43 protein-coding genes and 4 pseudogenes (1 of these 47 cut by a window edge) are annotated in these 57,671 nt (G+C 66.0%); 18 read left to right on the top strand and 29 right to left on the bottom strand.

Going from position 1 to position 57,671, the window contains the following annotated elements:
* From AB0N89_RS20355 to AB0N89_RS20335, 5 genes and pseudogenes are all read right to left on the bottom strand, one after another.
* On the bottom strand, nucleotides 1–1,424 hold the 5' portion of the coding sequence (locus AB0N89_RS20355) for a tyrosine-type recombinase/integrase (RefSeq protein WP_364206595.1). The gene continues 112 nt to the left of window position 1, outside the view; 1,424 of the gene's 1,536 nt are visible here — the first part of the coding sequence; its start codon is at nucleotides 1,422–1,424; its stop codon lies beyond the left edge, outside the window.
* Between the two features lie 92 nt (nucleotides 1,425–1,516).
* On the bottom strand, nucleotides 1,517–1,750 hold the full coding sequence (locus tag AB0N89_RS20350) for a DNA-binding protein (RefSeq protein ID WP_364206593.1): 234 nt from the start codon (nucleotides 1,748–1,750) through the stop codon (nucleotides 1,517–1,519).
* Nucleotides 1,747–2,622, bottom strand: a complete 876-nt coding sequence (locus AB0N89_RS20345; RefSeq protein WP_364206591.1) for a site-specific DNA-methyltransferase — start codon at nucleotides 2,620–2,622, stop codon at nucleotides 1,747–1,749. The genes AB0N89_RS20350 and AB0N89_RS20345 overlap by 4 nt, the downstream gene beginning before the upstream one ends.
* Nucleotides 2,619–2,795, bottom strand: a pseudogene (locus AB0N89_RS20340) (DNA methyltransferase); the annotation flags it as partial. The pseudogene AB0N89_RS20340 and the gene AB0N89_RS20345, both read right to left, overlap by 4 nt.
* A gap of 130 nt (nucleotides 2,796–2,925) precedes the next feature.
* Nucleotides 2,926–3,468, bottom strand: a pseudogene (locus AB0N89_RS20335) (sigma-70 family RNA polymerase sigma factor); the annotation flags it as partial.
* Nucleotides 3,469–4,114: 646 nt separating this feature from the next.
* Here AB0N89_RS20335 and AB0N89_RS20330 point away from each other — a divergent pair.
* Both AB0N89_RS20330 and AB0N89_RS20325 read left to right on the top strand, forming a co-directional pair.
* The gene (locus AB0N89_RS20330; RefSeq protein ID WP_364206589.1) at nucleotides 4,115–4,984 is read left to right on the top strand and encodes a helix-turn-helix transcriptional regulator; all 870 of its coding nucleotides are present in this window, start codon (nucleotides 4,115–4,117) and stop codon (nucleotides 4,982–4,984) included.
* A 41-nt stretch (nucleotides 4,985–5,025) separates the two neighbouring features.
* Entirely contained in the window at nucleotides 5,026–5,265 is a 240-nt protein-coding gene (locus tag AB0N89_RS20325; RefSeq protein ID WP_364206587.1) for a DUF397 domain-containing protein, read from the top strand.
* Between the two features lie 300 nt (nucleotides 5,266–5,565).
* Here AB0N89_RS20325 and AB0N89_RS20320 read toward each other — a convergent pair whose 3' ends face one another.
* Nucleotides 5,566–6,273, bottom strand: coding sequence for a helix-turn-helix transcriptional regulator (locus tag AB0N89_RS20320; RefSeq protein WP_364206585.1), 708 nt, complete (start codon nucleotides 6,271–6,273; stop codon nucleotides 5,566–5,568).
* Nucleotides 6,274–6,702: 429 nt separating this feature from the next.
* Entirely contained in the window at nucleotides 6,703–7,815 is a 1,113-nt protein-coding gene (locus AB0N89_RS20315) for a helix-turn-helix transcriptional regulator (protein ID WP_364206583.1), read from the bottom strand.
* A 340-nt stretch (nucleotides 7,816–8,155) separates the two neighbouring features.
* Between AB0N89_RS20315 and AB0N89_RS20310 the strand changes: the two genes are divergently transcribed.
* The 4 genes from AB0N89_RS20310 to AB0N89_RS20295 all read left to right on the top strand — a co-directional run bounded on the left by AB0N89_RS20310 (nucleotide 8,156) and on the right by AB0N89_RS20295 (nucleotide 13,198).
* On the top strand, nucleotides 8,156–8,557 hold the full coding sequence (locus tag AB0N89_RS20310) for a hypothetical protein (RefSeq protein WP_364206581.1): 402 nt from the start codon (nucleotides 8,156–8,158) through the stop codon (nucleotides 8,555–8,557).
* 83 nt (nucleotides 8,558–8,640) lie between these two features.
* Complete coding sequence (locus tag AB0N89_RS20305) at nucleotides 8,641–9,084, top strand: hypothetical protein (protein ID WP_364206579.1); 444 nt, start codon at nucleotides 8,641–8,643, stop codon at nucleotides 9,082–9,084.
* A gap of 21 nt (nucleotides 9,085–9,105) precedes the next feature.
* Nucleotides 9,106–9,972, top strand: coding sequence for a hypothetical protein (locus tag AB0N89_RS20300; protein ID WP_364206577.1), 867 nt, complete (start codon nucleotides 9,106–9,108; stop codon nucleotides 9,970–9,972).
* Between the two features lie 2,386 nt (nucleotides 9,973–12,358).
* The gene (locus AB0N89_RS20295) at nucleotides 12,359–13,198 is read left to right on the top strand and encodes a trypsin-like serine protease (RefSeq protein WP_364206575.1); all 840 of its coding nucleotides are present in this window, start codon (nucleotides 12,359–12,361) and stop codon (nucleotides 13,196–13,198) included.
* A gap of 158 nt (nucleotides 13,199–13,356) precedes the next feature.
* Here AB0N89_RS20295 and AB0N89_RS20290 read toward each other — a convergent pair whose 3' ends face one another.
* On the bottom strand, nucleotides 13,357–13,764 hold the full coding sequence (locus tag AB0N89_RS20290) for a hypothetical protein (RefSeq protein WP_364206573.1): 408 nt from the start codon (nucleotides 13,762–13,764) through the stop codon (nucleotides 13,357–13,359).
* Between the two features lie 156 nt (nucleotides 13,765–13,920).
* On the opposite strand from AB0N89_RS20290, the gene AB0N89_RS20285 reads away from it, so the two are divergent.
* Nucleotides 13,921–14,865: a hypothetical protein gene (locus AB0N89_RS20285; protein WP_364206571.1), complete on the top strand. Its 945-nt coding sequence runs from the start codon at nucleotides 13,921–13,923 to the stop codon at nucleotides 14,863–14,865.
* Nucleotides 14,866–15,575: 710 nt separating this feature from the next.
* Here AB0N89_RS20285 and trxB read toward each other — a convergent pair.
* On the bottom strand, nucleotides 15,576–16,508 hold the full coding sequence (trxB, locus tag AB0N89_RS20280; RefSeq protein WP_364206569.1) for a thioredoxin-disulfide reductase: 933 nt from the start codon (nucleotides 16,506–16,508) through the stop codon (nucleotides 15,576–15,578).
* A 287-nt stretch (nucleotides 16,509–16,795) separates the two neighbouring features.
* Nucleotides 16,796–17,461: a fasciclin domain-containing protein gene (locus tag AB0N89_RS20275; protein WP_364206567.1), complete on the bottom strand. Its 666-nt coding sequence runs from the start codon at nucleotides 17,459–17,461 to the stop codon at nucleotides 16,796–16,798.
* Nucleotides 17,462–17,721: 260 nt separating this feature from the next.
* On the opposite strand from AB0N89_RS20275, the gene AB0N89_RS20270 reads away from it, so the two are divergent.
* The 3 genes from AB0N89_RS20270 to AB0N89_RS20260 all read left to right on the top strand — a co-directional run bounded on the left by AB0N89_RS20270 (nucleotide 17,722) and on the right by AB0N89_RS20260 (nucleotide 20,213).
* Nucleotides 17,722–19,473, top strand: coding sequence for a cytochrome c biogenesis protein DipZ (locus AB0N89_RS20270; protein ID WP_364206565.1), 1,752 nt, complete (start codon nucleotides 17,722–17,724; stop codon nucleotides 19,471–19,473).
* Nucleotides 19,474–19,499: 26 nt separating this feature from the next.
* On the top strand, nucleotides 19,500–19,814 hold the full coding sequence (gene trxA / locus AB0N89_RS20265) for a thioredoxin (protein WP_364206563.1): 315 nt from the start codon (nucleotides 19,500–19,502) through the stop codon (nucleotides 19,812–19,814).
* A 168-nt stretch (nucleotides 19,815–19,982) separates the two neighbouring features.
* Nucleotides 19,983–20,213, top strand: a complete 231-nt coding sequence (locus AB0N89_RS20260) for a hypothetical protein (protein ID WP_364206561.1) — start codon at nucleotides 19,983–19,985, stop codon at nucleotides 20,211–20,213.
* A 33-nt stretch (nucleotides 20,214–20,246) separates the two neighbouring features.
* Here the strand turns inward: AB0N89_RS20260 and AB0N89_RS20255 are convergent, their stop codons facing one another.
* From AB0N89_RS20255 to sigK, 3 genes are all read right to left on the bottom strand, one after another.
* Complete coding sequence (locus tag AB0N89_RS20255; protein ID WP_364206559.1) at nucleotides 20,247–20,720, bottom strand: hypothetical protein; 474 nt, start codon at nucleotides 20,718–20,720, stop codon at nucleotides 20,247–20,249.
* 233 nt (nucleotides 20,721–20,953) lie between these two features.
* Nucleotides 20,954–21,661, bottom strand: a complete 708-nt coding sequence (locus tag AB0N89_RS20250) for an anti-sigma factor (RefSeq protein WP_364206557.1) — start codon at nucleotides 21,659–21,661, stop codon at nucleotides 20,954–20,956.
* Nucleotides 21,658–22,272, bottom strand: a complete 615-nt coding sequence (sigK, locus tag AB0N89_RS20245) for an ECF RNA polymerase sigma factor SigK (protein WP_364206555.1) — start codon at nucleotides 22,270–22,272, stop codon at nucleotides 21,658–21,660. The genes AB0N89_RS20250 and sigK overlap by 4 nt, the downstream gene beginning before the upstream one ends.
* 335 nt (nucleotides 22,273–22,607) lie before the next feature.
* On the opposite strand from sigK, the pseudogene AB0N89_RS20240 reads away from it, so the two are divergent.
* Nucleotides 22,608–22,790: pseudogene (locus AB0N89_RS20240) on the top strand (sigma factor-like helix-turn-helix DNA-binding protein); the annotation flags it as partial.
* Nucleotides 22,791–22,919: 129 nt separating this feature from the next.
* On the opposite strand, the gene AB0N89_RS20235 reads toward AB0N89_RS20240, so the two are convergent.
* From AB0N89_RS20235 to AB0N89_RS20225, 3 genes are all read right to left on the bottom strand, one after another.
* On the bottom strand, nucleotides 22,920–24,410 hold the full coding sequence (locus AB0N89_RS20235) for an aldehyde dehydrogenase family protein (RefSeq protein ID WP_364206553.1): 1,491 nt from the start codon (nucleotides 24,408–24,410) through the stop codon (nucleotides 22,920–22,922).
* A gap of 107 nt (nucleotides 24,411–24,517) precedes the next feature.
* Nucleotides 24,518–25,006, bottom strand: coding sequence for a hypothetical protein (locus AB0N89_RS20230; RefSeq protein WP_364206551.1), 489 nt, complete (start codon nucleotides 25,004–25,006; stop codon nucleotides 24,518–24,520).
* Between the two features lie 20 nt (nucleotides 25,007–25,026).
* Complete coding sequence (locus tag AB0N89_RS20225) at nucleotides 25,027–26,769, bottom strand: cytochrome c biogenesis protein DipZ (RefSeq protein ID WP_364206549.1); 1,743 nt, start codon at nucleotides 26,767–26,769, stop codon at nucleotides 25,027–25,029.
* Between the two features lie 255 nt (nucleotides 26,770–27,024).
* Here AB0N89_RS20225 and AB0N89_RS20220 point away from each other — a divergent pair.
* Both AB0N89_RS20220 and AB0N89_RS20215 read left to right on the top strand, forming a co-directional pair.
* Nucleotides 27,025–29,106 (top strand): annotated as a pseudogene (locus AB0N89_RS20220) (nitrate reductase); the annotation flags it as partial.
* Between the two features lie 317 nt (nucleotides 29,107–29,423).
* Nucleotides 29,424–31,067 (top strand): flavodoxin domain-containing protein, encoded by a 1,644-nt coding sequence (locus AB0N89_RS20215; protein WP_364206547.1) that lies wholly within the window; start codon nucleotides 29,424–29,426, stop codon nucleotides 31,065–31,067.
* Here the strand turns inward: AB0N89_RS20215 and AB0N89_RS20210 are convergent.
* The 4 genes from AB0N89_RS20210 to AB0N89_RS20195 form a co-directional block, all read right to left on the bottom strand.
* Entirely contained in the window at nucleotides 31,064–31,606 is a 543-nt protein-coding gene (locus tag AB0N89_RS20210; protein ID WP_364206545.1) for a GNAT family N-acetyltransferase, read from the bottom strand. The two genes, AB0N89_RS20215 and AB0N89_RS20210, sit on opposite strands and share 4 nt — an antisense overlap.
* Before the next feature lie 35 nt (nucleotides 31,607–31,641).
* Nucleotides 31,642–32,088, bottom strand: a complete 447-nt coding sequence (locus AB0N89_RS20205; protein WP_364206544.1) for a molybdopterin-binding protein — start codon at nucleotides 32,086–32,088, stop codon at nucleotides 31,642–31,644.
* A 91-nt stretch (nucleotides 32,089–32,179) separates the two neighbouring features.
* Nucleotides 32,180–34,903, bottom strand: a complete 2,724-nt coding sequence (locus tag AB0N89_RS20200) for a molybdopterin-dependent oxidoreductase (RefSeq protein WP_364206542.1) — start codon at nucleotides 34,901–34,903, stop codon at nucleotides 32,180–32,182.
* Complete coding sequence (locus AB0N89_RS20195; protein ID WP_364206540.1) at nucleotides 34,900–35,697, bottom strand: FAD binding domain-containing protein; 798 nt, start codon at nucleotides 35,695–35,697, stop codon at nucleotides 34,900–34,902. The genes AB0N89_RS20200 and AB0N89_RS20195 overlap by 4 nt, the downstream gene beginning before the upstream one ends.
* 114 nt (nucleotides 35,698–35,811) lie before the next feature.
* On the opposite strand from AB0N89_RS20195, the gene AB0N89_RS20190 reads away from it, so the two are divergent.
* Nucleotides 35,812–37,263: a helix-turn-helix domain-containing protein gene (locus AB0N89_RS20190; protein WP_364206538.1), complete on the top strand. Its 1,452-nt coding sequence runs from the start codon at nucleotides 35,812–35,814 to the stop codon at nucleotides 37,261–37,263.
* Between the two features lie 4 nt (nucleotides 37,264–37,267).
* Here AB0N89_RS20190 and AB0N89_RS20185 read toward each other — a convergent pair whose 3' ends face one another.
* Genes AB0N89_RS20185 through AB0N89_RS20175 form a run of 3 tightly spaced genes read right to left on the bottom strand, consistent with a single transcriptional unit; the run spans nucleotide 37,268 to nucleotide 38,907 of the window.
* Nucleotides 37,268–37,609 (bottom strand): LysR family transcriptional regulator, encoded by a 342-nt coding sequence (locus tag AB0N89_RS20185; protein WP_364206537.1) that lies wholly within the window; start codon nucleotides 37,607–37,609, stop codon nucleotides 37,268–37,270.
* A 27-nt stretch (nucleotides 37,610–37,636) separates the two neighbouring features.
* The gene (locus tag AB0N89_RS20180; protein WP_364206535.1) at nucleotides 37,637–38,056 is read right to left on the bottom strand and encodes a TOBE domain-containing protein; all 420 of its coding nucleotides are present in this window, start codon (nucleotides 38,054–38,056) and stop codon (nucleotides 37,637–37,639) included.
* 38 nt (nucleotides 38,057–38,094) lie between these two features.
* Entirely contained in the window at nucleotides 38,095–38,907 is an 813-nt protein-coding gene (locus AB0N89_RS20175; protein WP_364206533.1) for a hypothetical protein, read from the bottom strand.
* 310 nt (nucleotides 38,908–39,217) lie between these two features.
* Between AB0N89_RS20175 and AB0N89_RS20170 the strand changes: the two genes are divergently transcribed.
* From AB0N89_RS20170 to AB0N89_RS20160, 3 genes are all read left to right on the top strand, one after another.
* A complete protein-coding gene (locus AB0N89_RS20170; RefSeq protein WP_364206531.1) occupies nucleotides 39,218–39,814 on the top strand; it encodes a response regulator transcription factor in 597 nt (198 codons plus the stop codon).
* A 2,017-nt stretch (nucleotides 39,815–41,831) separates the two neighbouring features.
* Nucleotides 41,832–42,569: a serine/threonine-protein kinase gene (locus AB0N89_RS20165; RefSeq protein ID WP_364206529.1), complete on the top strand. Its 738-nt coding sequence runs from the start codon at nucleotides 41,832–41,834 to the stop codon at nucleotides 42,567–42,569.
* Entirely contained in the window at nucleotides 42,569–43,717 is a 1,149-nt protein-coding gene (locus tag AB0N89_RS20160) for a hypothetical protein (protein ID WP_364206527.1), read from the top strand. The genes AB0N89_RS20165 and AB0N89_RS20160 overlap by 1 nt, the downstream gene beginning before the upstream one ends.
* Here AB0N89_RS20160 and AB0N89_RS20155 read toward each other — a convergent pair whose 3' ends face one another.
* The 5 genes from AB0N89_RS20155 to AB0N89_RS20135 form a co-directional block, all read right to left on the bottom strand.
* Nucleotides 43,718–44,299 carry a hypothetical protein gene (locus AB0N89_RS20155; RefSeq protein WP_364206525.1) on the bottom strand — a complete coding sequence of 194 codons (582 nt, stop codon included), beginning with the start codon at nucleotides 44,297–44,299 and terminating at the stop codon, nucleotides 43,718–43,720.
* Nucleotides 44,300–45,217: 918 nt separating this feature from the next.
* Nucleotides 45,218–47,791: a DUF3962 domain-containing protein gene (locus AB0N89_RS20150; RefSeq protein ID WP_364206523.1), complete on the bottom strand. Its 2,574-nt coding sequence runs from the start codon at nucleotides 47,789–47,791 to the stop codon at nucleotides 45,218–45,220.
* Entirely contained in the window at nucleotides 47,779–51,138 is a 3,360-nt protein-coding gene (locus AB0N89_RS20145) for a hypothetical protein (protein ID WP_364206521.1), read from the bottom strand. Before AB0N89_RS20145 ends, AB0N89_RS20150 begins: the two co-directional genes overlap by 13 nt.
* Nucleotides 51,135–52,139, bottom strand: coding sequence for a hypothetical protein (locus tag AB0N89_RS20140; protein ID WP_364206519.1), 1,005 nt, complete (start codon nucleotides 52,137–52,139; stop codon nucleotides 51,135–51,137). The genes AB0N89_RS20145 and AB0N89_RS20140 overlap by 4 nt, the downstream gene beginning before the upstream one ends.
* On the bottom strand, nucleotides 52,139–53,710 hold the full coding sequence (locus AB0N89_RS20135) for a PD-(D/E)XK nuclease family protein (RefSeq protein ID WP_364206517.1): 1,572 nt from the start codon (nucleotides 53,708–53,710) through the stop codon (nucleotides 52,139–52,141). Before AB0N89_RS20135 ends, AB0N89_RS20140 begins: the two co-directional genes overlap by 1 nt.
* Before the next feature lie 27 nt (nucleotides 53,711–53,737).
* On the opposite strand from AB0N89_RS20135, the gene AB0N89_RS20130 reads away from it, so the two are divergent.
* Entirely contained in the window at nucleotides 53,738–54,634 is an 897-nt protein-coding gene (locus AB0N89_RS20130) for a serine/threonine-protein kinase (RefSeq protein ID WP_364206515.1), read from the top strand.
* Here the strand turns inward: AB0N89_RS20130 and AB0N89_RS20125 are convergent.
* The gene (locus AB0N89_RS20125) at nucleotides 54,619–56,991 is read right to left on the bottom strand and encodes an NB-ARC domain-containing protein (RefSeq protein WP_364206513.1); all 2,373 of its coding nucleotides are present in this window, start codon (nucleotides 56,989–56,991) and stop codon (nucleotides 54,619–54,621) included. The two genes, AB0N89_RS20130 and AB0N89_RS20125, sit on opposite strands and share 16 nt — an antisense overlap.
* Nucleotides 56,992–57,671 lie beyond the last annotated feature (680 nt).

Genomic DNA, 57,671 nt, shown 5'->3' with positions numbered 1-57,671 from the left:
ATGAGTTTGGCTGTTGCCTCGGCCGCTGCGAGTGCGATCTCGGGCAGGACGGTGGTGTAGGTGTCCATGGTCACGGTGATCGAGGAGTGCCGGAGCATGGCCTGGACTACCTTCATGTCGGCACCGGCGGCGAGGGCGAGCGTGGCGGCGCCGTGCCGAAGGTCGTGCAGGCGGATGGGCGGCAGCCCGGCTTGGCGGACGATCTCGTAAAACCGCTCGGTGATATCGGCCGGATGCAGAGGGCTCCCGTCCGGCTGGGTGAACAGCAGCCCGCTGTCGACCCAATCGCTGCCGAGCCGGACCTTGTCCGCGTCCTGGCAGGCGATGTGCTGACGCAGGACTAGGACGGTGTTCGCGTCGAGTGCGACGAGGCCTTCCGACGAGTTGGTCTTCGGCGCTGACTGGCCGGTCTCCCACCCGTACTGCACGATCTGGTTCGCGACTTCCAACGTCGCTGCGTCCAGGTAGGTATCTGCCCGGCGTTGTCCGCAGGCCTCCCCCCGCCGAAGGCCGACATGAGCGATCAAGTGGTAGAGCGGATACAGCGGGTCGTTCACCGCGGCGTCGAGGAACTGGCCGGTCTGCTGCGGTGTCCACACCATCACCGGCGACGGGATCTCGCCGGTGAGCTTCCAGCGCAGGACGCGCTCGGCCGTCCAAACCTTCGGCGTTGGCCGCTTTGCCGGTGGCAGCTCGACCAGCGATGCCACGTTCACCGTCAGCAGGCCTTGTTTCACCGCGGGGCTGAGCACCGCACGCAGCGTTTCCCGGATTCTCCGGATCGACGTCGGCCCGACCGGACGCTGCCATTTCACCGCCGCGATCTTCTGCGGGTCCCCGCTGTTGCGGTACTCGGCGATGCGGTCGTTGTGCTCCACGATCGCGTCGAACATGCTCTCCAGGTGCGGCACGCCAAGCTTGTCCCTACGGATATGGCCAAGGTGCGGGCCCAGGTAGAGCCGGACATGCGACTCATACGACCGGTAGGTGTTGCGGCTCCGATTTTTCTTCTTCAAGGCAAGGAAGGCCGTGAAGACGTCGTCCATGTACGGGTGTTCCAGCACACTCGCGCCCGCGCGCACGAGGCGCCGGACGTCGTCCAGTTCCGGCAGCTTCTGCTTCTTCGCGACCACGGTGGCGATTACGTCACCGATCTTCCGTCGCGTGTCCTCGTCGTCGTCTTCGGCGATCGCGAGCAGATCCCGGACATGGTCCAGTTCCTCTTGGGCCTTCGCCGCTGACTCGAAGCCACTTCGGCGACGGGGACGCCGCGTGCCCTTGTCGTCGGCAGGTAGCTCGATCCGCCAGCACCACTGGCCATGACGATGCTGAGTCAGCTTCGGACAGTTGCTGCCCAGCTCGCGATTGTTGTTGTCCCGGCAGGAACAACGCTTGAAGACCGACCCCAGCGGTATCTGTGCCACCAGTCGTCCTCCTTTCTGTTCGGTTGAATCAGCGGGTTCGCACGATGCTCGCGCTGACCACACCTCTCGGGGAAGCCCGAGACACAACGAATTCACCTGATGGATGGATCAACACCCAACGCCTGCAGAAGCCCAGTGGTGGGTACGCGGTACTCGCCACCGACACGCAACAGCGGGCAGGGGAAATCGTCGTTGCGGGCCAGGCCGTAGGCCGTGGTCCGGCCGATCCCCAACGCGCGTGCGGCGGTCATCAAATCGACAACGGCGGGCAGGGCCGCGACCTCGGCCAAGGTCAACGTCGTGAACCGCTCGGCATCCGGGTTCACGACGCCTCCACGAGTGTGTCGAGCCGGCGCCGGGCCAGAGCATGGCACTCGGGATCCAGGTCGATCCCGATGAATGAGCAGCCCTGCGCGAGCGCGGCAATACCGGTCGTTCCGCTACCGGAAAAGGGATCGAGCACGACGCCACCGTCCGGACACCCGAGCCGCACACAGCGGCGGGCGACCTCCACGGTTCCCACCGCGCGATGTCCCGTGCGGCCGCGGTCCGCCGCGACCGTCCAGACGTCTGACTCAACTCCTTCGGCATCGACGTCGCGGAACCAGTGCTCACCGTCGCGGGCTAAGAGGAAGACCGACTCGTAGCGCTGGGAAAGCCGGTCCCGGACGCTCTCCGGACGCCCGTTGGTCTTCGCCCACACCACTGCATTCCGCAACACCCAGCCCCGGTTCTGCAAGGCGAACGCGACACGCCACGGGACCCCGATCAGGTCTTTCGCGCGGTACCTCGACTGGGGCGGGCGGTGCACTCCGTATGCCTGCGCCGAGCGGGCTGATGCGGTCCGGGCGACGGATCCGCGAGCGACGTAGTTTCCCCACGAGCCACCGAAGCTGTCGCCGAGGTTCAGCCATGCCGTCCCCGTCGGTGTCAGCACCCGCCGGACTTCGTCGAAGACATCGGCAAGCCGGTCGACGTACTGTTCGATCGTGGGCTCCGCGCCGTGCTGGCCGTTGACCCGGTAGTCGCGTAAGCCCCAGTAGGGCGGGGACGTCACCACGCAATCCACCGATGTCGCGGGCATGGCGGCAAGGACTTCTCGGGCGTCCCCCAGACACAGCCGTACACGATCCCGGTCCCCGTCAGCGGAGACGGCAAGGTTGTGTCGCCCTTGGCTGGGCGTATGCGGGTCCGTCATGCCGCGACCTCATCGTCACCGGCCGTCAGGCTGAGGCGGCGGAGGCCGATGTCGTGAAAGTCGGGGTTGAGGTCGATACCGATGTAGTTCCGTCCGAGCTTCCTCGCGGCCAGGCCGGTGGTGGCGGCGCCGCTGAACGGGTCGAGCACCACACCGCCGTCGGGGCATCCGGCGGCGTGCGACCTGGTCCGCCTTACGCGTGGACAAGCCGCCCCGAGTCCAAGCACCGAGACGGTCGATTGTGGGGACACATCGCCTCGTGTCGGTTTCTCGCAGATGCGCGCCGAGGTACGCCTGACGAAGACCTTCGCGCGCTCTATTCGCCAGGACCGACACACCGTTAGCCGTGAGACCAAACTCAGGTGCGACGTCCGCGGGCGTTCGTCCTTCGACCTCTGTTTTCCAGAGCACGGCTTGCCATCGCTCAGGCAGGCGAGCGAACGCCTTCGCCGCACAGACCCGTTCCAGGCCATCCAGGATCGTGTCGCTGAACGGCGCGCTCACGAGAGCCGGGGCGACGACCATGGAAACATCCTCTACAACTTTAAGTTTTCGTTCTTGACATGACCGGTCGTAAGCAAGATGCCTGAGAACAGTTAAGAGATAGGCACGGAATCTCGACCCCGGACCTCGCCCAGCGCGCAATACATCCAGAACCTTGCTGAATGCCTCAGATATCAGGTCATCAGCCTCAATTTCGGAACGCGCAAGTTGGCGCGCCAGTTTACGGGCCGAGATGACGTGACGCTCATATAGCGAGCCGTACGCTCGCAGATTCCCGCCGCGAACCTCTTCGGTCAGCCGAAGGTCCACACTTTGGCGATCTCCGTAAGCTGGGTTGACCATCGCCTGACCAGGCTGACTACATGTTCCAGCGCTTCGACCTGCTGTTGCACACCTTGCCGAACACCTCAGTCGGCGTCCCGCGGTCACATTGACCGCACGCCGATCGGCCGGTAGCGATTTCCCATCACCCGAAGCATCCGGGTGAGCGAGGCGCGCAGAGCAGCTATGCCTGCGCCGCTCCTCCCAGCCTCCGCAACAGGAGGCAAGATTAGCCGACACGGGCAAACTCCAATTCTTTAGCCTTCTCACCAACTAATAAAATTCGAGCAAGGTTCAGCACTCGTGCCCGCCACCATTCAGCCAACCCTCACCAGTCAGCCTTTGTTGAACTCGGGCTCGCCGAATTTCTTGCACCATGCATCTCGCCGAATCAGACGATGACACCTAAGCCCTGCAGGAACCGAGGCGCAAAGGTTCCGCTCCAACCGCCCCAGCCAGCCCTGCGACGCCTTGGCAAGTTTGAGCTGCAATGCCCGGGACACCCGACTCCGAAACCAACTCCGGTGGTAACTTGTGTACTCAAGGCAACTCCTTCCTTCGAGGAGTTAGAAAACTTGCGCGAACGCCTACACGCTAACTTGTGTACTCAAGTTAACTAAGGGCCCGAATGGGTGAATTGCGGCTACCTGCCGTAGCAGGACACCCAATGGAGGTGAAGGACTCAGTGACGCAGCACCTGCCGTTGCCACCGACCGTCATGAAGATCGTCCTTGGCAACCAACTGGCTCGGTTGCGCGAAGTCGCCGACGTGACACAAGACGACGCGGCGACAGTGCTCGGATGCTCGCAGCAGAAGATCGCTCACATCGAGAACGGCAGCGGGATCAAGCTCATCGAGCTGAACGCGTTGCTCGACCGCTACGGCGCGATCGAATCGGACCGCGCTTACACGCGGGACCTTCAGGCCGAGAGTGCCCGCCGAACCAAGCGCAGCGCGTTCAGCACCAGGTTCCGCCAGTACCTGCGACTCTTGATCGACATGGAGCCCAGCTGCACCAGGTACTCCTCCTACCAGGCACTCGTGGTGCCAGGCCTCCTGCAGACGGAGGAGTACATGCGCACCAACGCACGGGCCTGGCGCCCCTCGCTGACATCCGATGAAATCGACAGCTACGCCGCGAATCGTCTTGCGAGACAGGATGTGCTGGACAACACCAACCAGCACTTCTGGTTCATCGTGGACGAGGCCGCGCTCCGCCGAACCGAAGGCGGCGCGGTCATGAAAGCGCAGATCAACAAGCTCATCGAGGTCATCGATCGCCCTAACATCGAGGTGCAGATCGTGCCGTTCGACGCCGGCTACTACATGGGGCAGGGACACGACTACACGGTTTTCGGCTATGACACGACACCGCCCGTTGACATCATCTACCTCGAACACCACGACGGCGGCGAGTACATCGAGAACAGCAAGCGCACGGCGCAGTACCTCAAGCTGTGGGACTACCAGAAGGCGGCAGCCAGCGGGCCCGAGCAGACCCGCCGAACCTTGCTCGACCTCGCCTCGTCGTTGTAGCCGAGCTGCACGTCGAGAACAGAAGGGTCACGAGCAAGTAGATGAAGATCCAGAACACGCATAAGGATCACCTCAACACCGCCTTCACGCAGTGGGAGAAATCCCCGCTGAGCAATCCGCCGGACAACCAGTGCGTCGAAGTCTCCTTCACCGACGACGCCGTCGGACTTCGGGACAGCCGCAATCCGAATGGCTTCGTGCTGGTCTTCGACCACGGAGAATGGGATGCGTTTGCCGAAGGCGTGGCCAGTGGAAAGCTTCGCCCACCGAAGACGACCTAGTACATCGTCAACGTAGACCACTAGCCCCAGGCATGAGGGGCCCCGGCGTCGGGTTACGACGCCGGGGCCCACTTACGGTGCCGCGGATGCTCGTTGCGCTAACGCAGCAAAGACGTCGTCGAATGGATCTGCGGCCTGTTCGTAAGGCACCATGTCCCGTACCGTCACGACGCCACTGTCCTGTTCTTCCTGTCCATCGAGCAGAACCAGCGCGCCTTCTGGTTGTTAGCCCAGTTCAACTGCTTCGCGAGCTCGCCCAACGAGCCCAACGAGCCCAACGAGCTAGGATCGACGACAGTGCTATCCCGCGCTCACCGGGGCGAGCCGTTGAAGAAGCCAGCCGGCGACCCAGCGTGACTCCGAGTCCTTCGGATCGATCGCTTCCTTCGCCAGCTTCTTCGCGAGTGCCTCCGGCTCCGGTGCCGTCGTCGGATCATCGGCGACGCCGAGCGACGTCTCCCAATCCCACTGCATAAGGCGAGAGACCTCGGAGGCTACGCACAGGCGCCGGACCTTCGCATCGGTGTCCAACGCCTGAGCGACGACGTCCGCGTTCTCCCGGCCGGGCAGGAAACCCAGGATGGAGATGGCGTTGGCACGCAACGTCGAGGTCGTGCCTTCCAGCGCCCAGCGTCGGAAGTGCCCGACGCCGGTCTCCGTGAGCTTCGGTGCGATCGCCGCGTCAATGGTGCTCGACGTCGGACCCTTCGCGAAGACGTCCGGGTCGCCCGACTCGACCGCGTTGAGGACCCGGTCACGGGCCTCGGAGTCGTCGAGTTTGATCAGGCGGGGGTGCACGAGGTCCGGGCGGTTCATCCCGTCTCCTAACACGCGTTCGTAGGCGGCCAGCACTTCCAGAGTAACCACACGAGTGCCGTTCTCCACCTGACTCAAGTACGACTTCGAGAAGGACGTCTCTACGGCCATCTGCGCGAGCGAGAGCTTCGCGTAGAGCCGAGCAGCCTTGAGTTTCTCGCCGCTCGCGTACGCCTCCGTCGTCGCGGTCATCCGCCACTCCCTCCCCATCCGAATCACCCAGCGCGCAGACCAGACTACCTAAGGTACTGGCCAAGTCGGGTAACGAACTCCGGAGCGGACTATGCCCGCACCCCCGATCCCGCTACGAATTCTCCAGCGTGCGGGCTACCAGTACAACGCCCGCGCTGGTCGAGTCGACAAGCGCGCCGGGCTGGCTATGTGCCGCTCCCACTCCACACCCGACTGCTTTGGTAGGGATGTCTGTCTTCGCGCAACTGTCTAAGCTGCCTGGGTCAAGCGTGTGGGGACTCGCTGTCGTGTTCGTCGGTGTCCGATCGATCTACCGAGTCTTTCTCTCTCAGCGGAAGGCGTTTTCGTTTACAGCTTTGGTTCCTGGACGATCGAGAATGGGCCGGAGTGTCTTGAGGCTCCGCACCCAAGGCAGATGGGGTCATTGAACTAGCAGAGTAGCCCTTCAATCTCCTCGACCCGCCGGACGAGGCGCGCGGAGTTCAGGGCGGTCGCAGCCGTTCGCGCTCGCTCGATAACGCCGCGCGCCGCGTCCAGCTCGCCCGCGCGGGCATACGACTCGGCGAGCCAAGTTTGGTACAGAGCGACCTCCCGCGCATGATCCGCGTCGTAGCCATCGATGGCAGAGGTGAGCAAGGGCGCAGCGCCCGCCGGGTCACCCAGCTCGATGAGCACCCGCCCGGCCATGACGTCGATCTCGTCCCGCGACATCCAGTAGACCCAGTGCGGCTCGATGATGTCCGGCGACCGCGACTCGTAGGCGTCATCGACCGCATCGAGTGCACGCTCGGCCGCGACCCGGTCGCGCGAGCGAGCGCTTGCCCAGGCGACGCGCTCCAGCAACAGTGTCCGAACGACCGGCGGGGCAGCGCGAGCTCCGGTCGCCGCGCTCTTCGCCAGAAGGGCAGCGTCGGCGGGATTTCCGACATTGGCCATCTGGTACGCGAGCGAGGACAGAAGTTGCCCGGCGAGAGCCTTATCTCCGGCGTCGTTTGCCGCGGATACGCCTTCGAGGTAGGCCCTTTGCGCCTCGACGTAGTGTCCGGCGTCGCTCGCGACCCATCCGGCGAGCTGTGCCAGCTCGCCGACGACGACGCGGAGTCTCCGGCCTACCGGCTCGGTGTAGCTCGCGGTCTTCACCACCTCGGCCACGTCGGCCAACTCGCGCCGCACGAGCGGGATGAGATCCCCGCCGCCCACCGTGTCGTCGAGAAGCCGAATTTCGATGACACGTTCCTCCAGCTCGCCGGCGAGGCTCTCGCCCACCCTGCGGCCCGCCTCCTGGTGCAGCGTGACCGGCCTGTCGGCCACCAGCCATTCGTGTGCCACGCGGAGGGGATCGAGCGGCGGCCCGTAGAGCGCGTCGACCGCAACATTGAGCGCGCGGGAGTAGGCGACGACGTGATCCCGATTCACTGGCCGAGCGCCGCTTTCAAGCTGACTGAGGTAGTTCCGGCTGTAGCGGGTCCGCGAGGACATAGCCGAGAGGCTGAGCCCCGCGGCGTTTCTCGCCTTTCTCATGTTCGTACCCAGCTCGCTCATGCGCTCCCGCCGAAATTGCGAACCCTTGCGAACAGCTGACCTCTTCACATTACGCCTTGTGACGACGAAGCTACCTATAGGGCGGCTCCAGGCGGGAATCCCTCACCCGGATGCCTAACGCACCTGCCTGGGGCCTGCCCATCCAACCGACCGGGAGTGACGCGATGAAAGTGGACTTCGGCCTGCTCGGCGTGCTTTTAGTGGTCGCTTTGGTCGCCGTCTTCCTCGCCGCGTTTGTGATCGGAGTGGTTTTTCGATGGATGGCGGATTTCAGACACGGACGGTCACCAGCCCACGCGAAGCGGCGCCCCTGCCGCGTGGCGGGCCGACGGGACAGGAGGTGAAGTCGCTTTCAGTCGATCAGCTCCTGGAGGAATTGCGACGACGAAGGTGGACGCTCTATTTCTTCGGCGACCCGAAGGCGCCGCACCTCATCGCGGCCATGTTCCAGTGGGAAGTGTGCGCGGACGTCCTCATCCTCCGAGGCGAGGAGGACGCCACTGCCTACCGCGTTCCGACCTTCCGCGAGGACGACGACGTTTTCCTTCCCGGCATAGTTTCGTGGCAGTACCACAGTGATCCGGAGTGGACGCTCCGCGCTGTTTTGACCATCGGCGTCCCAGGCCAGGCTGATGCCCCCTTTGCACTTCTCCGGCCCGATTCGCTCAGCAAGATCCCCATCGAGCTACGTCGGCCGGTCACTATCCGACCGGCTGGGCTCGTCCAACGCCCCACGTTATGAGCGTGGTCTTAGTGGTATCCCGACACAACCGAGAAGGAGACGGAATGACTATCGCCGTTGAGGAACTCACCGGTCAGGGACTCGTGTCCGCGGACCTGTTCGATCGGCTCGTCACCCGTATCGCCAAAGAGCACGACATGAAGCGCGAGCTGGCCACCCGAATCATGGACCAGGCGCTCGCCTTCCTCCGCGCATCCGGCGAGTACCACCGTGCGCCGCTCGGCCCGTCGGAACTCGTGGACATCGGATGGCACACCTTCATCCTCTACACCCGCGAGTACGCCGATTTCTGCGACCAGGTCGTCGGCAAGTTCATCCACCACGTCCCCAACGACGACGGCGAAGGCGAAGCCGACCCGACTCAGGTGATCACAAGGACCAAGGACGCCATCCGCGACCTTGGCTTCGCGGTGGACGATGATCTCTGGTTGGCTTTCAACCTCACATGCAACAGTGGCGACAAGGGGTGCCGGTCGTCGGGCGCGGACGGCAACGAGAACACCGACACGAACACCAGCGACCGGTAGACCCAGGGACAGGACGACAAGGTGAAGAAGTACGGCTGGGGCGAGTTGCCGGAGTCTGTTCGCGACGGCGTTCGGGAGCATGTTGGTGACATCGTCCGGTGCGAGGAGATCGAGGTCGGCCAGAGCAGCAACTTCGCCGCGGTGTTCCACCGCAACGGCGCGGCGCCCTTGTTTGTCAAGGGGGTCGAGGGCATCTCCCCGCCGATGCGTTGGTTGCGCAATGAGGCCGAACTTGGCGGGCTCGCCGCCGGCATCGCTCCGGCCGTGCACTTCGCCGAGGACATCAAGGACCTCGACCACTGGCTGGTCGTCGGCTTCGAGTACGTATCCGGGCGACGGGCAGCGCTCGCCCCCAAGTCCGCCGATCTCCCTCTTGTGGCGGCCACACTCGCGCGCATTGGAGAGATCCCAGCGCCGGACATCAAGTCGCTCGCCCATCGCTGGGACATGCTGTGGTGGGATCGGCTCGCTCAGGAGCGCCCGGAAGTGCTCGGTTCGTGGGATCTCGACCAGTTGACGGCATGGGAGCAGAAGGCCGCCGGAATCGTGCACGGGGAGACGCTCGCTCACACCGACCTCCACGCCGATCAATTCATCATCACCGCTTCCGCCGACGTCCGCGTCATTGACTGGGGTTGGCCAGCTCAAGCCGCGGCCTGGGTTGACCCGGCCTTCATGGTTCTGCGCCTTATTGGCGCGGGGCACCGCGCGGCGGACGCCGAGATCTGGGCGCGAACGAACACACGCTGGAGTGAGGCGACCGAAGAGGAGATCACTGCTTTCGCCGTGTACGTCGCTGGGCTCTGGACTTACAAGGCCGCCGCCACTCCCAGGCTCGCACGCCTCGCGCGGGAATACGTCGGCTGGCGCCTCCGCCTGCCGCTCTGACTCCGTCCGTCGCTGACCCCTCGTGGCGACGGGCGGCCCGGCCGACGGGACAGCAAGCCCCCGTCGGCCGGGGCTCCTAAACACTCAACGTTTACACGCAATGAAGGCTCCGCCGTTGCTAGGTATCTGGGCTTTGTGGCACCCAGACCAACGGCGGCTCCGCGCCTCTGGCGAGGGGGCGTGTGAAAGTCTGCCGGGCCGCCGGACGGTTGATCATGGGGTGACGCCCCCGGCGCCCGGCAGGCCGCCGCATACTCGCCTTGCGCCCCTTCCCGATTGGATCTCACATTGCACGGCCATGACATGACACTGCGCCCTACGGCGGCGCTTTTCGCGGCGCTCGGATCGCCGAGTCGTCTGTCCCTTCTGTATATTCTCGGCAACCCCGCGCTTCTGCCAGTCCCGAAAGCAGGCCAGGTCAGCAAGTTTGGCGTAAGCGTGGGACTGCTAGCCCGAGCGGCGATTATTGACCAGTCCACCGCTTCCAGGGGCCTCCAGAGGTTAGAGAAGGTCGGGTTAGTTTTCGGAACCGAAGTCACCACCGAAAGTCGCGTGTGGGTTCACTACCGCCGAGACGAACGTACGATAGCTCACGCTTTGCGCCTGCTCGAAAAGAACCTGAAAGCTCAGGATCCGAGCGTGGGAACTCTCGCTCACACCGTTGAGTAAATGGGTCGACCTCTGACTTACGATGGCATTATCGATGCAATTCGATGTAGGGCCATGCAATGTGAACGCGTCGACGGCAGTCCACCCTGGGAGCAGGGAAGGCTCCATCAGCTAAGTCCTCGGGGAACTACTCAAGGACTGTAGACGCGACAATGAGGCGCTGGCGAAGCCGTCAAGCTAGCCGGATGGGTTGTGATCGGGCCCGCTTGTCCTGAGCTGAACGATCTGCCGCCTAATTCGAGAAAAATGGACACGATAGAGGAACGTGACAGGATGGTCGTAACAGGATTCTTCTTAATGTCACTCGGATGACTCGGCGCCGACCTCCAGCAAATGGGCCGCTTCGCAAGCCTTATGCACGGCTATCACGTCGGCTGAAATTCGTTGAGAACGACGGGCACCGGATCTCAATTCCTGCATAAGCAGGCTCGATGACTGGCGGGCTTGCCATCCTCGGGCCCGCCTCGGTGGCGTCCCGTCATCGCCTTCACGCCTTGGCGGGACGCCACCACCAGAAGAGCAGAACTCCTTAAGGGAACTCTCGTGACATTTCGATGGCTGGTCCCCTCGTACGAGCCGACCGCAGGCGGGCACGCTTGGCGCCGAGACGAACTCGCCGGCATCTCGAAGGCGTTGTGTGGATTCGAGTGCCACGAACGGCATCTCGAAACCTTCCGACACAAGCGCCTCTGCCCGCGCTGCGTCGCGACTGCCCGCCGCGCAGGGTACGGAAACGCTGTCGCCCAGCGAGCCAGGCACAAGATGGCGACTCACGCTGTCGCCGCACTTCTCTTCGTAGCCCTCATCACCATCACCATCCTGATACTGAACTAGGAACAAGAATGCGGAACAAGAACGACAACTCACCAACACGGAAGGCCGCACGGCTCGCCGTCAGACGTGGATGGCCCGTCACTCCCGCTACCTTCCCCGACCCCACCTCCCCGCCTGTTACTGATGGTGCCGCCTGCACATGGCAGGGATTCCCGGGGGCCGCGTGTCTTCAACCCGTGCTACCCACCTGGTGGAGGCGACCATTGTGGACGCCCGCCGCCATCGACTCGTGCTGGTCAACGGTGCCCTACGGGGTACTGCTCGTCTGCGGTCATGGAATCGACGCACTCGAACTTCCCGCCAGCACTCTCGACCGCATCACAGATGTCATCCCGGAGATCGTGCGGTCCTATCCCGTCATCGCACTTCCCCAGGGACGGCGCATCATCCTGACCTCGGGCACGAACCCCCGCTTGCACGACGAGCTGCCTGAAGGATGCCGGTGGAGGGCAGGCGCGGGATGGGTGCCATTGCCGCCGACCTTAACTTCCCCGTCTGCCTCGGTGATATGGAAGAACCCACCGGACGAGAGACTGGCACTTCCCGAGCCTGCTGACCTCCTCCAGGCCATCGTGGAAGACAACCAGCCCGGGCGAGCCGCGGCAACGCCCTCTTCGGCCGCCGTGGAGGCCAACGCTTAGCCATGGCACCGCCCGGATATCTCCACCTCGTCACCACCGAAGACACCCACACTGGAAGCGGTGGCGTTTGGTGATCTCAACTCACGATCAACGAGCACGCGCACCTCCCGTGAGCTGACCTGAATCCATTGTGGACCTTATGACTTCAATTTCAGACAGGAAGCTTTCTGGTGAACAGAAATACCTTGTTGCTTGCCGCCGCCGCGACGGCAAGCATCACGGCCGCACTTATCACTCCGAAGGTGTCGGCTGCCGCCGACCCACCACCGCCGCACGCCGAACCGAAGATCATCGGTGGCCACCCGGCCGCGACCGCGCCCCCGGGCATCACCTCGCTGCAGTACGACGCACCGAGCCACGGTGACCAGTATGTCGACTACCACACCTGCGGCGCCGCCCTGGTGTTCCGCGGCTGGGTGTTCACCGCCGCGCACTGCGTCACCGACCCGCCCGCCGAGGCCACGGCCCGAACGACCGCCATCCAGTGGTTCAACGCCGACCCCGCACCGATCCCGACCGCGGACAAGAACTTCCACGTCCGGGTCGGCAGCCTTGACCGGCTCGCCGGTGGTGAGCCCGCCGCGGTGAGCAAGGTCGTGGTCCACCCCGGCTGGAAATGGGGCGAAGGCGCGCCGAAGAAGAAGGTCTTCGACGCCGCGATGCTCAAGCTCGACCACCTCGTTCAGGAGCCGACCGTGCCGCTCGCCCGCGACGCCGCCCGGCGCGTCGAGAAAGTCTCCGTGTTCGGCTGGGGCGTGACCGAGCCTGACAGCACCCGTTCCGGTCTGCCGAGGCGTTTGCAGCAGCTCGACACCCGCATCACCGCGCCGTCGCGCTGCGCCGGAGCGTTCCTGTCCGCCGCCGAATTCTGCGGCGACAACCCCTCCGGCAGCGACGGCAGCTGTTACGGAGACTCCGGGACACCCGCGCTGGCCACCATCGACGGCGTTCCCCAGCTCGTCGGGACCGCCAGCCGCTCGGCTGACCCTAGGTTCTGCGGAACCCAGCCCGACGTCTTCACCAGCGACCCGGAGCTGCGGGACTGGATCTATCACGTCGCCCGCACCGGTAACGCCACCTAGCAACTGACCTTGGGGGTGCCGTCTCCTCCACGCGAAGAGGCGGCACCCCAGGCCTGAGACACCCCAGCGCCGATGAACCGCTCAATCCGAACACCACCTATTCACCGTCACCCACACCCGGGGCCGTCATGGGTAACCAGAACGCGCACACCGCGTCGTCACACCGCCGGAACCTGCGTCCGCCGCCCGGGCTGAGCGTCCGCTACCAGGCTGGCGCCACCCTCCGAGAACTCGCGGGCCTCTACCGCTTGTCCGTCCAGGCGGTGCGCGCCTTCCTGGTCGCGGACGGAGTCCAAATCCGTCGTCCCGGCCGCACAGTCCGCACACCCACCGTCCCTGCCTCTGCGACGGAACATCATCCCGTGCGTGCGGGAGCGGCGGTACTGGCGACCGTGCACCCGCTCCGCCCGTTTGCCCGGCCCCTTGAACCACAGCTCGGCATGGACGCGCCGTACTGGCCGCGCTTCGATCTCGACCCCCCACACCAGCCGGGCGCGAGACAGGTCCTCGCGGCAGCCGCACCAGGTCAGCACTGTGTCGGTCTCACCGCCCCGTATGACGTGCATCAGGTCGACGACAGGCCGATGCCGACCCGGGCCGGCGAATACACCGCGGTCCTGACCCGATGCGCACGCATCGGCCTCATCGACGCACCCCTGCCACCGGAGGCGCAGCTCTGCGCCGAATGCCACCCCGAACCACCCACACCGTGAGAGACCACCGTGCCGAACCCGCTCCCATACGACCTAACAAACGACGACGCCGCCGAGCACTACATCCGCGAAGCCCTCATTCCGTCACATCGCGGCAGATGGGACGCGCTGCTCACCGACGACCGCGTCACGCAGACCTACCGCGTACTCAAAATCATCGAAGCCAACGCGGACCACGGAGCCACACTCCGCCGCGACAAGATCAAACTCGCCGAGAGACAACATCGTGCCGGGCTCATGACCGCGGTCGAGCACGCCACCCAGTATCGCGACTTCAACGCCTGGCGGGAACGGGCCAGCCTCTTCAACACTGTCCTGCACCAGCACCTCGCCCAAGCCGCCGACCGGGTCCGCAAGCTCCACCGCGACAACGTCGTGGAGTCCCTGAGGCACTCGCTGCTGGCCCTAGCGGTCGCTGTCGACGACCACCGCCAAGCCCACGCCGGCGAAGAATCGCTCGCCGACACCGCACTCTGGGCCCGGCTCCAACTCCTCCCCTGGCCCACCTCCGACAACGCCAGCTACCTGCTCGCCGACGCCGTCGCCGCTGAACGCGGCCGCCGCGGACCCGCCCGCCACATCGAGAACGGCCTCATCGACTTCCAGGGCACATACGTCACCGGCGAGACAGTGGACATCGCCGACCTCATCCTCGAGATCACCAACCACGCCCAGCCTGCCTGCGACCGCGCCCATCTCACCGAGCTCTGGCACCAACGAACCCCAGACCTGCTGGACGCACCAGGCGCGAAAATCGCAGCCACGAAAGGCAACGGCCGCTACACCACCCAGCGACTCAGCAAATCACTCACCTACCTGGAATCACAAGGACTCATCGCCCGCACAACGGTGCAGACGAAGTCCAAGATCACGGTCATCAACCGAGCCGCCTTGCTCACCCTGCGCCGACTTTGGGACACCGAGCACTTCCCGCTCGACAACGTCGACGAGTAAGAGCCAGGGTCATCGGGCCCGGCGCTCTGCTCGCGACCATGCCCTTGAAAGCGGGTCAGAGGCCGGAATTCTGACGCGACTTGACGGAATGGCCCGGCAGTAAGGGGGAGGGACTGCCGGGCCACCACCTAAGTCGCCGCACGCCAGATGGGTGTTACCAAGATCCCGCAAGGCTCCGATGTCTCGCCCGAAACCCGCGCCGGGCCCATGGCGCGACCCGATCCTCTTAGCCGTTCGAAAGGGAGTTACAGCGCTACACGGCCCCTAACGAGACCTCCGGAGAGTGGCTATCGGCCGGTCCACGCACGCTGGCGGGACGTGCCCAGCCCACACCTCTTGACTTCTCCGTTCCAGACCTCGGCGCTAAAGGCTCTCATCACGCGGTCGGAGCGCTTACCCCGGAACCCACTGACCTGCCTTCGCTCCGCCGCGCCCCTCATTGATCATGAACTGGACCCAGCCGAACCAGTAGCCGGTCGTGCTGACCTTCCACATCGACAATTCGCCGCAAACCTCCGCCTGGAGATCGAGGCCCTCCGGGATGTCGGCCCCTGGCCGGGCCGACGGGGAAGAGCTGGCTCAAGTCCACCCAGACCTTCCGAGGAGGCCGGAAACCCCGGAAGGTCTTCTCCGCCGGTGGGCCGTCTGACGTGGAGCTACTGGTCCGTCCACGAATGGCCGACCGATACCGCCGAACGGTTTCGAAGAGCTTATGCGTGTTCGGCGAGCCAGCGTTCCGCGTCGATGGCGGCGGAGCAGCCTGATCCGGCTGCGGTGATGGCCTGCCGGTAGGTGTGGTCGACGAGATCGCCGGCCGCGAACACGCCTGGCACATTCGTCCAGGACGTGCGGCCTCGCGTGATGACGTAGCCGCTCCCGTCCAGCTCTACCTGGCCGCGTACCAGTTCACTGCGCGGATCATGCCCGATCGCCACGAAGAAGCCCGTGGCCTCCAGCGATGATTTCTCACCGCTCATCGTGTCGGTCAGGGTCAGTCCCTCGACCTTGCCTTCGCCGACGACGCCGGTGATCTCGGAGTTCAGTTTCCAGGCGATCTTTTCGTTCGCGCGGGCGCGCTCGAGCATGATCTTTGAGGCGCGGAACTCATCTCGACGGTGCACTATGGTGACCGACTTGGCGAACTTCGTGAGGAACGTCGCTTCCTCCATCGCGGAGTCACCACCACCGGCGACCACGATGTCTTGACCACGGAAGAAGAATCCGTCACAGGTGGCGCACGACGACACACCGCGACCGAGCAGTTCCTGCTCGCCCGGCACGTTCAGGTAGCGTGCCGCGGCACCCATGGACAAGATCACCGACCGGGCCGCGTAGCGGACGCCGTTCGCTACGACGTACTTCACGTCTCCGGTGAGTTCTGTCGTCTCGACATCTTCTGTTCGCAGCTCTGCTCCGAATCGTCCTGCCTGCTCGCGCATTTCGGTCATCAGGTCGGGGCCTTGGATGCCATCTCGGAATCCGGGGAAGTTCTCAACCTCGGTGGTTGTCATCAGCGCGCCGCCGTACTGGGTGCCTTCGAACACCAGCGGTTCAAGCTGGGCTCGCGCCGCGTACACTGCGGCGGTGTAGCCGGCGGGACCTGATCCGATGATGATCAGGTCCCTGATCTCCGAGGATGTCATACCGGATATTCGTTGCCGGAAGAAACAAGGACAGGCCCGGATGTCACGGAAACAGACCGGTCGCCACCGCCGCTTTGGAGTGAGTAAACGACGGCGACGACCGGCGGAACGCTGCCGATTCAGCGTTCCCTTACGGCAGGGCTACCTGCACCACGCCGTAAGTCGGATAACCCGGCGACGATCGCGCGGATTCGCTGTCAGGACATGAACAGTGGCCGCCGGAGCGATGTCCGCTGTCCGACGGCCACTGTGGCCATACTTCTAATGAGTCCGATGTGGACTGTGGCTTACGCGGCCGGGGGCATCAGGACCGAGTCGATGAGGTACACGGTCGCGTTCGCGGTGTGGACTCCGCCGCAGATCACGTTGGCGTCGTTGACTTTCAGCGCGTCCTTGGTGCCGGTGACCTTGACGACACCCTTCTCGACGGAGGTCTGGTCGCCGACGATCTTGTCGGGCGCGATCTGGCCGGGGACGACGTGGTAGGTCAGGATCTTCTTGAGCAGCGCGTCGTCGGTCTTGAGCTTTTCGATGGTGGCGGCGTCGATCTTCGCGAACGCGTCGTCGACCGGCGCGAACACGGTGAACTCGCTGCCGTTGAGCGTCGAGACCAGGTCCACCTTGGGGTTGAGCTTCCCGGAGACGGCGGACACGAGAGTCTTGAGCAGCGGGTTGTTGCTCGCGGCGACGGCGACCGGGTCGGCCGACATGCCCGCGACGGAACCCGGGCCGCTGGGCACCTTTTCCGCGTAGCCGGAACAGCCGGGGCCGACCAGGTCCTTGGCCGGGTCCGCCATCGCGCTGGAAGACGGCTGCTGCATGGCCGAGGAGGACGGGGCCGGGGTGCTGCCCGCGTTGTTGTTCGATCCGGCGTCGTTGCCGCACGCCGCGCCCATGAGAGCGAAAGCGGCGAGACCGGCGGCCACGGTGACGCGGCGAGTACTGCGCTTCATGACTGGTAACTCCTATTAGCTGAGGGAATCGGCCCACAGGGCTGGGTGCGCCTCGACGCTTCCGAGGCGGCGAACACCCTGGATTCGACGCCTCGGCAGGGCCGGATGGGCCGACTTCTCCATCGAGACCTTTCCGTTACCTTTCGAACACGATCGTGGACGCTTCGTCACCACTCGCGGTCCGCGGACGGCAATCCGCCAGGGTCTGGGTGACGAATACTTCCTGTCACCCACTCCACTTGATCTGCCCGGGAGCAATCGTGCTCACACTCGCGTTGATCGGCCTCATCGGGGGATTGGTCACGGGCATCTCTCCGTGCATCCTTCCCGTCCTGCCGGTCATCTTCCTGTCCGGCGGCGTGCAGAACGCCACCGCCACCGTCCACAAGGAACAGAACGGCGGCGGCGTCGCGACCGCTCCGGTCGAGACCAAGCCGCCGCGATCACGTCCCTACCTCATCATTCTGGGACTCGTCGTCAGCTTCACCCTGGTGACCCTGTTCGGTTCGCTGCTGCTGTCGGTCCTCGGGCTGCCGCAGGACGTTCTCCGCTGGGCGGGCCTGATCGTCCTGGCGCTCATCGGGATCGGACTCATCGTCCCGAAATTCGAGCACCTGCTCGAAAAGCCGTTCAGCTGGATCCCGCAACGGCGGCCCGACGCCAACCGCGGCGGCTTCACCCTCGGCCTCGGACTGGGCGCGGTCTACGTTCCCTGCGCGGGACCGGTACTCGCCGCGATCACGGTCGCCGGATCGACCGGGCAAATCGGCCTCGAGACCGTCGTGCTCACCTCGACCTTCGCCATCGGCGCCGCGCTCCCGCTGCTGATCTTCGCTCTCGCCGGGCGCCGGGTCGCCGAGCGGGTGAAGGCCTTCCGCAAGCGGCAACGCGGTATCCGGATCACCGCGGGCATCGTGATGATCGCCCTCGCGATCGGTCTCGTGTTCAACCTGCCGCAACTGCTGCAACGCGCCATTCCCGACTACACCAGCGGCCTGCAGAACGACATCAACAACTCCGAGCAGGTCAAGAAAGCGCTCAACCTCGGCGGCCTGGAGAACGACCAGAACAAGGACCTCGACCTCTGCACCGACGGCGCGAAGGAACTCGAAAGCTGCGGGAAAGCCCCGGACATCAAGGGAATCCAGCAGTGGTTCAACACCCCCGGCGGCGGCCCCGTCGACCTGGCACAGTCGCGCGGCAAGGTGGTCCTGCTCGATTTCTGGGCCTACTCCTGCATCAACTGCCAGCGCTCGATCCCGCACGTCACCGCCTGGGACAAGGCCTACCGCGACGCCGGCCTCCAGGTGATCGGCGTCCACTCTCCCGAGTACGCCTTCGAGAAGGAACCCGGGAACGTCAAGGCGGCCGCGGACAAGTTCGGCATCGGCTACCCGGTCGCACTGGACAACAACCTGTCGACCTGGACCAACTACCGCAACCGGTTCTGGCCCGCGCACTACCTGATCGACGCCGAAGGCACCGTGCGGCACATCAAATTCGGTGAAGGCGACTACCAGACCACCGAGAAACTCATCCGCGAACTGCTCACCAAGGCGAACCCGAACGCGCAACTCCCCGCCGCCACGGATACCGCCGACGACACCCCGGACACCGCGGCGATCACCCGCGAGACCTACCTCGGCTCCACCAAACGCGTCAACTTCGCCGGGACCGAGGACTACACCGCGGGCGCGAAGACGTTCGCCTACCCCGCCACCCAGCCGCCGGACACCTTCGTGCTCAAGGGTGACTGGACACTCACCAGTCAGAACATCACCCCCACTGGGGACAGCGGCGAGATCAAGCTCAACTACCGCGCCAAAGAAGTCCGCATAGTCCTCGCCGGCAACGGGACCGTCACCTACACCGCCAAAGGCCAGACCAAGACCATCCAGGTCACGGGAACCCCCAACTCCTACCAACTCCTGTCCACACAGGACATCGAAGCGGGCGCCATCGACGTCACCGTCGGTGCTGGAGTCCAAGCCTTCTCCTTCACCTTCGGCTGAACACCACAGAAAGCGACACCACGACCATGCGCGAAGTCACCACCGCCACCTTCTCCACCGAGGTCCTCGAACAGGGCAACGCCGTCCTGGTCGACTTCTGGGCCCCCTGGTGCGGCCCCTGCAAAGCACTGGCCCCCGTTCTCACCGAAATCGCCGAGGAACACGAGGGCAAACTCACCGTCGTCAAGCTCGACATCGACGACAACCCCGAGATCGCCGGCGACTACGGCATCCTCTCCATCCCGACCATGATCCTGTTCGTCGACGGCAAACCCGCCACCACTATCAACGGCGCCGCTTCCAAGGCGAAGATCCTCGGCAAGCTCGAATCCTGGCTCTGATCGTGCCCACGTGGCCGCTGTTGCCCGAGACTCGTACTCGTCTCGGGGCAACGCTCCGGCCCCTTCAGGGGTTCAGCCGATACTCGGGGCTGCACGGGTCGTTCCGCGAACAGCGGTGCGAACAGGCGTCCGGCGAGCCCTGTTATGGGACGGGGAGGGACGATCACGGTGAGATCGCTGCTGCGGGATGTGTGGCCTTATCCTTTGTATCGCTGGCCTTTGCTGGTGGCGTTGCTGGCGGTGACGTCGGTAGCCGGTCTGCTGGGGCGCGTCGTGGCGAACACCGCGGTCGGGATCGCCTTTCATCTTGGACTGATCCTGGTGGTCTTGGGTCTGCTCGGCAGGAGGACACGCCGCCGTCGCTGTCGCTCCTACGAGGACACCCGAGCTCAAGGCTGACGCGGTCTTTCCGTTCCGGGAGCCGCGCCTTTGTCAGACAGTCGACATCGACGCGGTGTTCCTGCTGATCGAGGTCAAGCCTGCTGTCAGCAGTCGTCTCACCTGTGCCGTGCTCCACCCGGTTTCGGCGGCGATCTCTGCCAGGGGGCGGCCCCGCACGATGGCGGCCCAGACGGTGAACCGCTGTCTGGTCGGCAGCAGCACGAGTTCGTCCAGCAAGATCGCCTCAGCGAGCGCGGCCTCGAGGTCGCGAGGGTCGCACTGATCGTTCAGCCGCGTGCGCAACGCCGTCGCCAAGGACCGCGACACCCATCGATCGTCACGGGTTTCCCACGAATGTTTCGTGGTGTCGAGTGCCGCGGGCACGAGACGATCGCAGAGTTCCTCTGCCGCGAGGGGCGGCAGTCCGCTTCGGAGCGCGACACGGTAGACGAAAGCCACGCCCCGGTCCACGTCGGTTCTCATCGATGCGTGACGTGCGTTGATGGGCCGGTCTGTGACCGTCATGGCGTGGATCGGTCACGTGCCGGAGCACGCCTCGTCAGGCGCACCGAACAAGCATGTTCACTCATTCGTGTCAGATCATTGCGTCGCATGCCGTCGTCCGTGTCGTCGTCGCCGGTATTCCGGCCGGCCAAGCCGGATGGCCGCGTGTCTCACGCTAGCAACCACATCCGTTTCGGGCGATTCGAGCCCTCGCAACCGCGGCCGGTCCGGACTTAACTGCCCGGAGGCGACCTTCAGTGTGTGCCGAGCGGGACGTCACGGACAGGGGAGGTGGTGGGCTGCGGTGAGCCGGTGGCCGGTTCGACGGTGATGGCGACGTGGTCGATGTCGGAGGCGAGTGGCGCTGCGATCGTGCCCGATCCGGCGTGGAGGAGTCCTGCGGACTGCTTGCCCCGTGGCCCGCTGAGCCAGAACTGGTAGGCGCGGCCGTCGACGAGTGGCGGCAGGCCGTGCGCGGTGATGATGGCTTCGCCGCGCTGCCGGGAGAAGTTGACGGTCGCGGTGCCGCTTGCGGCACTTCCGGCGTGGACCGTGATCAGGTCCGGTGCGGCCAGAGGCTCGGCCATCTGCGCCGGACCGGGGTCTGAGTACACCGTGGCAAGACCGATACCGCCGGCGAAGACCGCCGCGGCCGCGGCGACCGCCGCGATGGAAACGACTGTTCGCTTGCGCCAGGTCCGGCGCGGGATCGTGCCCGTCGCGACCGCAGGTGGGATCTGCCTCGTGGCAGCGACTTCTCTGAGCACCCGGTCGCGCAGCCGGCTGCCAGGGTCCACGCTCATCGCGGCGCCGAGCCTCGCCGCGGTCTCCTGAAGCTCGGCGACCTCCTGCGAGCACGTCGCGCATTCGGCCAGATGCCGGGTGAACGCGGCGCGTTCGAGGTCGGTGACCGCGTGGAGCGCGTAGGCACCGGTCAGGGTGTGGGCATCGGCGGTGGTCATCGGGTCGCTCCCAGCGCGTCGCGCAGACGGATCATGCCGTCCCGCACACGGGTTTTGATCGTGCCGAGTGCGACGCCGAGCCTGTCGGCGACCTCTTGGCAGGTGAGTCCGTGGAAGTAGGCGAGCAGGATCGATTCCCGCTGCAGCTCGGTGAGGCCGGACAAGGCCTGGCGGACCAGGTGATGCTCCTCAGTGGACAGTGCCGCTTCGGCGACATCGTCATAAGGTCGCCGCAAGTCCAGCAGCTCGACCCGGTCCTCGCGGTCACGGGCCGCCTGCTCGGAGCGGACCCGGTCGATCGCCCGGCGGTGTGCGATCGTCAACGCCCAGGTGCTGACCTTCGCGCGGCCCGCATCGAAGCGCGAGGCTTTGCGCCAGATCTCGACCATGACCTCCTGAGTGACCTCCTCGGCGAGAGCGCGGGAGCGCAGGACGTGCAACACAGTGCCGAAGACCGGAGCGGCGAGCCGGTCGTACAGAGCGGCGAAGGCCTGTTCGTCACCGCGCGCCACACGCCCGAGGAGCTCTTCCGACGTCGACGGCGGTTCGGGTTCGGGTGCACTGCGAAAAGGTTGTCGCAGAACGGTCACTGTGGCATGCGCGGTGGTCATGGCGAAGTCCTTCCCGGCTGAAGCCGAGCCTGCGCCTCGCACCGAATGGACGGAGTCGCGAGCAAGCTGTCACCATGGATTCGTCGGCGACCTCCCTTCGTCTTGGTCTGGATCTCAGGTTCGCTCGCCGTCACTCCGGCCGGGTGAGTCCGGATATCGGTGTGGTCACGAGACCAATCTCCGAGGCCGTCAGCTTCGAAACACCTAGTGGTGACAACGCATCGCATCTGATCGCCACGGTCCTCGTTCCCGTGTGCACCACCTCGCGGTTCAGAAGTCGGACGCGAGGACCACTCGACCCGCTTCGTCGAGGACGCGGAGACCCCGCCAGCGTGCTCAACCAGCTGCTGGACACCCTCTCCCCGAGACAGCGCAGCATTCTCGTCCGGCGGGTCGCGTTCGGGCTGTCAGCCAAAGACACCGCTGCCGCTCTCGGCCTCTCACCCGGAGCCGTCCGGGTCCTGCAGCATCGAGCACTCGTTCAACTACGGCACACCTCCACCGGCAACGAGCGCTGAACACCTTCACCTGGAGCGGCGGATCCGTTCAGCCCCGTCACGATGCCACCGGCTACGTCTCGAAAGCAGGACCTCGCGAGGTGTCTGTCGCCGGAAAGGCTCCCGGCGACAGACACCTCAGGTAAGAGATCATCCGAGGTCGGTGATGACGGTTTTGGTTTCCATGTAGTTGTTGAACACGGCGCTGCCCATTTCGCGGCCCCAGCCGGATTCCTTGTAGCCGCCGAACGGGAGTGAGGCGTCGAAGATGTTCCAGGTGTTGACCCACACGGTGCCGGCGCGCATGCGTCGTGCGGTGCGGTAGGCCTTGCTGACGTCCCGGGTGAAGACACCGGCTCCGAGGCCGTAGTTGGTGTTGTTGGCCGAGGGCATGATGTCGGATTCGGCGTCGAACGGGGCCGCGGCGACGACGGGGCCGAAGATCTCTTCGCGGACCGCGGTCATGTCCTCGCGGGTTTCGGTGAGGACGGTCGGTGCGACGAAGTAGCCGCGGTCGCCGACCCGGTCGCCGCCGGTGATGGTGGCGCCGTCGTCGCGGCCGGATCGGATGTAGCCGGTGACGCGGTCGAACTGTTCCTGCGACACGAGCGGGCCCATCGTGGTCTCCGGGTCGAGGCCGTCACCGACCTTGATCAGGTTCGCCTGTTCCCGGATGCCGGCGACGACTTCGTCGTAGACCGGGGCTTCGATGTAGAGCCGGGATCCGGCGACGCAGCATTCGCCTTGGTTGAAGAAGATCGCGTTGGCCGAGCCCGCGATGGCCCGGTCGAGGTCCGCGTCGGCGTAGACGACGTTCGGGGACTTCCCGCCGAGTTCGAGGGTCACTTTCTTCAGGTTCCCGGCCGCGGCCTTGACGATCTCGCGGCCCACTTCGGTGGAGCCGGTGAAGGCGACCTTGTCCACGTCACGGTGTGCGGCCAGGGCGGCTCCGGCGTCGCCGTACCCGGTGACGATGTTCAGCACGCCCGGCGGGAGGCCTGCCTGCATCGCGAGTTCGCCGAGCAGCAACGCCGAGAGCGGTGTCTGCTCAGCGGGCTTGAGCACGGTGGTGCAGCCCGCGGCCAGCACCGGGCCGATCTTCCAGGCAGCCATCAGGAGCGGGAAGTTCCACGGGATGATCTGCCCGCACACCCCGACCGGTTCCCGGAGCGTGAAACCGAGGTAGCGGTGCGGGTCCAGGCCCGAGGTCGGGATGGTGGCACCCTCGATCTTGGTCGTCCAGCCGGACATGTAGTGGAACAGATCCGCGGCCAACGGGACGTCGGCGGCTTTGGCCACCGCGTACGGCTTTCCGTTGTCGAGGGAGTCCAGCAGCGCGAGGTCGTCGAGGTGTTCGAGGATCAGGTCCCCGAGCCGGTGGATGATCCGGCCGCGTTCCCCGTGGGTCATCCGCCGCCACGGCGATTTCTCGTCGAACGCCTCTCGCGCGGCCCGCACCGCACGGTCGACGTCCTCGGCCTCGCCGTGCGCGACCGACGCGAGGACCTCCTCCGTTGCCGGGTTCACGGTCTCGAAGGTCCGCCCGGAGGCGGAGTCCACCCATTCCCCGTTGATCAGCATCTGCCTGCTGAGCGATTTCACAACCTCATCGACGCGGGTTTCGTCCACGGCCAGTGTCATCAGGGATCTCCTTGTCACCTGGAGTCACCTCGGCAAATACGGTGTGACTGCCATCACAACACCGCAGATGCGGTGTGTCTATGGGCGATCAGCACGCTGCTGCGAATTCACCCGGATCGCTCGTTCTCGACCGGCGTGACGCACGAGCAGCCACCAGCGACGTGGTGGATCGAGCCGTCGCTCTCCGGCGTCCGGGTGTAGCGGGTGCCGTCCTCCAGGCCGATCTCGATGATGTCGAGCGGATCAACGTCCAGGACCGTCCCGTACCGGACCTCGCAGGCCTGGGTCCGGGGATCCGGCGCGTCGAAGAGGATGACCCGGTCGCCCGTGCGGAAGTGATTCCATACCCAACCGTTGACGTCGAACCACGTACCGGTGAAGGCGCGGGAAACGACCGCGAGCTCGGCTCCGGTCGCCGCGGCCACGCGCGTCATCACCTCGACCGGCACCGGTTCCGCGGGCGGCTCTGCGGTGCCGACGTCGAGCCACAGGTCCAGCAACTCCGGCGGGATACCGGCGGAGGCGGCGATCGAGCGTGCGGACCTCCCCGGCTGGTAGCGCTCCAGGAGCACCGCGACCCGGGTTCGCTCGGCCATGACGCCCTCCTGGCTCGTGCTCAGTCGAAGGTGAAGGAGTATGCCTGCAGGCCCGGGCTGAGTGTGAGCCTGAGTTGCCCGGTGTGCAGGTCCGGTGTCTGGGTCAGGCGGTAGAGATTCGGCGTGCCGGACACGGTGAGTGTGCGCGGCGGCTGCCCGTCCTCGGTGGAGACGGTGACCGTGCCTTCGCCGGCGAGGACGAGGTTGGTGCTCTTGGCCGTGTAGCCGAGCAGGATCCCCGCACCCGGTCCCGCGGTGGCTTTCTCGTAGTCGACCGTCCAGGTGCCGTCGAAGGCGACCTTGCCGTCGGGCACGGTCATCGGGAATCGGTATGCCGCTTGCTTTTCCAGCTGAAGTGGCGGCGCGCCGGGCGCGTAGGTCTTGGGGAGTTCGCCGTAGCTGAGGTAGGTCTCGCGGGTGGTGCGCTGGTCGGTCGGTGTGGTGTCGGGCAACTCCCCCGGGTTCGGCAGGGCGACGCCGGGACGGGCCTGCTGCAGCAGTTGCCGGACGAGGTTCTCGGTCTTGTCGTAGGCGCCTTCGCCGAGCTTGAGGTACCGGACCTGGCCGGTGGCGTCGATCAGGTAACGGGCGGGCCAGTACTGGTTGCGGAAGTTGTTGAAGGTGCTGGTCTTGTTGTCGATCGCGACGGGGTAGGTGATCCCGAAGCCTTTCGTCGCCGACTCGACGTTGCCCTTGTCGCGCTCGAACGCGAATTCCGGCGTGTGCACGCCGACCACCTCGAGACCCGCGGACTGGTAGCGGGCGTAGAGGTCCTTGATGTGCGGGATGCTGCGCTGGCAGTTGATGCAGGAATAGGTCCAGAAGTCGACCAGGACGACCTTGCCTTTGAGCCCGGCCATGGTCAGCGGTGAGCTGTTGAGCCAGCCCTCGATGTTCTCGAACTCCGGACTCGGGCCGCAGTCGCGCAGCTGCCCCTCGGTGTTGTCCGCGCAGTTGTCCAGCGCCTGGTTGCTCGCGTCCCCCAGGCTGGACAGCCGGAGTTTGCTGATCTCCGGGGCGTTCTCCACCTTCTCCTGCAACGCCTGGGTGTAGTTCGGCAGGGTGCGCTGCAGCAGTGACGGCAGGTCGAAGTAGAGCGCGACGGCCAGCAGCAGCATCACCACACCGCCGACGGCGCGGACCTTCTTGTTGTTCTTGCGGAAGAACTTCACCCGCTCCGACAGCTTCGCCCCCGCGAGAGCGAACACGAGCAGCGGCGCGGTCGCGCCGATCGCGAACGCGACGGTCAGCGCGACCGTCTCGACACCGATCTTCCCGTTCGCCGCGGCGATCGTGATCGCGGTCAGCACCGGACCCGCGCACGGCACGTACAGCAGGCCGAGACCCAGCCCGAGCCCGAAGCCGCCGCCGTTCGGATTGACCTGCCGCTGAGGAAGCTTCGCGAACGGCTTCTCCAGCAGCCGCTCCAGCGCCGGGATCAGCAGACTGAGCCCGACCACCGACAGCACGACCAGGCCGACGATCCGCAGGATGTCGTCCGGCAGGTTCAGCGCCTTGATCAGCAGCGACCCCAGCAGTGTGAACACCGTGAAGCTCAGCACCAGACCGGCGATCACCGCGTACGGGCGCCGATTGCGCACCTTCGCCTGGACCGCCACCTGCGTGCCCCCGCCACCTGGTGGACTTTCAGCGGCGCTCTTCGCGCTACCGGCGAAGAACACCACCGGCAACACCGGCAGGATGCACGGCGACACCCCCGTGATCAGACCGCCCAGCAGGCCGATCAGCACCAACGTCCACATCGCGACGCACCTCCACACACCGGCCCGCCGACACTGCAGCCGACGTCACCTCTCGTAAGGAATTCGCCGCAGATACGGGTGGAGACAGGTCATTTTCACCGCGTAAGCGGAACGAAAGATGTCAGAACTCCGCACACCGTGACTGCCAGGGATGCGGGCAGGACGTAACCCGCCCGTAATTCAGGCTGTTCCGACAGTAACCGCGGGTTCCTACCGTTGCGCCCGTCATGGCACGGAACTCGGGAGGTACGGAACGTGGCGGCTGCCGGTGCGGACTCGGTGCGGACCGCCTGCACGTACTGCGGCGTCGGGTGTGGCGTGGTGCTGGACCTCGCGCCCGGGCCCGGGCGTCCGACGGTGAAGGCCTCCGGTGACAAGGAGCATCCGGCGAACGCGGGCCGGTTGTGCACCAAGGGCGCGACCAGCGGCGAGTTGTTCGCCGCACAGGGACGGCTCGACACCGCGCTGGTGCGGACCGAACGAGGTGCTGAACCGGTCGCCCGCCCAGTGGACGAGGTCATCACCGAGACGGCCCGCCGGCTGCGGGCGATCGTGGACGACCACGGTCCCGACGCGCTCTCGTTCTACGTCTCCGGGCAGATGACGCTGGAAGCGCAATACCTGGCGAACAAGCTGGCCAAAGGGTTCGTGCGCACCAACCAGATCGAGTCGAACTCGCGGCTGTGCATGGCCAGCGCGGGCACGGGATACAAGCTGTCGCTGGGTTCGGACGGGCCGCCGGGGTCCTATGAGGACTTCGACCACGCCGACGTGTTCTTCGTGATCGGCGCGAACATGGCCGACTGCCACCCCATCCTGTTCCTACGCATGATGGACCGGGTCAAGGCCGGCGCCAAACTGATCGTGGTGGACCCGCGCCGGAACACGACCGCGGACAAGGCCGACCTGTTCCTGCGGATCAAACCCGGCACCGACCTGGCACTGCTGAACGGCCTGCTGCACCTGCTGGCGGCGAACGACCATCTCGACACCGCGTTCATCGACGAGTTCACCGACGGCTGGGCGGACATGCCGCCGATGCTGGCCGACTACCCACCCGACGTCGTCTCCGAGATCACCGGCATCCCGGAAGCCGACATCCGACAGGCCGCGGACTGGATCGGCGCCGCGGACAACTGGATGAGCTGCTGGACGATGGGACTCAACCAGAGCACCCACGGCACCTGGAACACCAACACGCTGGTCAACCTGCACCTGGCCACCGGCGCGATCTGCAAACCGGGCAGCGGACCGTTCTCCCTGACCGGCCAGCCCAACGCCATGGGCGGCCGGGAAATGGGCTACATGGGACCCGGGCTGCCCGGCCAGCGCTCGGTGCTGGTCCCCGATGACCGCGCATTCATCGAAAACCTGTGGGGTCTCGCGGCGGACACCCTGCGGACCGAGGTCGGCCGCGGCACGGTGGACCTGTTCTCCCAGCTCGCCGACGGCACGATCAAGGCCTGCTGGATCATCTGCACCAATCCGGCCGCGACCGTCGCCAACCGCAAGACGGTGCTCGCCGGGCTCGAAGCCGCCGAACTGGTGATCACCCAGGACGTGTTCGCCGCCACCGAGACCAACGCCTACGCCGACATCGTCCTGCCCGCCACGATGTGGGCCGAAAGCGACGGCGTCATGATCAATTCCGAGCGGAACCTGACCCTGGTCCCAGCCGCGGTCCCGCCTCCCGGCGAGGCCCTGCCGGATTGGCAGCTGATCGCCCGGATCGCCTGCGAGATGGGCTTCGCCGACGCCTTCACCTACTCCAGTGCCGAGGAGGTCTTCGAGGAGATCCGGCGGTGCTGGAACCCGAAAACCGGGTACGACCTGCGTGGCGTCAGCTACGAACGGCTGCGGGAGACACCGGTGCAGTGGCCGGCTCCGCCGGGTGCGGGGCCTCGGAATCCGATCCGCTACCTCAACGACGGCGTCAGCCAGCACCCCGGTGTGCGACCGGACGGCGGCACACCCCGGCTGTGGTTCGCCACCCCGAACGGGCGCGCGGTGTTCTTCCCCCGCCCGCACCTGCCCGCCGCCGAACTGCCCGACGACGACTACCCGTTCCTGCTCAACACCGGACGGGTGCAGCACCAGTGGCACACGCTGACCAAGACCGGGACCGTCGGCAAGCTGAACAAGCTCAACCCCGGTCCGTTCGCGGAGATCCACCCCGCTGACGCCGCCCGCCTGGACGTCGCCGAGGGCGACCACGTCGAGGTCGCCTCCCGCCGCGGCCGGGCCGTCCTGCCTGCCGTGGTCACCGACCGGGTCCGGGAAGGCGAGGTGTTCGCGCCGTTCCACTGGAACGACCAGCACGGCGAGTACCTCGCGATCAACGCGGTCACCAACGACGCCGTCGACCCGCTGTCCTTCCAACCCGAATTCAAGGTGGCCGCGGTGACGCTGACCAAGAAGCCGTCACCTGCCGAACCGGCCGTCACGCCGTCCTCGGAACCTGTCCCCGGCCCGGCCGCGGTGTTCGGGATCTCCACCGCACCGCCCGCGCTGGCCGACCACGAACAGCGCTACCTCGCCGGATTCCTGCTCGGAGTCGACGCCGCACCGCTCGACGGCGCGATCCCCGCGCTGCCGGTCAGCGCGCCGTTCGCCCCCCCCAGCACGCGCACTGGGTCAACGGTGTCCTGGCCGGCATGTTCTCCCGCGTCCCCGGCCCGGGCGGCACCGCCGAGCCCGCTCCGCCCACCACCCCGGCCCGGCAGGTCGTGGTCCTCTGGGCTTCGCAAACCGGCACCGCCGAAGACTTCACCACCAGCACGATCACCAGCCGGCTCACCGCGGCTGGACACGTTCCCGCCGTGCACTGCATGGCCGACCATACGCTCGACACACTCCCCCGTGACGCGGACCTCCTCCTGGTCACCAGCACATTCGGCGACGGGGACTCCCCCGACAACGGCACCACGTTCTGGGACTCCCTCACCTCGGCCGAATCCGGCGTCCTCACCGGAACCCGCTACGCCGTCCTGGCCTTCGGAGACTCGAACTACGACGACTTCTGCGGCCACGGACGCCGCCTCGACACCCGCCTGGCCGAACTCGGCGCCAGCAGGCTCACCCCGCGCACCGACTGCGAACCCGACTACGACGACACCGCCGCCCAGTGGCTCACCCAGGTCCTCACCGCACTGGCTCAGCCCACCGAACCGGTCCCCACCCCGCGACGCAAACCCACCACCCAGCTCGCGCCGCTGGTCGGCAACCGGCTGCTCAGCCGCCCCGGCGCCGGGAAAGAGGTCCGCCAGTTCACCTTCGACCTCACCGGCACCGACCTCACCTACGAGACCGGCGACGCCCTGAGCATCACCCCGCGCAACCGCCCGGCGCTGGTCGAGGAATGGCTCGCCGCCACAGGCCTGGACGCCAGTACCGAAATCAAAGTCGCCGGCGACGCGGTCCCACTCGCCACAGCCCTGCGCGACCAGCTCGACATCACCCGCGTCACCGGCGACCTGCTGCGGTTCGTCGCCGACCACAGCGGAAACGCCGAGCTGAAAACCTTGCTGCGCCCCAACAACAAGGGCGAACTGGCCAAGTGGGCCTGGGGGCGCCAGGCCATCGATCTCGTCCACGAACATCCGGTCCGCGCCTCTGCCCAGCAGTGGGCCGACACTCTCAAGAAGCTGCAGCCACGCCTGTATTCCATTTCCTCCAGCCCACTGGCCGACCCCACGCGGGTCAGCCTGACCGTCTCAGTCGTCCGCTACGACAGCCCTCTCGGCCACCGGCGCCACGGCGTCAGTTCCTCATTCCTCGCCGACGCCCCGGACGCCCGCCCCGTGCCGGTCCTCGTCCAGCCCTCACCCCATTTCCGGCCACCCACCGATCCGGCCACCCCGATGGTCATGATCGGTCCCGGTACCGGCGTCGCCCCCTTCGTCGGCTTCCTCGACGAACGGCGTGCCCGCGGCGACCGCGCCCCCAACTGGCTGTTCTTCGGCGAACAACACGAAGCGACCGACTTCTACTACCGCGACGAACTCGCCGGCCTGCGCAACGACGGCGTCCTCACCGACCTCGACCTGGCCTTCTCCCGCGACCAGCGCACCAAGGTCTACGTCCAGGACCGGATGCGTGATCACGGCGCCAAGCTGTGGTCCTGGCTCCAGGACGGCGCCCACCTCTACGTCTGCGGCGACGCCGCGCGCATGGCCAAAGACGTCGACCGCACCCTGCGCGACATCGTCACCCAGCACGGCAACCTGCACCCCGAGGAAGCAGACACCTTCGTCAAGAAACTCGCCACCGACAAACGCTACGTCCGCGACGTCTACTAGCCGGCCGCTCGCGCGTCCAGCGGGCGGGTGAGAACGACGCTGCGGTAAGTCTTCCCTGGCCAGTGCACCGTGTCCCGTGCGACGAAGCCCCACCGTTCATAGAGCGCGAGAAGATGCTCGGCGGGCTCGGCCGTGTCCAGCCCGATCGAGGTCGCCCCCGCTTCACGAGCCCAGGCGAAACCGATGTCCCGCAGAACAGCAGCGTAGCCGCGGCCACGCCTGGCAGGATCCACCGCGAGCTGATTGAGCCATGCCCGCCGCGCGACGGCGGCTTCCGGCGTCAGCGCTACGAGCGCGGCCTCCGGCGGGAACGAGACGGTCATGGTCGCCACCAAGCCGTCGCGGTCATGGGCCACCCACGAGGCACCGGCTCGGGCCCGTCGCAGTGTGGTCGCGACGTCCTGATCGACGGCGGTGAAGTTCAGCCCCCGCGCCCCCAGTTCGGCGTAGGCACGATGCAACAGCCCCGTCACGTCCACGGCGTCCGCCGCGACGAAGGCGCGCACCAAGAGGTCTTCTCGAGTTCCTGCCCCAGTCATGATCCGAATCTAGCGATCACGCCGGTCCGGCGACGTCACGTCAGCGAAGCCGCCTTGGCGCTGTTACTTCCCACGGTGAGCAGGCACAACCGTGCCAGTCCGCGCACGTATCGGCTGGCGCGCAGGTCGCCGGGCATCACCAGGGTCGGCCGCGGCAGCAGTTCGCCGTTGTAGCGGGTGGCCAGCAGCGCGGCGCAGTGGCCGAATTCGGGGTCGATCTCCGCGAGCGAGAGAGCGACCTGGAAGCCGTCCTCGGCGACCGCGAGCACGACCACGGTCAGTCCGGGCATCTTGTGCCGTGGATCGAACGGGAGCGGGCCCTCCCGGAGGACGTCGTGGAGGTGGACGCCCTGCACTTCGTGCTGTTCGCGTTTGCGGCGCGTCACGTAGTCGATGTCGAGCCGGACCGTCGACCGGGAACGCAGCTCGGCCATGTCGATCAGCCGCTCGTCGCGACCGCCGGTGACCAGGAGCTGCTCCATCGCTCCACGTTAAGCCGGTCGGCCGCTCGCGCCTATCCACCGATCAGGCGCAGATGCGGATCTTTTCGGCGAATATCTCCGCAAGATCGGATCAATCGACCTGTTTTCGCTGGTCGAGGGCCAGCCAGATGCGGTCTCGGGTCAGTGGGAGCGCGGTGAAGCGGATCCCGGTCGCGGCGCGCAGGGCGTTGGCGAGCGCCGGGGCAACGGGGTTGAACGGGCTTTCGCTCATGGACTTGGCGCCGAGTGGCCCGAGGGCGTCGTCGGTGGTCATGAAGTGGACCTCGGTGCGCGGGGTGTCGGCGAAGGACGGCAGCCGGTACTGGCGAAATGCGGCGGTGGTCACGGCGCCGGAGCCGTCGGTGCGGACGTGCTCGAACAGGGTGGCGCCGAGGGCCTGGGCGACGCCGCCTTCGACCTGGCCGCGGCATTGCATCGGGTTCATCACCTTCCCGGCGTCGGCCGCGTGGACGCTGCGCAGGATCCGCAGTTCGCCGGTGTCCGGGTCGACCGCGACGCGGAACCACTGCGCGTTGAACGCCACCGAGCGCGGCGTGCCGCCGAAGTGGCCGTCCGCGGTCAGCGACCGGCCCGCCGCGGTGGCGGCCTGGTGGAGTTCCTTCAGCAGCACCCTGTTCCCGAGGTGTTCGACGGCGTCCTCGGCAAGCCGCAAGTCGGCGACGTCGGCGCCGAGGTGCTCCGCGGCGAACCCGAGGATCCGCCCGGCGAGCAGGTCCGCGGCGCGCAGGACGGCTTTCCCGGCGACGACGGTCCCGGTCGAGCCGAAGGCGCCGGTGTCGTGGCGGACGAGGTCGGTGTCGGACTGGCGGATCGTGACGCGGTCCGCGGTGGTGCCGAGCCGTCCGGCGGCGATCTGCCGGTGCACGGTCGTGGTGCCGTTGCCGAATTCGGCCGTGCCGACCGCGACGTCGAACGTGCCGTCGGGAAGGAGCGAGACCGTGGCGTCGGCGAAATGCCCGCGTGGCGGCGCGGTCGCGATCATGGCGAGCGCCGTGCCTTCGCCGACGAGCCAGCCGGGTGGCGCGGGTTCGGCCGGTTCGTCGCGGGCGGCGCGGACGATGTCGAGGCATTCGCCGAGGCCGTAGCTGGCGATGTGCAGGTCCTCTTCCTGCCCGTGGGCGTCGATCAACGGCTCGCCCGCCCGGATCACGTTGCGTTCCCGCAGCACCAAGGGATCGAGGTGGAGCCGGTGCGCGAGTTCGTCCAAAACGGACTCCAGCGCGAAGATCACCTGCCCCAGTCCGTAGCCGCGGAAGGCGCCGGAGGGGACGTTGTTCGTGTAGACGGCGTAGGCGTCGGCCTTCTTGTTCGCGCACCGGTAGACGGCGAGGGATTCACCGCAGGCGTGGAACATCACGCCGGGGCCGTGGTTGCCGTAGGCGCCGGTGTCGGAGACGACGTGCAACCGCAGCGCGGTGAGCGTGCCGTCGTCCCGCGCGCCCGCCTTGACCCGCACGGTGAACGGGTGCCGGACGGTCGCGCCGAAGAACTGCTCCGCCCGCGTGTACTCCAGCTTCACCGGCCGCCGCAGCCGCAGCGCGGCCAGCACGACGACGTCCTCGACGAGCATCTCCTGTTTCCCGCCGAAACCGCCGCCGACCCGGCCCGCCACGACCCGGATCGCGTCGTCGGGCAGTCCGAACAACGCGCACAGCGACCGGCGGGTGAGGAACGGCGTCTGGGTGCTGGAGCGCACGACCAGCCGTCCGTCGTCGTCGAACCACGCGACCGCGCCGTGTGTCTCCAGGCTGGCGTGCTGCACCCGCTGGGTGGTGAAGGTGTTCTCGTAGACGGCATCCGCCTCGGCGAAACCTTCTTCGACGTCACCGACCTCGCCGTGCAGTTCGGCGACCACGTTGTCCGACGGCCGCGCGATCCCGCTCGATTCCGGGTCCTTGTCGTGCACTACCGGGGCGCCGGGACGCATCGCGTCCTCCGGATCGGTGACCGCGGGCAGCACGTCGTAGGTCACCTCGATCCGGCGGCAGCCCTCCTCGGCCGCCGCCTCGCTGTCGGCCACCACCGCGGCGACCCGCTGCCCCACGTGCCGCACGACGTCGTCGAACACCCGGGTATCGGCCGGATCGTCTTCGACGTGCTCGTGCTGCGCGCTCGAAAAGTGCCGGGACGGCGCGTCCAGGTTGGTGAGAACGAGGTGTACGCCGGGGACGGCGAGCGCGGCGGAGGTGTCGATCGCCGTGATCCGGGCGTGCGCGTGCGGCGACCGCAGCAGCTTCAGGTGCAGCAACCCCGGCACATCGATGTCGAAGGTGTAGCGCGCCGTGCCGGTGACCACCTCGGGCCCGGCCGGGGCGGCGAGGTTCCGTCCGACGGTCTCCCCGGCGGCAGGCTCCTCGACGTGCCGGACACCGCGGACGGCGTCCTCGATGGCGCGATAGCCGGTGCAGCGGCACAGGTTCCCTTTGAACGCGCGCGGCAGGTCGGCTTTCGCCTCCTCGTCCAGCGCGGCGGTCGTCATGAGGAAGCCCGCGGTGCAGAACCCACATTGGAACCCCTGCGCGGCAAGGAATCGCTCCTGCACCGGATGGAGTTCGCCATCGCGGGCGAGTCCTTCGACGGTGGTCACACAGCGCCCTGACGCACGAACCGCCGGATACAGGCAGCTGTGCACCGGTTCACCGTCGACGTGGACGGTGCAGGCGCCGCAATCGCCGGCGTCGCAGCCCTTCTTGACGCCGAACCAGCCGCGGTCACGCAGATAAGTGCGCAGGCACTGACCGGCACGCGGTTCGACGGCGGTGTGCTGGCCGTTGACGTCCAGTTCGAAGCTCATGCCAGTTCGCTCCGGATCTCTTCGGCGAGCCGGAACGTCATGTGCCGTCGCCAGGCAGGCAGGCCGTGGATGTCGTCGAACCAGTCCTCGTCGTCAATCGCGCCGAGCGCGGCCCGCAGGCCGGCGGCGTCCGGCACGGTCGGGAAGGTGAACCGGAAGGGCCGCCGGGTCGACGCGGTGACCGTGAGCGTGAACCCGGCTCCCCGGGTGCCGATGAGCAAAGCGCCGGAGCGGCCGAGGCCGTAGAGCGACGTCTGCCGGAACGCCGTCCGCTGGTGCGGCGCGACCGCGGGCAGGGTGACCGACCGCAGGAGCTCACCGTCCGCCAGATCCTTCATGCCCGCGCCGGTGACGAAATCGGCGACCGCGACCCGACGTTCGGTGCCGTCCTGGGCGCGCAGGAGGCAGACCCCGTCCAGCGCGGTGGTCAGGGAGATCATCGGCCCGGCGGGCAGCGCGTTGCACAGGTTCCCGCCGATCGTGGCCATGTTCCAGATCTTGAACGACGCCAGGAACGCCCGGCAGCACTGCTCGACCAGCCGTGCGACCGGTAGCCCGCTGCCCGCGGCGAACCGGGACAGCTCGGCGATCGTGCAGGTCGCGGCCAACTCGAGCGAGCCATCCGCCTGCCGGGTGACCGCAGGCCAGCCGAACCGGCTCAGATCGACCAGCCGCCGCAGCCTGGGCTGGGGTTCGGAGAAGAGATAAGTGCCGCCGGCCAGCCAGGCGTCGCCCGGGAGCCACTGGCCGGGCACTCGCGGGTCACGGATCGCGGTCACGGTGTTCAGGTCCATCGCACCTCCTTGCCGGGTCGGTCCAGCAAAACAACACCGCGCTCGGAGGACGAGAGGTGAACAGCCCTGAAAACAGCTCGTAAAACCGCGGGTTTTTGGTGGATCATCCAAGACATGCGTGTGCGTGACCTGCTCGACCTGCCTGCTCTGCGGCTCCGTGTCGTGTGGACGGACGCGGCGCTGACCAGCCGCGACGTCGCCGGTGCCGTCGTCACCGACCTGGCCGACCCGACCCGGTTCGTGCGGGCGGGCGACCTCGTCCTCACCGGACTGGTCTGGTGGTCGCCCGACGACGGCGCCGCGAAGGCCGATCGGTTCGCCGAAGCCGTCGCCGCCGCTCACGCCGCCGCGTTGCTGGCCGGGGAGGAGACGCACGGCGAGGTGCCGGCCGTGCTGGCCGACGCCTGCCGTCGCCATAGCGTCCCGCTGCTGGCCGTCCCGGCCGATACTGACTTCCGCGCCGTCACCGACGCCGTCTACCTGCGACGGTGGGGCGGCCTCGACGCCACGGCGGGTCCGGCATTGCCGGAAAGCGCGCGCCGGGAACTGGACCGGTTACTCACCGACGGCGCACCGCTGGACGACGTCCTGACCGCAGCGTGTGCCCCTCTAGGGGATCTCGCCTGCTACGTGGTGACCACGACCGGACGGGTCCTGGCCCGCACCGCGAGCGCGACCGCGCCGATCGAGCCCGGTGAGGACGTCCGCCGCCGCGTCGGCACGACACTGCGGATCGACGCGGGAGCGACGGTCTACGACACCTGGCTGGTCCACGCACCGACCACCGCGGGCACCCCGCCCGGCGCGCTGCGGGAGATCGCCGAAACCATCAGCCGCTTCCAGCGAGCTCAGGACCAACGCCTCGACGCCGACCGGAAAACAGCGAACCGGCTGGCCACCGCCATCACCACCCGCTCCGACGAGACCGTCTTGCGCGCCGCGCTCCGCCGGTGCGGTCTGCCCGCCGACGGCCCCTACCTGGTCCACTCCCTCACCATGGACGACTCGGCGACCGCCGCCCGCGCGCTCGCCGAAGCACTGGCCGAGCTGCCCAACGTGGTGGGCGTGCTGCCCCGCGGCGAGGCGATCGCGATCCAGTCCGGCACCTCGGCCCCTCCCCCGGCGCTGTGGGAAGCACTGCAGGCCTGCGACCCACGGAACCCTCTGGTCGCCGGGACGAGCACGGCACTCGACGGACCGGACCAGCTGCCGGCCGGCCTCACCCAGGCCCGGCACGCCGCCGAGATCTCACGCTCCACGGGGGCGCTCACCACCAGCGCCGGAGAGCAGACCGGTTTCGAGGCCTTGGTGTCCGGGCTGGACCCCTTGTTGCGCAAGGCTTTCCGCCGCCGGGTACTCGGACCGCTGCTCGACCGCGACACCGTCCTGCTGGACACCGTCACCACGTTCCTCGCCTGCGACGGCTCCTGGGCGCGGACGGCACGGACGCTGCACGTCCACGTCAACACCGTGCACTACCGGATCGAACGCGCTGAGGAGGCCCTCGGCCGGAATCTGTCCCGGCTCGACGACCGCCTCGACCTGCGTGCCGCGCTGCTCTGCTGACCTATCAGGCGCTGACGGAACAGGAATGAGCACCGACGCCGGCCAACTTGCCACCGGTCCGGACGGCCAGGTACTCCTCCCGGATCGCGGAACCCTCCAGCAGGTCCTGCCGGAGCGCGTCGCACTCGGCAAGAATCCGGTGCCCCCGCAGCAGGACCCGCTCGCCTTCCGGTGTCAGGCCGGCGAACCGCCGCCCGCTCCGGACGATCGGGACACCGAGGTCCCGCTCCAGCTTCCGGATCGCCGCCGACAACGACGGCGGGGACATATGACACGCGTCCGCCGCCCGCCCGAAATGCCGCCCCTTGGCCAACGCCACCAGATATTCCAGCTGGCGCAACAGCATGCCTCAGTATGGCGCGAGCGAGAGCACTCAAGCCGTGGCGAGCGAAATCTCCGTCGACTTCACCAGTGCCACCACCGGAGTCCCGGTCGACAAGCCAAGCTCGTCGACAGCCTCCTTCGTGACCGCCGCGGTCAGCTCCCCGCCGTCGACGGCGACCTTCACCGCCGCCATGGCGCCACCGGCCGCGATCCCCGCGACGGTGCCCGGCAACTGGTTACGAATGCTGATGCCGTCGATCTCCCCCGTGGCCAGCGACACCTCGGTCGACTTGACCAGAACCCGCACCTCCGAGCCCTCCGCGAGGGCCAGATCCTCGACGGCCTCCCGGGTGATCGCGGCGGTGATCTCCCGCCCGCCGGACAGGCGCGCCTTGACCGTCGCCATCGCCTCACCAGAGGTGATGGCGAGAACGGTCGCGGTCAGCTGGTTGCGAATGCTCAAGCCCATGAGCGCGGACTGTAGCCTCGCCGGGCTTCCACCGCAGGTCAGCCGACCGCCAGGGTCACCACCCCGGACACGTACCGGCCACCCTTGACGTCACCGGCGGGAATCAGCCGCGGCCGGGTCAGCGCCGCCCCGTCCTCCACAGTGGACATGAGAAGCGGGCGGCCGCCGACATAGTCCTCCGCCAACGTGACCGCGGCGCCATAGCCGTCCTCACCGACCGCGACCACCGGCAAATCCGCCCTCGGCAGCACACCTGCCGCCAACAGCACCGCGGCCAGCGGCGGCCCGGTTTCCGTATGCGTCTGCGGGCCGGCGCCGGACTGGAACGTCACCCGGACGGTACGCGCGGGCAACCAGGCCAGCCTCGACGCGGACACGAGGACGCTCCGGTGTCCGGACACGACCCGGATGGACCCCGGTGAAACCTGGTCAGGCCCGACAGCGGGCACGGACACGTGGATCGCCGTCACGTCCGCGACACCACGACCCGGGACGCGGTCACCCGGCACAGCGAGCCGCATCCCCGAACGCGACGGCACGAAGGTCGCGAGATGATTACCGAACGCCGGATCGAGCTCAGCCAAGGCGAACGTCGCCGATCCGCCATGCCGCCCCTCCACCCGCACGAGAGCCCGGAGAATAGCGTTCTTACCCGGCGGCACGATCGGCGCCGCCCGCACGACGACGTCGTGCAAACTGGCGCCGACCAGATCGGCCGCGGTGTACCTCGCCGGGACCGCGACCTGTCCGCCGACATCGACGGCACGGGCGGGAGCGGCAGTCGCCGGAGCCGCACTGAGCAGCACAACCACCACGAAACCGAACGCCGCGACGAGCCGATGCAGAACCATGGCAGCACGCTACCGCGCCCATTCGCCCCGCAGAACATCGCCAAAGAGCTCGCTCGTGCCCCCGCGGTAGCCAAACCCAGGAAGGCAACCTGTCCAGACGCCGATCTGAGCCCGACCCGTCCCCCACGTTCCAAGGAACTGAGCGATACGGGACGCCGGGCCGTCTCACGGCGGATCGCGCAGGTCGGAGACCTCGCGGTACGCCTTTCTCGTACTCCAGGCGGTAACACATACCGTACCGGTCGGTAACTCTCTGTGCGTTACTGTTCGTGGTAGTCGGGTCACACGCCCGGCGGAGGAGGGGAATCGGGTGACCACGATCTTGATCTGCGACGATCGGCGTTCTGTTCGGGAAGGTCTCACTCGGGTGATGTCCGCCGTCCCGGGTGTCAGTCACATTGATTGCGTCGCACGCGGCGACGAACTGCAGATCCGCTATGCCCGTGAACCTGCCGACATGGTGTTGATCGGCACTCAGCGGGCGACCTCTGGCGGTGTCGACGCAACGCGAGGGCTCGTCGCTGTCAACCCGCGAGCGAACGTCATCGTGTTCGGCGCACCGGACGACGCGTCCACCATCGCGGCAGCTATCGCCGGAGGCGCCCGCGGTTACCTGCGGTGGGACGCCTCCCGGCCCGCGGTCATCGCCGCGCTCGCCAGCACCCTGGCCGACGTCACGTTTCCCGTTCCCCGAGAACCCTCGACGCCTGGAGTCGAGCTGACCAAGCGTGAGATGCAGGTGCTGCACGGAATGAGTCAGGGCAAAAGCAACGGGGAGATCGGCCGGGAGCTGTACCTGGCCGAAGACACCGTCAAAACCCACGCCCGGCGCCTGTTCGGAAAACTCGGAGTTCGCGATCGCGCCCAGGCCGTCGCCCACGGCTTCCGCCGCGGCCTCATGACCTGAACCAATCCCACAGCCCCGAGCCTGAACTCCCCTTCGCCGGGGTCCCGCTCGCCGCAGCGATCCGACGTCGCGTCGGGAGCTGGTCACCGTAGCGAACAGGTTGTCGAACAGCTGGTGCGACCCGATCCGCCGATCAGGCACCCCAGCTGCCCACTCATCGCGACCTGGCCGGGGAGCTGCGCGACATGGGCCTGCCGGTGGTACGCCGGAAGTGCGCTCACCGGAACCGGACATCGGGCGCGAGCACTCGCGCGGGAATACGGCGATGGCGGCGGCCTCGAAAACCGGCCTCCGCGGCCGCCGCCACGATAACCGCTACCAGCTGGTCGCCGGGCTCTCTGGCGTTTCCTCGTGGCGAATGGTCGCACGGTTTCGACGTTTGTGTCGTTCGACCAGGCCCAGGCTGATCAGCACCAGTTGGCTCGCGATTCCGAGCACGGCCGCTATCGCGGCCGTACCGGTCAGCACGATAGCTACCAGGACCGCCAGAGGAAGCCCTCACCGCCCTCGCGACAGCTACACAGGACGCCAACAACGGACACGCCGCACCCACCGATGCCCACAGCCACATCAGCGATCTCACCTGCAAACCGAGGGAAACCAGCAACACTCTCGCCCGCTACACCGCCAGCCTGCGCGCCCCCACCTCTACACCTGCCGACCCGGATCCCCACGACCCGCACCGCCGCCGCATCACGACGACACCCCCGAATCATCACAGGTCACCGCAGGCCACGCGTGGTCAACCAGGATGCGCCTGCGGGCTCGGCGCCACACGAGCCACTCAACGGGATACTCGCCCTCCCGCGGCGAGATCACGCGAAGATCCGGACCACGAACGCCGTCACCGTCCTCCGTGTCACCCGATGTAGATCGAAGAACCACCGCGCCGGCCGTGCCGCCGCGAGCATTGATCCGGTCAGCTTCTCCGGGCCGCGGGAACTCCACGCACACTCGCCCCGTCGGCCTCTTGCCTGAATCCGAGCCGCACGCGGCATGGACCTCCGCCCACGTCAGAAAACCTGCCTGGGCGACATGCCCCGCGCGCCCGGCACCTGCCCGGACCGCAGGCAGACTCGACCCGAAATCGGCACACCTGTGAAAACGGAGACGAAACGGAGCCCAATGGCGCCGATAAGAATATGAACAAGAATCGCGAAACGCGGTATATCCGCAGTTCACAGGCTATTTTGATCTTGAGCCGCCAAGGGGGCTCGAACCCCTGACCTTCTGTTTACAAGTCCCCTCCACCGCATGGTCAGCCAGTGACGCAAGGGTAGAGTTTCGGCCATCTGTGCAGGTCAGCGCAGGTCTTGCGTTCCATCCAAGTGCCAGGCTGTATCGGGCCGTGTCGGGCTCTACTTCGGCAACGGAGCCCAATCGGAGACGGCACAAGCGCGGCCTCGCCGCTCTCCAGCGGATCCCTGCCATCAACGAGTCCCCGGTTACCCGGCAGGGTCACTAGGTGACGCTGGAGCACTGGCCGGCGGTGGCGAAAATGGGATCACAAGAAATGCCTCAGCAACGTCCTCTGAACAGGTAGACAACCAGAGGCGCTGCCCAGGCCGCGCCCGCCTGGCAGCGCTCGTGTTGGAGCGCCTCTGGCAGCCCGTATGCCCCGACATCGGCCAGCTTGTCCACGACGTTGAGACATCTATCGCGCATCGCCGCGTCGCCTTGTCGATAGAGCCGGAGAACGACGGTGACAATGTCACGCCAAACTGGGGTCATATTGCTTGCTCCAGGGCGCAATCCGACCGGGCAGTTTCGCCAGGTCACATTCACAGCGTGCGGATCCACGAACAGGGCGGCGGCCCTGGTTGAGGACATAAGAATGAGACTGCGGAAAGTAGTTCTCCAGGCACCTTCGGCTACTCACCGTCCCGAAACCTCGCATTGCGGGCTAGTGAGCAGGCAGAATGCCAAGATGTTGGATCTCGTGCACGAAGCCTGCTCTCGGCTTGGCCTCGTACCCGCACGGGCTCTCGTGCAGGGCGGGCAGAAGCAGGTGCATGTCGTGACTCAGCCCGACGGCGCGGAGAGCGTGCTCAAGCTCATCGACCTCGGCCTGGCCGCGGATCCCGCGGCGCTCGAGCGAGCGCGACGAGAGGTTGATTTACTCAAGAGCATCGACCATCCCAACGTTGTGGCGGTCAGCTCCGACCTCCACCTGCTGGGCGATCCTCCCTCTGCCGCCTTCTGGCTTGAGAAGTTCCTCGACGGGACGGATCTTCGGTACGGGGGTTCTGACTGGCCCGTCGAGCACCTGCTTGCGCTGGGCCGGGACGTCGCCGCTGGGCTCGGGGCTCTTCATGCGCGGAAGGTCATCCACCGGGACCTGAGTCCAGGTAACGTCCAGCGACTCGCATCCGGGAGGTTCGTGGTGATGGACCCCGGTTTCGCTAAGCACACCCTACGAAGCGTTCTGACCGTGGGCGGGCAGCCGGGCACCCGTGGGTACATGACTCCGGAGCACCTCCAGGCGTACTCGGGCGCACCCACCGCCGCCTCCGACGTCTTCGGGTGTTGCGCGCTGGTCTACTCGGCCGCGACTGGGAACTCCCCTGTGCCCTATAAGGGCGATGACTTCGAGTATCTCAGGCGCCTGCGGACGGCCGAGCACATCCCGCTCGGGGCCTCTCGCCCTGGCCTCCCGGACGGCCTCATAGCCGTGATCGAGCGGGGGCTGCATCCCCAACCGGCGCGTCGCTATCGCAATGGCGACGCGCTGATGCGCGCGTTCGAGGAGGCGTGATGGGGGTATTTCTCGGCGACACCGCGCGCAACACACTGATCAAGTGGACCACGAACGCGGTCAAGGCCAGATACGCGACCGGTGCGTACCTCTCCCCTTTCACCTCCCCTCGGTCCGCCAATGGCTTCAAGCGCTCGGCTCTGGAGACTTCCGAGCAGATCCGAGCGGCCGGCGGCGAATTCTGGTTCGACCCGATGACGTACGCGCTGAACATGCCACGGGCCGGCGACTTCCGCTACTACGACACTTGGGAACTTTGGGATTGCACGCGTGGAAAGCTGTCATCGCGACAGGCCAAGCGCGATCACATCGACCGCGTCTACGCCATCCAGAGCGAACTCTCCAGCCCTCTCCTCGCTTCGTCGTTGCTCGTGTCGTACCCGGACAGTCCGATGAGCCAGGACGCGCTCGAGCTCAGTGAGGAGGCGGTAACCGCCGCGCCTTCCGCGTGGCTCACGGTGGCCGGCGACCTCCAATTCTGGGGTGCCGGTGCTGAGCTCGACGCGCACATCGGCGCGCTCGATCAGCTGGAGCCAGCCGGCTGGCTACTCGTCGTGGCGCGATCGGACAACTCGATGCCGCCCCGCGCGAGCGCCGAGGAAGTATTCGGACTGATGCGGACGACCTTCGCGCTCAGCCAGGACAAGCCGGTACGCGTCGCCTTCGGCGATTTGGCAGCACTTCCCGCGGTCGCCGCCGGGGCGGAAGCCATCGGAACCGGCTGGGACCTCCGCCAGCGAATCTGCGTCTACCAGGACTTCGAAGAACGAGGAAGTGACCAGGACGGCGGCGGCTGGTATCAGCGGCCCACACTCCTCGGTCTCATGGGCGGCCTCACGAAGGGTGAGTACAGCACGCTGGCCTCGGAATCTCCCACACTGGCGACCAGTCTGTCACCGGGAGACATAGGTCCCAAACCCGAACAAGCCTTTCACCATCACGCGATGCTTTTGACGAAGATCGTCAATGAGCTCAACGATCTCGCCGGCCGAGACCGGGTCGACGCGCTCCGACGGCGTTATACGGAGGCCCGGCCGGATTGGACAGAAGTCAGACGAATCACCGGTGCGAAGATCGGCGCCGACCGTTGGATCAAGCCGTTCCTCGACGGTCTCGACCTGTTCGCGGCCTCAGAAGGCTGGGTGTGACTACGGCGCCACTGCGTACAGGTGCTCGAAGCCCCAAAGCCTCTTCGCCGACGCGGGCCGTCGCGCGCGCGGGCGCACGGTCCACCCGGACCGTGAGTAGAGACCCCCTCCATCCAGCGCGACACGCTCGGCCGCACGTCTCTCCGCAACCGGTCCGACGTCGCCCAGCAGTACGACGTAGTTGTTCGCCCATGTCCGATACGCCCGTCCCTGCAGCACGGCCTTCTGCCAATCCTTGACCTTCGCTTCGAGCGCGAAGAGGCAACCGCAAGGCACCAGTGCGGGATTGACCTTATGGGCGCTGCCTGAGGTGGTCTCGATCGCGTTCGCCCGTTCAAGGCGGGCCAGTACCGGATCAAGTACGGGGCGCGACCACCCGATCCGCCGTCCGACCGTCGCCGATGAGAGCGGTTGCCCGGGGTGAAGCGCGGAAAGTACCAAGCAATCGGCCTCGGCGAGGATCGGGGGAACGCCTGCCGCTCTGCGTGCGCGCAGCCACTCCTGTCCCCCGGCCAAGGCTACGAAGTCGGGAAGACCCAGCGGGCTGCGCATCTCTGGGATCAAGAGCACGTCATCCGCCACACCTGGGAGGGTCGCGGCCGCGGTCGAGGCGAGACCATGCAGCGACAACTCGGCCTGTGGCTCGAACCGACGACCTCCGAGTGAGGAGACCGGTGTTACTACTGTGACGCTGCGCACGACCACCTCTCCCCGCTTCTCCTCGACCTGGCTGCTGCGGGAACCCCGCGGCGCCCTATGCGAAACACGACTGTCTCACTCCACCAAGCCAACCACAGCGTCGGGTGGCAAGGACACTTCCACCACCGACATCGTTGCCTGAACGGACGACCAGGTACCTGATTCCGCAACTCGGGCGGTCGTGAAACCACGCCATCGGTGAGCCTGGGAGCCCTCTATCCGCAGAGCCGCTGAGCAGGCAGGTTCCGCTATGGTGAACCAGGCTCGTCCAGCGACCCCGGTCGAATATTCGTGTCCGTTCCCGACCAGTTGACCGCCCAGGTCGGCTACGGTTTCGACCGCCTGGACGGAGACGTCAAGCTGACCGAACAGGACCACGTGCTCTGCGGACAGCGGGTCGCGGCTTCTCTGGGACATCGACAGGCCCCCACTCTGCCGTCGGCGATTGCCAGGAACGCGGTGGCGCCGACGGTGACAGGCGTCTGCCCGGGGACGAGTTCAAGAAGGCGATTGTGGAGTACTGGTCCAACACCGATCCGGATGCTCCGGGGAACTGGCGGATCGGCCGCCCTGACCGCGCACCAGGCCAGACTTGGTCACGTGCGAACCGACGAAGGTCTCTCCACACTCAATTGTGTGAGAAAAGCCCGTGGTCGATCTCCACCGATTCCGACGAACAGCCCAAATCTGCCGACAACGATCCATACGGGACAAGATCTTGAACGCGGTGCGCGCACCCACTGCCAAGGTCGTCTTCCGCCACGCTCTCCCACAGTGGACCTCACCGTCTCAGCCACCTGTTCACTCCTCTTCCCGGTCTTCCTCCACCGGGCCGAAATACTCGTCGGCCTTCTTCGCCAAGTGCATCGGCAACGGTCGAGCAAGCGGCGCATAGTCGTCGTGAAAACGTAACTGGTGGGTCAATGCCGCCCAGGGGACGGGATCCTCGTCCGGATTGCTGCCCCCCAATACGGTGAGTTCGAGGCACTGCGGGTTCCACGCGGTCGTCGTCGGTCTCGCCGGCCACTCATCGCTCCGTTCGAACTTCCGGAGGTTTCGGGCGATCTTCGGCGAACTCGATGGTACGTCGGCTGTGCTTGCGAAGACTCGGTTTTCCTGACCCGCTCCTTTCGGCTTCCACAAGCCGCTAGCGAAACCAGGGGTTCTCTCGGCGGGCGCATACCATTGCGGAACCTCTTCTCGATTGTTTCGGTCCCGAATCAGCACGACGCGAAGTCGTGGGCCGAACGCGGCCAGCCGCTGGTTCGGGAGCCCCGTGAAACTGAGATGCCCCTCGACCAGCTGTTGGTTGCCCAGCGAAGGCCAGGAGTCCCGTAAGTTGGGTGAGTTCACGAGCAGCAACGTCGGCCGGTCCCGACAGCCGAAAAGGATCGTTCGGATCCGGCTCTGGATCTCCGCTCCCCGGTCCTCCGAATCGCGGCTTACCGAAGCAAGGGATAGCAGCAATTCCGGATAAGGCACCCAGGCCTGCTGTTCGTCCGACCAGCCGCAGACGGGGAGATGTGTGTCGTTCGGCCGGATCCGCACCGCGACGAGTCGGCAGCCCGCCCACGCGCCCTGATCACGACGATTCCTTCGCACTGCCCATAGGGCCACATATTGCACGTCGGGCTCGACCGCCGAGCCTGCCCGATGGACGGGAACGGTACTGGCCCCGAGCTGGCGAAAACCATCAGTCCAGGCCGCGGCGGCGCGGACGTCGACGTCCGCGGTCTTGTGGTCCGCCACCTGGATGAACTGGGTGAGCCGCCGAGTATCGGCGAAGCCCAGCCGCAGAGCTCCCTTGGGGTCCGTTCCGGGTACCTGGAACCGAGTGGCTCGCGGAATCTCGATCAGTGCGAGGCCGGGTACACCGGTTCGTCGGGAAAATTGCGCGGCCACCGCGGCCCGGCGGAACCGAATGGCTTTGTCGACCGCTGCAGGGTCATCGGAGTCCACACTCAGTGCATTGCACATCGATCCGGCATCGGACAGATGGAGCTCGACATCCAGACCGTCGATCGACCAGCGCAGCACCTCGCCCGAGTTCCCGCCGGCCGAATCCAGGCCAAGGAGGTACGCGAACTGGCGCACCAGACTCTTTCGCGTCTCCGGATACAACGTCACGACGTCGACACGCAAGGGCTCGCCGTCGCACGCGGCGCGCAGCGCGGCACGCCGGGCCGCGGCCGCATCGCCCCGCACCTGGGCGCTACGCACGGGGTCCTTCTTGTTCGCCTTCGGCAGGAGAACAGGCTTGGCAGCCCGAGCCGCCCGAACCAGGTCCGGCACCCGCCGGAAGTGCGGAGCCATCCCCTCCGCGACCCATTCGTCGAGCATGGCCCGTTCGCCGGGCATCAGCCCGGGCCCTACCATGTGCTTGCCCATCGCCGTGCTGTGCACGACACCAGCAGCGAGTTCAGGCCCGTCAATCCACGTCTGCGGGGCGGCGACGATCTCCTTTGGCTCCGGATACTGCCGGACCAGGTCGAGGTCCTTGATGATGCCGATCGAGGAACGCCGATGCCAAACGTGCCGCCCTGTCCAGCTTTCGTACCTGATGCTGTTGTGCACCAAGCGAGAGCGCACTTGCTGCTTGTCCTCGTCCCAGGGGAACGGTGCATCCAGAAGTACGGATGCACCGCGCCCGGAGGGCAACCACACCGGCGCGGAAGTCGACCATCGCCGGATCCCGTATGACATGTGGATTCGGAATTTCGAAGCAAACGGAACGGTGTGCATTGAAATCCCGATCCGCACTGAGTAGCGATGTTCGACACCCCCGTCGCGATACCGCTCAGGCGGCCATGAGACGAGCTCCGCTCCTTGATCCTGGCTGACCACTCGGAAGCGGCTTTCTCCCTTGAACGGTTTGGCGGCGAGGCGCAGCGCCAGCAGCTCGGGCAAAAGGTGGTAGAGCCGCCGCTCCGGCGCGGAAGTTCCGCCTGCCGACGACGCAGCACCCGTCAGTTCTACCGGACAGTCGACCCACTCCATGCGGGTCGTCCGAACCGCGTCGAGCACTCGAACCAGCGCCTCCTGATGCTCAGCTTCTGGGCGTAGGTCGGTTATCCAGCTGAGAAACGCCGGGAGGATGACCTCGGCGGGCAGTTCTTCCTTGGCATAGATCCACGGAACCGATGGATCAGCGACCGCTCCTCGCCCGGTAGCCACCACACCGGGCGCGACCGCCCGCAGCAAGCTGCCGAACCTCCGGATCGGCAGGCCTACGAACGGCTCCCGACCGCGCCATCCGAGGGCATGAAGATCGGTCAATTCTTCTCGCCACTGCTCACTGAAGGTAAGCACATGGAAGTTCTCGACCCAGGCGTTGTCGTCAGGCTCGTAGGCGCACAATCTGATCAAAGAATGCATGTCGGCTCCTCTGCGGACAGACAACGTTCCAGCGCGCCCCAAAGTGGGCCGTAGAGCGCTTTCGCGAGACACTTTTCCTGCGCCTTTGATGGATCCGGATCGACCAGGTACTCCCCGAGCACCGCGCGGATGCTGTAGAGAAGGCTGGTTTTCGGCGTTTCCTCTCCGGGGCGGCCCGCTGCGTGTTCAGGGGCGAACGCCGCGTCTACGAAGACGACACGGGCCGGGACTCCTCCGCGCACGAGCCTGCCTATCACCTGCCAGATCAGTACTAGCAAGTCCCAGGTGATACTGGCACGATCGGAGCCCAGCGCCGACCAGCCGAGAGACCGCGCCAGGGCTCGGAACCACTGCTTCCGCCCTTCCCCGAGAACCGTTGTGGCGCCATCGTCCAGAGTTGGGGCGGCCTCCATCGTCCGCTGAAAGCGGCCGTCCTCAAGATAGCGGACAATCCAGTCGTTGACCGTGTGCACTGCGAGTCCGAGATCGTCCGGCCGAGGGTTCGGTCGCGCGAGGAAGTACACGGTCCCAATCGCGGCGACGCCGTCGAAGTTCAGGATATTGTGCCCTCGCTCGACAGCGAGCAAGGGTGCTACAAGTATCTCAGCGTGCGTACGGGCAAGCGTCTCGATATCGCCACGGCGCAAGATCGGGGCGTGCCGCTCGCTCATCATCGTTCCGGCGACTGTTTCGTCGTCGTCGGAGACCAACCGGACGACTCTTCCTTGCCACCGCGGGCGCAGCCTGTGCAGGGTGTCCGCTACGAATTGCGCCTCCTCGTAGCTGCCGACGAGGAGCAGGACGCGGCGCCTTGCGTCGGGAAGACCGCGCAGTTCACGATCAAGGATACTCGCGTCATGGTCCTGTTCGCCGAGCCTGGTCACCATCTTACACAGGATCTCGAACCGATCGTCGAGGTCGGCCCCGGACAACCGCAACGGTTCGCCGCTTACGCTGTCTTGTAGGAACTCGACGCGTGCATCGATCCCGGAAGTCAGGGCATCGACGTGTACCTCCGGTGGCAGCAATACGATCCCGACCGGGACCGGGATGTGGTACCGGCTTGAGAGGCCCGCCCAGCTGCTTCCCGACATCAGCAGAACATTGGTTCCGGGCCGGCCGTCGGTCTCCGGAATGCCCGGCATGACACGAAGGAGCTCCCTGCCGACCCCGCTACAGCGGAAGTAGCGCAGCTCCCCACTCTGCACCCCGGGCCGCGGTGGCCCGTCGAGAATGAAGCGGAACCCGAGAACATTACCCATCGGAGCTTCCGGCACCAACGGGGCGTAGTCCGCGGGCCGCTGGTACATCTCGTTGAAAGCGAGTTTCAGCACTGACTCGACCCGCGGCCACATCCAGTTCATCTGAGCAAGCTTGGGTTCCAGCACGGACAACACCAGTGTGAACTCGAATTGACGACACTGCTCGGAAAGCCACAGCTCAGGGTCCGGCTGCGATTCGTCATCGTCGAACTTAGCCTGCCGCTCGGCAAGTTCTTTATGTAGATCGAACATCTCGATCACTTGTCGACGCAGCTTCTCCCGAGTTGCCGTCTGGTGGCCAGTGGTGAGCAATTCATGGACCAGGCGGGTCAGCTCGGGGACTTCCGGACGTTCGCGATCACCGAACGGATTGTCCCGAAACTTTTCCAACAACTCGATGAGTCCCTTCCGCGCGGTGGCGCCGGGAGGGTCGTCGTGCGGATAGCGTTTCTCCACCATTCGGATCTGCAGCTTCCACGCGCTGAAGTAACCCTTGCTCACCCAGGCCCTGGTCTCTTGCCGACTGACCAGCATGGCGTAGAGCCGATCCGTCGCCGCGGTGACCGTGTTGATCGCCGCGGTCCAATCTTCGACGTCCCGATCGGACAGCTGCGTGCGCGCTCCTTCGGAAAGTTCCCGGATCCTGTGCGTGTTGACCTCGTCGAGCAGCGATCTGTCGCCTGAGCCGCCGACCAGCGGAGCTGCTTGCGCGAACATGCCGTCCAGGTGCATCTGCACCTTGTCGGCCTCGTCGACGATGACGAGATCACTGCGCCTGCAGGCGAGTTCGAGGTACCTGATCCGTTCCGCGTTCTGGGGTCGCGGCACCGTCGCGTCGACAAGTGCGGCAGGCGTCGCGACCCACACCGACGCATTCACCAGATCGTGCGCGCCGTGGTGCCGAGGGCAGCCATGCCAGTACGGACACGCCCGCTCTGTCGACGACCACTCGTACTTGGCCTCGGGCCGTACCGTTCGCGGGTACAGCGCAGTGCACGGGGATTGTGAGAATGGCAGGATCGTGGCCGACCCACCCCGCAGTGAGTTCAGCACGCACGACGTGCTCAGGTAGGTGAACCCAGGGTCGTCATGGGCGAGCAGGTGCACGTCGCCGCGGCTGGTCAACCTGCGATGCATTCGCTGCGCGTGGCGCTGCTTCCCGGAGAAACCGAGGATCGGGGCTGCCGCATCGGCTCCCAGGTGCGTCTGGTAGAGCTGGACCAGACGCAACGTCTCTGCGACATCTCCGACTACTACAGTCACCCGGTGGCGTCGCTGTGCCAGATGCACGGCGAGCACGTCCCGGAGGGTGCTCTTCCCTGCGCCGACAATACCCAGCAGATGCTGGATCCGGTCGATCTTGAATCGCTTGGCCGAACGGAGCCCTCCTTTTCTCACCGTCCGCAGCCGGACCGAGGCGAGCCGCCGCACCCAATTCTTTCCAGGCTCGACTCGGTCCATCTCAGCGGCGGTGATCAGAAGCTTTCGCCAGGTGACCGAAATCGGGCGACCGGCGCTGACGGGAAGGTGATCGAGGTCGTGTCCAGCCGGCCCCGGAAGCCCGTCGGTGTCTGGCAACTCGACATAGCCGGTCTCCCTGCCCATCGGAAACCGATGCTCTCCATCTCCGGCGGGAGATATCTTGCTTCCCGCGAACGGAGGCGCTGCCTTAAGCAACCTCTCGTAGGCGGTCCATCGATCATCAGCGATACCCTCCGTCGGGAGGCGGGTCGCCGTGCGGTCTTGACTGTCGATTGCGTACGCGCGTACCGACCGGTCGAATCCCCGGTAAGTATCAAGTGCCTCTGTCCATGCGGACTTTCTCCGCAACGTCCACAACGAGAATCGCGCGGCTCGGAGCGATCCGGACATGGATCCATTCTTGACAAATCCCCGTGCGGCAACATAGGGGTACCCGCTGAACAGGGTCCACGCACCACTGATCGGCTCCGCAGGAGTAATCTTGCTGTGAAGATAGACGCCAAGCTCTACTTCACAGAGCAACCTCGCTTCATCGAGACGCAGGTTCCCCGCGTCACGCAATTCTTCATAGAAACTTCGCAACACTTTCTGGTGTGCTCTCATCGGAATTCCTTTCCCGAACCGGTCAGGATCTCAAATATTTCGTCGACCGTGCGAATGAGCACTTCCGCACCACCAGGAAGAGCTTCCTGAAACATTTTCCGAAATTCGCCGTCCAGCTGCGGAACAACTGCGATATCAACCTTGTCGACCAACGAGTCTCGCGCCAGGGGGCCTGGCTCAATTCGGTCGTACACTCGGATCACGGCAGGATTCGGCGCGCGGATGGTGTAACAGCCATGGTGGTCTCCGCTAGGGTGCGCGACCACGTGCGCTGTTTTCAGGCCGGTGAGCAGAATTTGCTCCGTCCGCGCAGGCAGAACATGGTAGAGCCGCAGAGCAGGGTGCAGAACCAGCGCGCTTGAAGCGGATACCCTGTTGGTGATGCGCGTCCGACGAGGGCAGGTTTCAGTCTCGCACCAGCTGACGAGCTCGTAGTCGGGATGCTCGCTGCGCGCCAAGAGTCCGCACGTCGGACACAACGCGATCTTCCCGCGCACGATCCACTCCTCTGGAGCGGGGAGGTAGCAGTCCTTCACGGCTTTCAACGCCGGAATCATCCGCGGATCTTTCATTAGCACCGTGCGTGATGTCTCCGAAGTGATCAGCACGTGGGAAGCCAAGACCGCTCGACGGCGTCGAGCTTCCTCGTCAGGAATGTCCGCCACGACCTCCGCCACGATTCGGTCCGAAACCGCCGACCAGCCGCCAACCTCCGTACAGGTTCGAGTCCGGACCCGCTGCACAGGATGCACGAGAGACTGAACGATCAGATCGACGCCTCGTATCGGTTCCCGCCCGGACGCCGTGAGGTCGACGCACCAGCCGATCAACTCAGGCAGGCTCGAGGGTGGAGTAAGTCCGGAGTGCAGGCACTCTCGGACTATCAGGTCCAGAACATACTGTGCTTCTTTGGGGTATGGCGGAATCGCACGTGCGGCGCCGGCAAGATGAGAGAGCGCGAGGACACCGCGCGCGAGATGCTCCAGCATCGACGACGACATCAGGACGCCGCCTCCACGCCAGTACTACGAGCCGAACACCACCGTGCCACTTCACATCGTCGGCAGTGTGGCCCAGGAACCGCGACGAACTGATCATCGGCATGCCAGGGGGCGAACAGTTTCACGACTGTTTCCCGAGCGAGCTGTCGCACTTCGCTATTCCGCGGATCGAAGGTGAGCAGATCCGCCCCGGCAGGGCGCAGAATCTCGAGCTCGATCCGTTCGATGCCCAACTCCGGTACGGTATCCGCTAACGCCACGGCCAGTGCCAATTGCGGGTACCTTCCGAACCACGACAGGGACCGTGAGAACCGGCCCCGTGACGTCTTGGTCTCACGCCATACCCAGGTTTCCCCATCGTGATAGAGCAAATCCGGTTTGGCGAGGACGACGGTGTCGGCGTCGGGATCCTCGTACACCAGGTCTGGTTCCACGCGCATCGACGTCGCCTGCGGAGCAGGGCACACCGCGGCGTGATTACGCAGGAGGAGGGCACCGAGTTCCTGTTCCTCGCAGGTCAGCACGAACTCGTCAGGCACCCAGTCCTTCGGGACGCTAGGTGTACACGAGACCAACGAATCGGCGTGCTTGACTTCGAGATATCGGTGGATCGCCCGCCCCCGTTCGGCGGAATCCGACCGCTCGACGTGCTGATCCGCAGGAAGTCGCTGCCGCCGTGCGTACTCTCGCGCCGGGCACTGCTCGTAGTTGCGGGCGGAAGTAGCCGACCATGCCCGTCGTGGGCGCGACCTGTCACGCACCCCCAGCAAACCCGGCGACTTCTGCAAGGCCGGGCAGACCACGGCGAACGAACAGTCGCGACACGACGAGCCTGGCCGGTACTCCAGAGGGTGGGACCGGTCCACGAGCGCCGCGAGCTCTGCCTTCCCCGCGCGCTCGTACAGCGCTAGCGCCGAGTCTCGGGAACCGTCGAACAGAAGTGCCGAGACTCCATCCGCCATGCCGAACTGACGGATCCTGACCCGCTCCGGGAGTGGCCCGGGCTCACCCGCCGCGAGCACACACGCCGCCACGGAGATCTCCGCGTCGGTACGCACGCGCCCACCAGCTCTGTGGACCGGCAGGCGCAACTCCCTCAGCCGGCCGTCCATCGAGTGATAACGCCTGCCCCAAGCTCCGATCCGGTACTCATCGGCGCCTCGCGCGTCGGGTACGCGCAGTTCGTGCTTGAGTCGCCAGGCGCGCCCCTGGTACGGGACGGTATCCCCAGACCGGACCGGGAACTCGGCGAGATACTGGGTGACCGCATGTATCGTCCAGTTCTTGACCGAGTCGTGCACGCTCGCACAGGACAGAACGGCGTCGAACGCGGCATCGCGGGTACGGCCGTTTCCTTCCATCAAATCCAGTACTCGCATGAAAGGACCAGACGGAAAGTTCTGCAATGCTTCGGCTTTGTCGTGCACCTCGGCCGACGGGCGGAGCCCGGGACGTGCGTCGAGCGCGTCCCTGGCCGGGCACCGGTAACGGCCTGGCCCGAGCATTCCGATCGAGACTTTGATCAGGCTTGGGTCTCCGGTCACCCCGGCAGGGAAGGGCCGGTGCGGCATGGGTATATCCCTTCGTGAGAAAATAAGATGGTGTTGCATCCAGGGCAGAAGATTCACGGGCGCTACGTGATCCGGAAATACCTCAACGAGGGTGCTTCCGGAATCGTCTATTCCGTCAAGGACGAGGAATCTAGCCAGGATCTCGTCCTGAAGATCCAACATCCCCGTTTTCTGGAGACTTCGGCAACATATGAAGGATTTTCCGCGGCGCTACATGATGAAGTCCGGACGGCGGCCGAACTGAATCAGGTACGCGGCTTGCTCCGGCCATTGGACAAGGGAACGCACGACGGCCGTGCGTACTACGTCATGCCCGACGTCCAAGGCTGCGACCTCGAATCTTATGCCGAAACGGAGGGAACGGTCAGTTCAACCCGCACCGCCGCGATCATCGCCCAGCTAAGCCGGACACTCGGGGAGGTACACTCTCACGGTTGGGTGCACCAGGACATCAAGCTGGATAACGCGCTCATGGGACATGACGGCAGAGTCTGGCTGATCGATCTCGGGCTGGCCGTTCCTTCCGGAGCCGGCGGTGAACCCGCCGGAACACCTGGCTATGCCGCTCCGGAAATCCTGGAGGGCGAAGTGAGTTCCGCGCGGTCGGACATCTTCTCGCTGGGCTGCGTGCTCTTTCGACTGGCAATCAGGCGATTTCCTTTCGACAATGAGACAGGATGGAGTTTTCCTCCAGCCCCACCGTTCACCGATGACAGCGACCGGGCCCTCGCCGCGCTTGATCCGACCCTGCGAGCGCTCGGGTTGTGGATGATCGAGTGGAATCCGGATGACCGTCCGCAGGGACCGCAGGAGATCGAAGCCGAGCTCCGGCGAATCCTTCCCACGGGCGATGTCCCACCGGCGCCGGCAAGAGAGCCGGATCCTGTGCTCGCGTACTGGCGTTTGGCTTACCGTGGGGCGTGACGCATGCCGCGCATCCGATCCACGTTCGCCATTCCGGGCTCATCTCCTAGTTTCTGATACAGGATCCGAGCGCGATCGAGTGCTTGTGAGCCTTCTACGGCGCGGCCATCCGTTCTCAGGACTTCGGCGAGCATCAAGAGCGTTCGGGCCTCGTGACTGTCGCGAGAGATACTGCGGTACAACGAAACGGAAAGATCGTACGCGGCCGCTGCCTTGGCTAGTTCGGTCCGTACTTGATGGACTTTGCCGAGCAGAGCCATCGCGCCCGCCCGGCCATTGCGATCGCCCGACTGTTCATACCGCCTGATCGACTCCTCACTGGCTCGCTCGGCCGTTTCCAGGTCGCCCATGGCAAGCGCCGCTTCCCCTCCGCCCCGGATCGCTTCTGCCTCGCCCTGCAAATCGCCGATCACGGAGAAGATCGAAACAGCCTTCTCATACTCGATGCCGGCTGCTATGTTCTCGTCTTGCTCAAGGTGCAAAGCGGCCAGGCCGACATGACCATAGGCGACACCGCGCGCGTCCCCCGCCTTTTCACTCAACTCGATGGCACGTCGCTGAGTCTCCTTCGACCCGCTGTAGTTTCGCAGGTTCCACCGGGAGCCGGCCAGCATCCGGTAGACCATGGCTTGGTCCCGAAGAGACGCCACGCGCTCCGCCGCCGCGGCCGCGGGAATCAGGTAGGCCTCGGCGTCGGCGAACCGGCTCCGCCGCCATTGGTAGGTCAACAGGGCCATTTCCAGCAACCACACGTAGCGGTCCGCGCCCAGCGCCTCGGCCAGTCGCAGAACCGCGGTCGCCGTCTCGTACTCCAGGTCCAGTCTTCTCATGGCGTCCTCCTCATCGACCGGTTGAACCAGCCCCTCTGGAAGAACGATCGGTACATCCCTGCCGGGAACGAGCACTCGATCGCAAGCCCACGTGTAGTGGAGAAGGAACTCGAACGTCCGTTCCCTGCTCTTGCTCAGCAGCTCGTCCGGCAGCATCTCGGCCGTTTCGACGGCGTAGTCCCGAACCAGATCGTGCATCGCGTACCGGTCGGCCGCCGGCTGTTCGAGGAGGTGCGCGGCCACCAGCTCATCCACCTCCGTAACGCTTTCGCGCCCCAGCAACGCCGAGACCGCGGTCTTGCTGATGGTCGGCCCCGGATGACACGGCAGTAGAGCCAGCAGTTCAGCCGCGCCGACGCTGAGCCCACGACACGAGTACGACAACGCGACTCGTACGTCGAGATCGAGCTCGCGGTCAAGCTCCAGTACGTCAAGGCGATTCCGGGCTTGGCGGAGCTCGGCAAGTGTGTCGGACACGGCGCTCACCTGACGGCGGGCCCGCGCACCGACGATGGTCAAAGCCAGCGGCAGCCGGCCGACCAGTTCGGAGATCTCCGCCACCACAGGGGCCAGCTCGGGTTTCGCGGGCTGGGCCAGTGCGGCGTTGAACAGCGTCCCGGCCGTCGGCGAATCAAGTGGTTCAAGCTTAATCGGATAGGCGTCCGCACGAACTGTCAGACCATCCAGGCGATTCCGGCTCGTGACGATGGCCGCTGATCCGAGCCCTGGCAACAGAGGATCGGCCTGTGCCGCGTCTCGGGCATCATCGAGCACGACCAAGACTCTTCGGTCCGCGGTCACCGTGCGGAACCTGCTGATCAGCCCGTCGAGCGTGGTCGTCTCCACGACGACACCGAGATCCGCCAGCATCCGGGTCAGGATCTGCGTTGGCCTTTCCGGGGGGATCCGACTGTAGCCGTGCAGGTCCGCGTATAATACGCCGCCGGGGAAATTTCGACTGAATTCTCGCGCCCAAGCGCAGGCAAGAAGAGTCTTCCCGACGCCGGCCATCCCCACGATCAGCGCGACCCCGGACCCGGTGCCGAGCAAGGTGCGACAGAGAAACTGATGCTCGACGGCCCGGCCGACGAGCGAAGGCTGGTGCCCAGGCAGCTGCCGCGGGACAGGGGAATCGAGAGAACGATCCACGCCGGCGACGGCCACCGAGGCACCCTCTGGCCATCCGCGGATACCTGCGTCAACCGGAGCTTGCGCCACGAGCTCCTTGATCCCTTTGTCCTCAGGCCACAGTTCGAGCGCTTCGCGCGCAACGCCGGGAAAGTCGGTAAAGTCTCGACAGTCGAGCATCGACGTCAAGTAGTCGAACATCGCACTTCGTCGGCTCTTCTGCAACACAGCCCTTTCGCGGCTGAGGTCGAAGTCCGTCCAGCAGGTGTCCAAGAGCGGATCTCCCCGCCATTCACGCAGCGCCGCACGCAACCGGTCCAGCCGATCCCGACCGGCCACTTGCTTCGCCTCGGTGATCGCCTGCACAAAGCGAAGGTAGTCCACCCATTCGCGCTTCACGACAACACCGCATACTCGATTCTCGTTACTTGGAGAAACCTCCTTCAGGCATTCCTTCAACTTTCGGGTGACATCACGTACTCGATGAGATGGCACGCGCACATGACCTGGCCACAGGCGTTTCCAGATCTCATCGTGAGACATGCGGTTCTGTGGAGCGACAGCAAGAACAAGCAACAGTGCCGCCGCCCTATCCGACCTGAGCGGCCGCGGTTTCCCTTCGACCAGGACAGTGAAGGTCCCAAGTATGCGGATGTCCATGGATTCCTCGTGGCTCCAGATGGCGGGACAGCATCTCGACGTCGAAATTCTTACACGAACCTGACGCGAAGCGACAAGGTTTGACCGTGGGTTGTGCGTGGGTCGCAACCCACGCACAACCCACGGTCAAAACTATCGACCGCCGATGCCTCGCCGTGACAATCTGTATATCGAGCCATTGATTTCTGGCTGAAACCAGCAGAATCGCAAAGGAGAATTCGATGTACGAAACTCGCCGGAACCACTTCAGCGTCGAAACCTGCATCATGCCGCGCCGTCCGTCTTGGCCCCCGCAACACGGCCGCCCACCACGTCGTCCGCCGGCACCCCGCAAGCCTCGCACCATGGCAGCCGCATAGATGCCGTCGTGGGCGGGGGGGGGGCGAGAGCACAGCACCCCCACCGCCCCCACCAGGGAG

Origin of the sequence: Amycolatopsis sp. NPDC089917 (assembly GCF_040684635.1) — a bacterium.
Classification (GTDB): Bacteria; Actinomycetota; Actinomycetes; order Mycobacteriales; family Pseudonocardiaceae; genus Amycolatopsis.
The sequence above is the reverse complement of the archived record's forward strand: the minus strand, read 5'-3'. Positions and strand labels throughout refer to the sequence as shown.

Excerpts from the sequence above, each read along its gene's own strand:
- AB0N89_RS20345 (WP_364206591.1), bottom strand. The coding sequence starts at position 2,622 with ATGACGGACCCGCATACGCCCAGCCAAGGGCGACACAACCTTGCCGTC.
- AB0N89_RS20330 (WP_364206589.1), top strand. The coding sequence starts at position 4,115 with ATGGAGGTGAAGGACTCAGTGACGCAGCACCTGCCGTTGCCACCGACC.
- AB0N89_RS20325 (WP_364206587.1), top strand. The coding sequence starts at position 5,026 with ATGAAGATCCAGAACACGCATAAGGATCACCTCAACACCGCCTTCACG.
- AB0N89_RS20320 (WP_364206585.1), bottom strand. The coding sequence starts at position 6,273 with ATGACCGCGACGACGGAGGCGTACGCGAGCGGCGAGAAACTCAAGGCT.
- AB0N89_RS20315 (WP_364206583.1), bottom strand. The coding sequence starts at position 7,815 with ATGAGCGAGCTGGGTACGAACATGAGAAAGGCGAGAAACGCCGCGGGG.
- AB0N89_RS20290 (WP_364206573.1), bottom strand. The coding sequence starts at position 13,764 with ATGCACGTCATACGGGGCGGTGAGACCGACACAGTGCTGACCTGGTGC.
- trxB (WP_364206569.1), bottom strand. The coding sequence starts at position 16,508 with ATGACATCCTCGGAGATCAGGGACCTGATCATCATCGGATCAGGTCCC.
- AB0N89_RS20275 (WP_364206567.1), bottom strand. The coding sequence starts at position 17,461 with ATGAAGCGCAGTACTCGCCGCGTCACCGTGGCCGCCGGTCTCGCCGCT.
- trxA (WP_364206563.1), top strand. The coding sequence starts at position 19,500 with ATGCGCGAAGTCACCACCGCCACCTTCTCCACCGAGGTCCTCGAACAG.
- AB0N89_RS20255 (WP_364206559.1), bottom strand. The coding sequence starts at position 20,720 with ATGACGGTCACAGACCGGCCCATCAACGCACGTCACGCATCGATGAGA.
- AB0N89_RS20250 (WP_364206557.1), bottom strand. The coding sequence starts at position 21,661 with ATGACCACCGCCGATGCCCACACCCTGACCGGTGCCTACGCGCTCCAC.
- sigK (WP_364206555.1), bottom strand. The coding sequence starts at position 22,272 with ATGACCACCGCGCATGCCACAGTGACCGTTCTGCGACAACCTTTTCGC.
- AB0N89_RS20235 (WP_364206553.1), bottom strand. The coding sequence starts at position 24,410 with ATGACACTGGCCGTGGACGAAACCCGCGTCGATGAGGTTGTGAAATCG.
- AB0N89_RS20230 (WP_364206551.1), bottom strand. The coding sequence starts at position 25,006 with ATGGCCGAGCGAACCCGGGTCGCGGTGCTCCTGGAGCGCTACCAGCCG.
- AB0N89_RS20225 (WP_364206549.1), bottom strand. The coding sequence starts at position 26,769 with ATGTGGACGTTGGTGCTGATCGGCCTGCTGGGCGGTCTGATCACGGGG.
- AB0N89_RS20215 (WP_364206547.1), top strand. The coding sequence starts at position 29,424 with ATGTTCTCCCGCGTCCCCGGCCCGGGCGGCACCGCCGAGCCCGCTCCG.
- AB0N89_RS20210 (WP_364206545.1), bottom strand. The coding sequence starts at position 31,606 with ATGACTGGGGCAGGAACTCGAGAAGACCTCTTGGTGCGCGCCTTCGTC.
- AB0N89_RS20205 (WP_364206544.1), bottom strand. The coding sequence starts at position 32,088 with ATGGAGCAGCTCCTGGTCACCGGCGGTCGCGACGAGCGGCTGATCGAC.
- AB0N89_RS20200 (WP_364206542.1), bottom strand. The coding sequence starts at position 34,903 with ATGAGCTTCGAACTGGACGTCAACGGCCAGCACACCGCCGTCGAACCG.
- AB0N89_RS20195 (WP_364206540.1), bottom strand. The coding sequence starts at position 35,697 with ATGGACCTGAACACCGTGACCGCGATCCGTGACCCGCGAGTGCCCGGC.
- AB0N89_RS20190 (WP_364206538.1), top strand. The coding sequence starts at position 35,812 with ATGCGTGTGCGTGACCTGCTCGACCTGCCTGCTCTGCGGCTCCGTGTC.
- AB0N89_RS20185 (WP_364206537.1), bottom strand. The coding sequence starts at position 37,609 with ATGCTGTTGCGCCAGCTGGAATATCTGGTGGCGTTGGCCAAGGGGCGG.
- AB0N89_RS20180 (WP_364206535.1), bottom strand. The coding sequence starts at position 38,056 with ATGGGCTTGAGCATTCGCAACCAGCTGACCGCGACCGTTCTCGCCATC.
- AB0N89_RS20175 (WP_364206533.1), bottom strand. The coding sequence starts at position 38,907 with ATGGTTCTGCATCGGCTCGTCGCGGCGTTCGGTTTCGTGGTGGTTGTG.
- AB0N89_RS20160 (WP_364206527.1), top strand. The coding sequence starts at position 42,569 with ATGGGGGTATTTCTCGGCGACACCGCGCGCAACACACTGATCAAGTGG.
- AB0N89_RS20150 (WP_364206523.1), bottom strand. The coding sequence starts at position 47,791 with ATGCATTCTTTGATCAGATTGTGCGCCTACGAGCCTGACGACAACGCC.
- AB0N89_RS20145 (WP_364206521.1), bottom strand. The coding sequence starts at position 51,138 with ATGAGAGCACACCAGAAAGTGTTGCGAAGTTTCTATGAAGAATTGCGT.
- AB0N89_RS20140 (WP_364206519.1), bottom strand. The coding sequence starts at position 52,139 with ATGTCGTCGTCGATGCTGGAGCATCTCGCGCGCGGTGTCCTCGCGCTC.
- AB0N89_RS20135 (WP_364206517.1), bottom strand. The coding sequence starts at position 53,710 with ATGCCGCACCGGCCCTTCCCTGCCGGGGTGACCGGAGACCCAAGCCTG.
- AB0N89_RS20130 (WP_364206515.1), top strand. The coding sequence starts at position 53,738 with ATGGTGTTGCATCCAGGGCAGAAGATTCACGGGCGCTACGTGATCCGG.